The sequence below is a fragment of the Corynebacterium sp. H130 genome (assembly GCF_037572395.1).
Classification (GTDB): domain Bacteria; phylum Actinomycetota; class Actinomycetes; order Mycobacteriales; family Mycobacteriaceae; genus Corynebacterium.
The window spans coordinates 115,344-173,014 of record NZ_JBBHLA010000001.1 but is presented as its reverse complement, the minus strand read 5'-3'; the positions used below and the strand labels follow the sequence as shown (position 1 = coordinate 173,014).

Annotated in this window: 54 protein-coding genes and 1 tRNA gene (2 of these 55 cut by a window edge); 33 read left to right on the top strand and 22 right to left on the bottom strand. The window is 58.4% G+C overall.

The genetic code is table 11. The features are described from left to right. The 6 genes from WG939_RS00810 to secG all read left to right on the top strand — a co-directional run. Positions 1-349, top strand: partial view of a gluconeogenesis factor YvcK family protein gene (locus WG939_RS00810; RefSeq protein WP_339981611.1) — the 3' end only. The gene continues 644 nt to the left of window position 1, outside the view; 349 of the gene's 993 nt are visible here — the last part of the coding sequence; its start codon lies off the left edge, out of view; the stop codon is at positions 347-349. A 40-nt stretch (positions 350-389) separates the two neighbouring features. Next, entirely contained in the window at positions 390-1,373 is a 984-nt protein-coding gene (gene whiA / locus WG939_RS00805) for a DNA-binding protein WhiA (protein WP_339981610.1), read from the top strand. A 424-nt stretch (positions 1,374-1,797) separates the two neighbouring features. Continuing rightward, positions 1,798-2,802 carry a type I glyceraldehyde-3-phosphate dehydrogenase gene (gene gap / locus WG939_RS00800; protein ID WP_339981608.1) on the top strand — a complete coding sequence of 335 codons (1,005 nt, stop codon included), beginning with the start codon at positions 1,798-1,800 and terminating at the stop codon, positions 2,800-2,802. Positions 2,803-2,905: 103 nt separating this feature from the next. Further along, a complete protein-coding gene (locus WG939_RS00795; RefSeq protein ID WP_339981607.1) occupies positions 2,906-4,111 on the top strand; it encodes a phosphoglycerate kinase in 1,206 nt (401 codons plus the stop codon). Between the two features lie 14 nt (positions 4,112-4,125). Next, positions 4,126-4,899, top strand: a complete 774-nt coding sequence (tpiA, locus tag WG939_RS00790; RefSeq protein WP_339981606.1) for a triose-phosphate isomerase — start codon at positions 4,126-4,128, stop codon at positions 4,897-4,899. 85 nt (positions 4,900-4,984) lie between these two features. Further along, a complete protein-coding gene (gene secG, locus WG939_RS00785; RefSeq protein ID WP_339981604.1) occupies positions 4,985-5,218 on the top strand; it encodes a preprotein translocase subunit SecG in 234 nt (77 codons plus the stop codon). A gap of 55 nt (positions 5,219-5,273) precedes the next feature. Here the strand turns inward: secG and pgl are convergent, their stop codons facing one another. Genes pgl through tkt form a run of 5 tightly spaced genes read right to left on the bottom strand, consistent with a single transcriptional unit; the run spans position 5,274 to position 11,742 of the window. After that, positions 5,274-6,023 carry a 6-phosphogluconolactonase gene (gene pgl / locus WG939_RS00780; RefSeq protein WP_339981602.1) on the bottom strand — a complete coding sequence of 250 codons (750 nt, stop codon included), beginning with the start codon at positions 6,021-6,023 and terminating at the stop codon, positions 5,274-5,276. A gap of 1 nt (position 6,024) precedes the next feature. Further along, positions 6,025-6,972 carry a glucose-6-phosphate dehydrogenase assembly protein OpcA gene (locus tag WG939_RS00775; protein ID WP_339981601.1) on the bottom strand — a complete coding sequence of 316 codons (948 nt, stop codon included), beginning with the start codon at positions 6,970-6,972 and terminating at the stop codon, positions 6,025-6,027. Positions 6,973-6,985: 13 nt separating this feature from the next. Beyond that, entirely contained in the window at positions 6,986-8,524 is a 1,539-nt protein-coding gene (gene zwf / locus WG939_RS00770; RefSeq protein WP_339981599.1) for a glucose-6-phosphate dehydrogenase, read from the bottom strand. Positions 8,525-8,564: 40 nt separating this feature from the next. Then, a complete protein-coding gene (gene tal, locus WG939_RS00765) occupies positions 8,565-9,647 on the bottom strand; it encodes a transaldolase (protein WP_339981598.1) in 1,083 nt (360 codons plus the stop codon). 4 nt (positions 9,648-9,651) lie between these two features. Continuing rightward, on the bottom strand, positions 9,652-11,742 hold the full coding sequence (gene tkt, locus WG939_RS00760; protein ID WP_339981597.1) for a transketolase: 2,091 nt from the start codon (positions 11,740-11,742) through the stop codon (positions 9,652-9,654). 286 nt (positions 11,743-12,028) lie between these two features. On the opposite strand from tkt, the gene WG939_RS00755 reads away from it, so the two are divergent. After that, complete coding sequence (locus WG939_RS00755) at positions 12,029-12,943, top strand: heme o synthase (protein ID WP_339981596.1); 915 nt, start codon at positions 12,029-12,031, stop codon at positions 12,941-12,943. A gap of 22 nt (positions 12,944-12,965) precedes the next feature. Then, positions 12,966-13,538 carry a DUF4126 domain-containing protein gene (locus tag WG939_RS00750; RefSeq protein WP_339981594.1) on the top strand — a complete coding sequence of 191 codons (573 nt, stop codon included), beginning with the start codon at positions 12,966-12,968 and terminating at the stop codon, positions 13,536-13,538. Positions 13,539-13,577: 39 nt separating this feature from the next. Here the strand turns inward: WG939_RS00750 and WG939_RS00745 are convergent, their stop codons facing one another. The 4 genes from WG939_RS00745 to mptB are packed head-to-tail and all read right to left on the bottom strand — an operon-like array spanning position 13,578 to position 17,821. Beyond that, on the bottom strand, positions 13,578-14,474 hold the full coding sequence (locus tag WG939_RS00745) for a COX15/CtaA family protein (RefSeq protein WP_339981593.1): 897 nt from the start codon (positions 14,472-14,474) through the stop codon (positions 13,578-13,580). A gap of 20 nt (positions 14,475-14,494) precedes the next feature. Beyond that, a complete protein-coding gene (locus WG939_RS00740) occupies positions 14,495-15,244 on the bottom strand; it encodes a multidrug ABC transporter permease (RefSeq protein WP_339981592.1) in 750 nt (249 codons plus the stop codon). Then, complete coding sequence (locus WG939_RS00735) at positions 15,245-16,165, bottom strand: ABC transporter ATP-binding protein (RefSeq protein ID WP_445227843.1); 921 nt, start codon at positions 16,163-16,165, stop codon at positions 15,245-15,247. After that, positions 16,166-17,821: a polyprenol phosphomannose-dependent alpha 1,6 mannosyltransferase MptB gene (gene mptB, locus WG939_RS00730; RefSeq protein ID WP_339981588.1), complete on the bottom strand. Its 1,656-nt coding sequence runs from the start codon at positions 17,819-17,821 to the stop codon at positions 16,166-16,168. Positions 17,822-17,990: 169 nt separating this feature from the next. On the opposite strand from mptB, the gene WG939_RS00725 reads away from it, so the two are divergent. From WG939_RS00725 to WG939_RS00695, 7 genes are read left to right on the top strand one after another with little or no spacing between them, the layout of a single operon-like run. Continuing rightward, positions 17,991-18,707 carry a helix-turn-helix transcriptional regulator gene (locus WG939_RS00725; RefSeq protein WP_339981586.1) on the top strand — a complete coding sequence of 239 codons (717 nt, stop codon included), beginning with the start codon at positions 17,991-17,993 and terminating at the stop codon, positions 18,705-18,707. Beyond that, positions 18,691-20,130, top strand: coding sequence for a Fe-S cluster assembly protein SufB (gene sufB / locus WG939_RS00720; RefSeq protein ID WP_339981585.1), 1,440 nt, complete (start codon positions 18,691-18,693; stop codon positions 20,128-20,130). Before WG939_RS00725 ends, sufB begins: the two co-directional genes overlap by 17 nt. After that, positions 20,130-21,302 carry a Fe-S cluster assembly protein SufD gene (gene sufD, locus WG939_RS00715; protein WP_339981584.1) on the top strand — a complete coding sequence of 391 codons (1,173 nt, stop codon included), beginning with the start codon at positions 20,130-20,132 and terminating at the stop codon, positions 21,300-21,302. The genes sufB and sufD overlap by 1 nt, the downstream gene beginning before the upstream one ends. 19 nt (positions 21,303-21,321) lie before the next feature. Then, positions 21,322-22,077 (top strand): Fe-S cluster assembly ATPase SufC, encoded by a 756-nt coding sequence (gene sufC / locus WG939_RS00710; RefSeq protein WP_339981582.1) that lies wholly within the window; start codon positions 21,322-21,324, stop codon positions 22,075-22,077. After that, a complete protein-coding gene (locus WG939_RS00705; RefSeq protein ID WP_339981580.1) occupies positions 22,078-23,343 on the top strand; it encodes a cysteine desulfurase in 1,266 nt (421 codons plus the stop codon). Continuing rightward, entirely contained in the window at positions 23,344-23,796 is a 453-nt protein-coding gene (sufU, locus tag WG939_RS00700; RefSeq protein ID WP_339981578.1) for a Fe-S cluster assembly sulfur transfer protein SufU, read from the top strand. Then, entirely contained in the window at positions 23,797-24,180 is a 384-nt protein-coding gene (locus tag WG939_RS00695; RefSeq protein WP_339981577.1) for a metal-sulfur cluster assembly factor, read from the top strand. Between the two features lie 21 nt (positions 24,181-24,201). On the opposite strand, the gene WG939_RS00690 is transcribed toward WG939_RS00695, so the two are convergent. Beyond that, complete coding sequence (locus WG939_RS00690) at positions 24,202-25,209, bottom strand: lycopene cyclase family protein (RefSeq protein ID WP_339981575.1); 1,008 nt, start codon at positions 25,207-25,209, stop codon at positions 24,202-24,204. A 25-nt stretch (positions 25,210-25,234) separates the two neighbouring features. Here WG939_RS00690 and WG939_RS00685 point away from each other — a divergent pair, with 25 nt between their 5' ends. After that, positions 25,235-26,863: an ABC-F family ATP-binding cassette domain-containing protein gene (locus WG939_RS00685; protein WP_339981573.1), complete on the top strand. Its 1,629-nt coding sequence runs from the start codon at positions 25,235-25,237 to the stop codon at positions 26,861-26,863. A gap of 288 nt (positions 26,864-27,151) precedes the next feature. Here the strand turns inward: WG939_RS00685 and WG939_RS00680 are convergent, their stop codons facing one another. The 3 genes from WG939_RS00680 to WG939_RS00670 all read right to left on the bottom strand — a co-directional run bounded on the left by WG939_RS00680 (position 27,152) and on the right by WG939_RS00670 (position 29,579). After that, on the bottom strand, positions 27,152-27,814 hold the full coding sequence (locus WG939_RS00680; RefSeq protein WP_339981571.1) for a CPBP family intramembrane glutamic endopeptidase: 663 nt from the start codon (positions 27,812-27,814) through the stop codon (positions 27,152-27,154). Positions 27,815-27,932: 118 nt separating this feature from the next. Then, positions 27,933-29,300: a PFL family protein gene (locus WG939_RS00675; protein WP_339981570.1), complete on the bottom strand. Its 1,368-nt coding sequence runs from the start codon at positions 29,298-29,300 to the stop codon at positions 27,933-27,935. Positions 29,301-29,309: 9 nt separating this feature from the next. Next, the gene (locus WG939_RS00670) at positions 29,310-29,579 is read right to left on the bottom strand and encodes an ACT domain-containing protein (protein WP_339981569.1); all 270 of its coding nucleotides are present in this window, start codon (positions 29,577-29,579) and stop codon (positions 29,310-29,312) included. Between the two features lie 56 nt (positions 29,580-29,635). On the opposite strand from WG939_RS00670, the gene WG939_RS00665 reads away from it, so the two are divergent. Both WG939_RS00665 and nagB read left to right on the top strand, forming a co-directional pair. Then, complete coding sequence (locus WG939_RS00665) at positions 29,636-29,890, top strand: PLDc N-terminal domain-containing protein (RefSeq protein ID WP_339981567.1); 255 nt, start codon at positions 29,636-29,638, stop codon at positions 29,888-29,890. Between the two features lie 77 nt (positions 29,891-29,967). After that, positions 29,968-30,747, top strand: a complete 780-nt coding sequence (gene nagB / locus WG939_RS00660; RefSeq protein ID WP_339981565.1) for a glucosamine-6-phosphate deaminase — start codon at positions 29,968-29,970, stop codon at positions 30,745-30,747. On the opposite strand, the gene WG939_RS00655 is transcribed toward nagB, so the two are convergent. The 3 genes from WG939_RS00655 to can all read right to left on the bottom strand — a co-directional run bounded on the left by WG939_RS00655 (position 30,720) and on the right by can (position 34,967). Next, the gene (locus tag WG939_RS00655; RefSeq protein ID WP_339981563.1) at positions 30,720-31,445 is read right to left on the bottom strand and encodes a glutamine amidotransferase; all 726 of its coding nucleotides are present in this window, start codon (positions 31,443-31,445) and stop codon (positions 30,720-30,722) included. The genes nagB and WG939_RS00655 overlap by 28 nt on opposite strands. A gap of 27 nt (positions 31,446-31,472) precedes the next feature. Then, a complete protein-coding gene (locus tag WG939_RS00650; protein WP_339981561.1) occupies positions 31,473-32,054 on the bottom strand; it encodes a TetR/AcrR family transcriptional regulator in 582 nt (193 codons plus the stop codon). 102 nt (positions 32,055-32,156) lie between these two features. Beyond that, entirely contained in the window at positions 32,157-34,967 is a 2,811-nt protein-coding gene (gene can / locus WG939_RS00645; RefSeq protein WP_339981559.1) for an aconitate hydratase, read from the bottom strand. Positions 34,968-35,246: 279 nt separating this feature from the next. Between can and WG939_RS00640 the strand changes: the two genes are divergently transcribed. From WG939_RS00640 to WG939_RS00630, 3 genes are all read left to right on the top strand, one after another. Beyond that, the gene (locus WG939_RS00640) at positions 35,247-35,735 is read left to right on the top strand and encodes an Rv1476 family membrane protein (protein ID WP_339981557.1); all 489 of its coding nucleotides are present in this window, start codon (positions 35,247-35,249) and stop codon (positions 35,733-35,735) included. 399 nt (positions 35,736-36,134) lie between these two features. Beyond that, complete coding sequence (locus WG939_RS00635; protein WP_445227842.1) at positions 36,135-37,826, top strand: DIP1281 family NlpC/P60 protein; 1,692 nt, start codon at positions 36,135-36,137, stop codon at positions 37,824-37,826. A 25-nt stretch (positions 37,827-37,851) separates the two neighbouring features. Continuing rightward, on the top strand, positions 37,852-38,910 hold the full coding sequence (locus WG939_RS00630) for a ferrochelatase (RefSeq protein WP_339981553.1): 1,059 nt from the start codon (positions 37,852-37,854) through the stop codon (positions 38,908-38,910). Here the strand turns inward: WG939_RS00630 and WG939_RS00625 are convergent. Then, entirely contained in the window at positions 38,907-39,695 is a 789-nt protein-coding gene (locus WG939_RS00625) for a hypothetical protein (protein WP_339981552.1), read from the bottom strand. The genes WG939_RS00630 and WG939_RS00625 overlap by 4 nt on opposite strands. 52 nt (positions 39,696-39,747) lie before the next feature. Between WG939_RS00625 and WG939_RS00620 the strand changes: the two genes are divergently transcribed. Genes WG939_RS00620 through WG939_RS00610 form a run of 3 tightly spaced genes read left to right on the top strand, consistent with a single transcriptional unit; the run spans position 39,748 to position 42,239 of the window. Further along, positions 39,748-40,584: a DUF3097 domain-containing protein gene (locus WG939_RS00620; protein ID WP_339981551.1), complete on the top strand. Its 837-nt coding sequence runs from the start codon at positions 39,748-39,750 to the stop codon at positions 40,582-40,584. Positions 40,585-40,622: 38 nt separating this feature from the next. Then, positions 40,623-41,051, top strand: coding sequence for an NfeD family protein (locus tag WG939_RS00615; protein ID WP_339981549.1), 429 nt, complete (start codon positions 40,623-40,625; stop codon positions 41,049-41,051). After that, complete coding sequence (locus WG939_RS00610; RefSeq protein WP_339981548.1) at positions 41,052-42,239, top strand: SPFH domain-containing protein; 1,188 nt, start codon at positions 41,052-41,054, stop codon at positions 42,237-42,239. Here WG939_RS00610 and WG939_RS00605 read toward each other — a convergent pair. Both WG939_RS00605 and WG939_RS00600 read right to left on the bottom strand, forming a co-directional pair. Continuing rightward, entirely contained in the window at positions 42,211-42,810 is a 600-nt protein-coding gene (locus tag WG939_RS00605) for a MarR family transcriptional regulator (protein WP_339981547.1), read from the bottom strand. The genes WG939_RS00610 and WG939_RS00605 overlap by 29 nt on opposite strands. Positions 42,811-42,820: 10 nt before the next feature. Beyond that, a complete protein-coding gene (locus WG939_RS00600; RefSeq protein ID WP_339981546.1) occupies positions 42,821-43,516 on the bottom strand; it encodes a TVP38/TMEM64 family protein in 696 nt (231 codons plus the stop codon). Between the two features lie 261 nt (positions 43,517-43,777). On the opposite strand from WG939_RS00600, the gene WG939_RS00595 reads away from it, so the two are divergent. The 4 genes from WG939_RS00595 to WG939_RS00580 all read left to right on the top strand — a co-directional run bounded on the left by WG939_RS00595 (position 43,778) and on the right by WG939_RS00580 (position 49,546). Further along, positions 43,778-45,634, top strand: coding sequence for a methylmalonyl-CoA mutase family protein (locus WG939_RS00595; protein WP_339981544.1), 1,857 nt, complete (start codon positions 43,778-43,780; stop codon positions 45,632-45,634). 6 nt (positions 45,635-45,640) lie between these two features. Continuing rightward, positions 45,641-47,848 (top strand): methylmalonyl-CoA mutase, encoded by a 2,208-nt coding sequence (gene scpA / locus WG939_RS00590; protein ID WP_339981543.1) that lies wholly within the window; start codon positions 45,641-45,643, stop codon positions 47,846-47,848. Positions 47,849-47,939: 91 nt separating this feature from the next. Next, positions 47,940-49,034 (top strand): methylmalonyl Co-A mutase-associated GTPase MeaB, encoded by a 1,095-nt coding sequence (gene meaB, locus WG939_RS00585; RefSeq protein ID WP_339981541.1) that lies wholly within the window; start codon positions 47,940-47,942, stop codon positions 49,032-49,034. An 86-nt stretch (positions 49,035-49,120) separates the two neighbouring features. Then, entirely contained in the window at positions 49,121-49,546 is a 426-nt protein-coding gene (locus WG939_RS00580) for a cupin domain-containing protein (protein WP_339981540.1), read from the top strand. Here the strand turns inward: WG939_RS00580 and WG939_RS00575 are convergent, their stop codons facing one another. Continuing rightward, the gene (locus WG939_RS00575) at positions 49,547-50,104 is read right to left on the bottom strand and encodes a GNAT family N-acetyltransferase (RefSeq protein ID WP_339981539.1); all 558 of its coding nucleotides are present in this window, start codon (positions 50,102-50,104) and stop codon (positions 49,547-49,549) included. It abuts the gene before it with no gap. A 59-nt stretch (positions 50,105-50,163) separates the two neighbouring features. Continuing rightward, positions 50,164-51,639, bottom strand: a complete 1,476-nt coding sequence (locus WG939_RS00570) for an SDR family NAD(P)-dependent oxidoreductase (protein WP_339981538.1) — start codon at positions 51,637-51,639, stop codon at positions 50,164-50,166. A 24-nt stretch (positions 51,640-51,663) separates the two neighbouring features. On the opposite strand from WG939_RS00570, the gene WG939_RS00565 reads away from it, so the two are divergent. Further along, complete coding sequence (locus WG939_RS00565) at positions 51,664-53,115, top strand: TPM domain-containing protein (protein ID WP_339981536.1); 1,452 nt, start codon at positions 51,664-51,666, stop codon at positions 53,113-53,115. 224 nt (positions 53,116-53,339) lie between these two features. Here WG939_RS00565 and WG939_RS00560 read toward each other — a convergent pair. Beyond that, positions 53,340-53,425, bottom strand: a tRNA-Leu gene (locus tag WG939_RS00560). Between the two features lie 124 nt (positions 53,426-53,549). Here WG939_RS00560 and WG939_RS00555 point away from each other — a divergent pair. The 4 genes in view from WG939_RS00555 to WG939_RS00540 are tightly spaced (at most 33 nt apart) and all read left to right on the top strand, a layout consistent with a single transcriptional unit that may run on beyond the window. Beyond that, positions 53,550-55,130, top strand: a complete 1,581-nt coding sequence (locus WG939_RS00555) for an ABC transporter ATP-binding protein (protein ID WP_339981535.1) — start codon at positions 53,550-53,552, stop codon at positions 55,128-55,130. Beyond that, positions 55,127-56,866, top strand: a complete 1,740-nt coding sequence (locus tag WG939_RS00550; protein WP_339981534.1) for an ABC transporter ATP-binding protein — start codon at positions 55,127-55,129, stop codon at positions 56,864-56,866. Before WG939_RS00555 ends, WG939_RS00550 begins: the two co-directional genes overlap by 4 nt. 33 nt (positions 56,867-56,899) lie before the next feature. Beyond that, positions 56,900-57,436 (top strand): YbhB/YbcL family Raf kinase inhibitor-like protein, encoded by a 537-nt coding sequence (locus WG939_RS00545; protein WP_339981533.1) that lies wholly within the window; start codon positions 56,900-56,902, stop codon positions 57,434-57,436. Between the two features lie 11 nt (positions 57,437-57,447). Next, positions 57,448-57,671: the 5' portion of a hypothetical protein gene (locus WG939_RS00540; protein ID WP_339981532.1), read on the top strand. The gene runs 157 nt beyond the window's last position; 224 of the gene's 381 nt are visible here — the first part of the coding sequence; its start codon is at positions 57,448-57,450; the stop codon falls past the right edge of the window.

Here is a 57,671-nt window from a genome sequence, read left to right as displayed (position 1 = left end):
CCTGTTGGTTCCGGAAATTGTCGAGGCCATTAGTTCCGCGCGTGCCCTTCGTGTGGTCGTGTTGAACCTCTCCAATACACAGCTCGAGACCACTGGTTTTTCTATGGAGCGCCACATTCACATGTTGCTGCAGCATGCTCCGGGGCTGCGTGTTGATCGCGTCTTGGTCGATAAGGCATCTCCCATTGACTCCACTGACCTCACTCACCTTGAGCGGGCAGCGGCTTCCATGGGTGCGATGATTGTCGTGGATGACGTGCGGGAATACGCTAGCGACGGGCTCGGGACCGAGCGTCACAGTCCAGAGAAACTGGCCCAATCATTGGTTCGCTTGTGCCAGAACCGCTAAAATACGCTGAACATTGTTGACCAGGAAAGAGGGAAGTGGCGTGTCACTGACTGCCAAAGCAAAAACGGAGTTAGCTAAGACCGCACTCACTCGTTCGACGGCGCGGACCGCGGAAATTGCGGCCGTGGTACGTTTCGCCGGTCAGCTCGATGTCGTTGCAGGGAGGCCGGTTCTCGACATTGAGCTCGACAACCAGGCCGTAGCTCATCGCGTCAAAGACGAAATCAGCGAACTGTTTTTCAAGGACGTGCAGCTCAACACTATTGGGCCTGGTGGTATGAGCAAAAATACCCGGTATGTCCTGCGCATTACTGACGGCGTCGACGACATCATTCGCAGACTGGGGCTGGTCACAAAGTCCGGTCATGCCGTTCGAGGTTTGCCACCTCAAGTGGTGTCTGGCACGGTATCTGACGTCGAAGCCGCGTGGCGAGGCGCATTTATGGCTACTGGAACTTTGACTGAGCCGGGCCGTACGTGCACGTTGGAAATTGAATGCCCTTGCCAGGAGGCGGCACTCGCTCTCGTCGGTTGTGCGCGACGCATGGGAATGGTGACCAAGACAAAGGAAACTCGTGGTAGTGAGCGCGTCTTCGTTCGCGATGGCGACGCTATCGGTGCGCTTCTTACCCGAATGGGGGCAATGAGCACCCGCATTGAGTGGGAGAAGCACCGCGAGCGCAAAGCTCAACAGCACGGTGGTCACCGGCTCGCTAACTTTGACGATGCTAATCTCCGGCGCTCAGCGCGTGCAGCCATTGCAGCAGCTGCACGTGTTGAACGTGCCTTGGAGATCCTTGGCGACGACATCCCAGCTCATCTTGCCGAGGCCGGACAATTGCGCATCAAGCACAGGCAAGCATCACTGGAAGAGCTTGGCAGGCTTGCAGATCCACAGATGACCAAGGACGCAGTTGCTGGACGCATTCGACGCCTGCTGTCGATGGCGGATGCTCGCGCAAAGGAAATGGGTATTCCGGACACCAATTCCGCTGTTACCGACGAGCTGTTGGAAGACATTTAACACTGTTGCTTTAGTCACATTGCGATGGTCGGTATAGTGCAGCCCGCAGTCGCAATTTGGGGGTAGTGCCGTTCATAGGCGTTCGCGAGCCCCCAAGTCTCCTCATGGCACTCTCGTGAAATAAATTGGTCTCAGCGCGGATTTTGGTCAAATCCTGCCCACCGGACCGCGGTTTATAGGTTGTCTGAGTTTGCAGACTTCATTTAGTCCTGGTCCATGCGTTCCCACATTTTAGGTGTGGGATTGGGTCTGTTTTTGTGGTTTTCAAGGGGTGATTGCGCCCAAGCAAAAATAGATCTTCTGCGCGTTGGCGCAACCGTCGGTACCCTTGAGTCATACGCGGATGCATCTCAGCCAGCACGATTTTAGTTAAGGCAGTGACGCATTCTCGGTGCACATAACGCCTACTTAGAGGAGAAAACTCGTGACCATTCGTGTGGGAATTAACGGCTTTGGCCGCATCGGACGCAACTTCTTCCGCGCAGTTCTCGAGCGCGGTTCTGAAATCGAAATCGTTGCAGTCAACGACCTGACCGACAATGCCACCCTGGCTCAGCTGCTCAAGTACGACTCCATCCTCGGCCGCCTGGGCAAGTCCGTTGAGTTTGACGATGAGTCCATCACCGTTGACGGCAAGAAGATGATCGTCACCGCTGAGCGCGATCCAAAGAACCTCAAGTGGGGCGAGTGGGGCGTAGACATCGTTGTCGAGTCCACCGGCTTCTTCACCAAGAAGGAAGATGCACAGGCTCACATCGACGCTGGTGCTAAGAAGGTCATCATCTCCGCACCGGGCAAGGGTGTCGACGGCACTTTCGTTGTTGGCGTGAACCACACCGACTACGACCCAGCAACGATGACCATCATCTCCAACGCATCTTGCACCACCAACTGCCTGGCCCCAATGGCCAAGGTCCTGAACGATAAGTTCGGCATCGTCAAGGGCCTGATGACCACGATCCACGCTTACACCGGCGACCAGCGCCTGCACGACGCACCACACCGCGACCTGCGTCGTGCCCGTGCAGCAGCTGTTAACATCGTTCCTACCTCCACCGGTGCAGCAAAGGCTGTTTCCCTGGTTCTCCCAGAGCTCGAGGGCAAGCTCGACGGCTTCGCGATGCGTGTTCCAGTAATCACTGGTTCCGCTACTGACCTCACCTTCGAGGCTTCCCGCGACGTCACCGTTGAAGAAGTCAACGCTGCTATGAAGGAAGCTGCAGAGGGTGATCTCAATGGCGTTCTTCTGTACTCCGAGGATCCACTGGTTTCCTCCGACATCGTCACCGACCCACACGCTTCCATCTTCGACTCCGGTCTGACCAAGGTCATGGGCAACCAGGTCAAGGTTGTTTCTTGGTACGACAACGAGTGGGGTTACACCAACCAGCTCGTAACCATGACCGAATACGTCGGCGGCAAGCTCTAATCTTTCGCTAGACTAAAAGTAGTGGCCCGCGCCTTCGACAGGCTGCGGGCCAGCTGCCTGTTTGGACCTCTTTTTCCGCAGCTTAGTACAGGAGAAACACACCATGAAGAACCTCAATGACCTGCTCGCCGAAGGCGTCGAAGGACGCAACGTCCTCGTCCGCTCGGACCTCAACGTTCCTCTCAACGAGGCTGGCGATATCACCGACCCAGGTCGCATCAATGCCTCCCTGCCAACCATCAAGGCACTGTCCGAAGCTGGCGCTCGCGTAATCGTTATGGCACACCTTGGTCGTCCAAAGGGCGAGGTCAACCCTAAGTTCTCCCTCGCACCTTGCGCGGAAGCACTGTCTGAGGCACTGGGCCAGTACGTGGCCCTCGCTGGTGACGTGGTAGGCGAGGATGCTCACGAGCGTGCCAACGGCCTCAACGACGGCGACGTCATGCTGCTCGAGAACGTGCGTTTCGACGCCCGCGAAACCTCCAAGGACGAGGCTGAGCGTGGCGAGTTCGCAGATCAGCTTGTCGCTCTGACTGGTGACAATGGTGCCTTCGTGTCCGACGGTTTCGGCGTTGTCCACCGTGCGCAGGCTTCGGTCTATGACGTCGCTAAGCGTCTGCCTCATTACGCAGGTGGCCTCGTGGAGAAGGAAATCGACGTTCTCAAGCGCATTGCCGACGAGCCAGTGGCACCATACGTGGTTGTCCTCGGCGGCTCCAAGGTTTCCGACAAGCTGGGCGTCATTGAGGCACTGGCTCCTAAGACCGATGCCCTCATCATTGGCGGTGGCATGTGCTACACCTTCCTCGCAGCTCAGGGCTACAACGTACAGAAGTCCATGCTGCAGGAAGAAATGATCGAGACCTGCAAGGACCTGCTTGCACGCTACGGCGACAAGATCAACCTTCCAGTTGACCTCGCATGGGCACCTGAGTTCTCCGCTGATGCACCAAAGACCATCTCCGGCCTGGAAGACACCCCAGAGGGTCAGCTCTCCCTCGATATCGGACCTAAGTCCGTGGAGAAGTTCGCTGAGGTTCTCGGTTCCGCCAAGACCATTTTCTGGAACGGCCCAATGGGCGTGTTCGAGTTCGAGACCTTCTCCGACGGTACCCGTGGCGTCGCTCAGGCGATCATCGATGCCACCGCAAACGGTGCATTCTCCGTGGTCGGCGGTGGCGACTCCGCTGCGTCCGTCCGCGTGCTCGGCCTCGACGAAGGAGGCTTCTCCCACATTTCCACCGGCGGCGGTGCTTCCCTCGAATACCTCGAGGGCAAGGAACTCCCAGGCGTTGCAGCGCTGGCATAGAAAGGTTGATGAACATGTCTCGTAAGCCACTCATTGCTGGCAACTGGAAGATGAACCTGACCCACCTCCAAGCGGTCGGTTCTGCACAGAAGCTTGCCTTCAAGCTCCCAAAGGATCGTTACGAAAAGGTTGACGTCGCCCTCATGGTGCCGTTCACCGATATTCGCAGCATCCAGACGCTTGTCGACGGCGATAAGCTCGACTTCACCTACGGCGCGCAGGATGTCTCCGTGCACGAATCCGGTGCATACACCGGTGAGGTTTCTGCTGAAATGCTCAAGGCACTGGGCTGCGCCTGGGTTGTTGTAGGCCACTCGGAGCGTCGCGAGTACCACGGCGAATCCGACGAGCTTGTTGCAGCCAAGGCTGCCATCGCTATCAAGCACGAGATGACTCCAATCGTGTGCGTCGGCGAGAAGCTGGAAATCCGTGAAGCTGGAACCCACGTTGCCTTCGTGGTCGAGCAGACCAAGGCATCCCTGGCTGGCATTGAGGACCTGTCCAAGGTCGTCATAGCCTACGAGCCAGTGTGGGCTATCGGTACCGGCAAGGTTGCTTCCGCTGCAGACGCGCAGGAAGTGTGCGCTGCTATCCGTGGCGCAATCGAGGAGCTCGCCGGGGCAGAGGTCGCAGCCGGCATCCGTATCCTGTACGGCGGTTCCGTGAAGACCGATTCCGTTGGCGAACTGGTTTCCCAGCCAGATGTCGACGGCGGACTGGTTGGTGGAGCTTCCCTCGACGGCGAACAGTTCGGTGAGCTGTGCGCTGCCGCAGCTGCCGCTGTCTAAACCCGCGCGCCTGTTAACTTCAGTCTGAGGCCTTCGTGTACAATGGCTGAAGTTAACCGCTTTTTACCCTTAAGGACTTCGTTACATGGCTCTCGCACTCCAAATTGTCCTGGTCGTGGCCAGCATTTTGATGACCATCTTGGTCTTGCTGCACAAGGGCAAAGGTGGCGGTTTGTCCAGCCTTTTCGGTGGCGGCATGCAGTCTAACCTCGCAGGCTCCACCGTGGTGGAAAAGAACCTCGACCGGTTCACCATCATCACCGCAGTAATCTGGATCGTGTGCATAATCGGTCTGAACCTGCTGCAGACTTACGCTTAAGGCCGAAATAGAGAGGGCCCCTCACGTTTCGTACGTGAGGGGCCTAGTCTTTTGCCTAGCTCCTGGCGTCGTCGGCTAGATACAGCCGAGTCTCGACAGTGCCGTGTGCTCCTGCAGCAGGCCAATCGAGAGCATCGGAACGCGCGATTACTTGGGACGCGGCTTCAGCCTTTTCGGCTCCCGAGACAAGCAGCCACACGTGCGACGCAGAGTTCACAGCTGGCATCGTTAGCGTCACACGCTCCGCTGGTGGCTTCGGGGAATCAAAGACCGGAACTACCAGGGCAGCGTCCTCCCGTACAGCAGCGGTGTGCGGAAACAGTGAGTTGATGTGTCCCTCGCCACCCATGCCGAGAAGGTGCAGGTCGAATCCCTTAGGCGCCCACTGCTCGAGTTCCTGCCCGTAAAACAGTGCTGACTCTTTAGGTGATAGTGAACCCAACTTGTATGAGTGAATCCACTCAGGATTCAGGGCGACATGGTCCAGGAGAGCTTCGCGTGCTTGGCCTTCGTTGGAATCAGGGTGGTCGACGGGCACGACGCGTTCATCGCCGAAGAAAATGTGGACTCGGGACCAATCGACGCGCTGAATAGGGAAGTCCTCAGCCTGCGCCTCCGCTGCCCAGTCCAGAGAGCGAAGCTCCTTCAGCAGACCGATTCCAGCGCCACCTCCGGTAACCACGACGCGAGCGATGCCGTCGTCGTAAAGCCCAGCACCAGCTTGGACGCGAGAAATAAGCGCGACGAAATCCGCAGCTGCCTGTTTGACGAGGGCGTCGCGGTCAGCAACGTTAATGACCTGCATGTTAGACCTCCTGAATACGGTAGAGCCCGCGCAATGCCTTGGCGTAGGCCTGATCTGGGTCGAGGTGGCGAAGTTCTTCGGCTAGGCAGTCAGAGAGTGCGCGACGGCCAACGGCTACGAGTGAGGCCGGGCGGCCAGGCAGCTGCACTGACATGGTGTGTGCGTCGGTGACTTCGACGATCACTGGGCCGGATTCGCGGTGCAACTCAATCTTGGAAACCGGGTGGCACATCTCGCCTTGACTGTCGAGATCAGTGCACTCCGCGCTGGTCCGGTGGAGTCGAATTGGAACAGCGAGGCGATCTGCAAGCCAACCCGCAGCAATGGAAACCGAAGGGTCTTGGGTACCGTAGATGTCCACCGAGGTAACTGGCTCGTGAGGTGGCTGGTCCAACGCAGAGGCCAGGACGCCACGCCATGGGGTCAAACGGGACCAAGAAAGATCCGAGTCGCCCGGTGCGTAGTGATTGCGGCGTGCCAGATGCGCAGTTGGGCTCGGATCAGCCACAACATCAGTGATGCGACGCTGAGCAATCTGTCCGATTGGATCATGCGCGAGTTGCTTAGGAGCGGCGCCAGGCCACCAGGCGACGATCGGGGTATCCGGCAGCAGCAACGGCGTGACAAGTGAGGCAAGATGTTCGACGATCTCGCCGCCAACGCGCATGATCACGATCTCCGAGGCGCCGGCGTCGCCGCCAATTCGGATTTCGGCATCGAGCTGAGTTGCTGCCGTCGCATCGCCACGTACGAGGAACAGCACGCGAGAGGGGTGCTCGCCCGAGGAGTCATTGATCGAATGCAAGATCTCATCGAGTGGGCTCGACGAGTCGGTGACCACGATCAAAGTGAGCACGCGACCAGTAGTCACCTGGTTGCCCATTTCGCGGATGGATACGAGCTTCTTGGCGATATCCCGGGTAGTAGTGTTCTCGAGTTCAAAAATCATGGCAGAGCTACTCCTATGGTCGTCGCCAAGTGCGGCCCTCGCGGGCGAGCATACGGTCGGCACTTTCCGGTCCCCACGTGCCGGCAGGGTAGTCGTCTGGCTTTCCGCGATTCTCCCAGTACTCCAGGATCGGATCCAGAATTGCCCAGCTCAGCTCGACCTCTTCGTTGGTAGGGAAGAGGCTGTTTTCGTCCAGGAGGGCATCAAGGATGAGGCGTTCGTAGGCCTCCGGGGACTCCTCGGTGAATGCTTCGGAGTAGGCGAAGTCCATGTTCACGTCACGCACTTCCATGGTCGAACCTGGAACCTTGGAACCGAAGCGCATCAGGACGCCTTCATCAGGTTGCACTCGGATGACCAGAGCATTAGGCCCCTGGGCGGAGGTCATCGACTCGGCAAAAGTCAGGTGCGGAGCCTGCTTAAACACCACTGCAATTTCAGTGACGCGACGACCGAGACGCTTGCCGGTACGCAGGTAGAACGGCACGCCGGCCCAGCGGCGGGAATTGATCTGCAAAGTACACGCAGCGTACGTTTCGGTGTTGGAATCGGGATCGAAGCCCTCCTCCTCGCGCAGGCCCACGACGCGCTCGGAACCCTGCCAACCAGCGGTGTATTGGCCACGGGCAGTTGTCTTGGCCAGCGGATACACCGGCGCCGTCGCCCGCAGCACCTTGATCTTTTCCGTGCGCAGCTCGCGCGGGTTGTAGGTGATCGGCTCTTCCATGGCCACCAGCGCAAGCAGCTGCAGCAGGTGATTCTGGATCACGTCGCGGGCGGCACCGATGCCGTCGTAGTAACCGGCACGGCCACCAAGTCCGATGTCCTCGGCCATGGTGATCTGCACGTGGTCCACGAAGTTCGCGTTCCACAGCGGATCAAAGAGCTGGTTGGCAAAACGCAGTGCCATGATGTTTTGGACGGTCTCTTTGCCCAGGTAGTGGTCGATGCGGAACACCGAATCTTCGGGGAACACCGAGTTGACTACTTGGTTGAGTTCGCGTGCAGTGGCTTGATCGTGCCCGAACGGCTTTTCAATGATGACGCGACGCCAGGATCCGTCCTTGCCGTGAGCCATTCCGGATCGATCCAGCTGGTGCACAACGTCGTCGAAGAAGTTCGGTGGCACGGAGAGATAGAAGGCCCAGTTTCCGGCGGTGCCACGGGACGTATCGAGGTCCGACAGGAGAGTAGACAGGTTGTCGAACGCAGCTTCGTCGTCAAACGCACCGCTGACGAAGTGCATGCCTTCGGCGAGTCGCTCCCAGACATTTTGCCGGATTTCGGTGCGTGCCCCGGCAAGAACTGCCTGGTAGACGTAGTCTTCGAAGTCCTGTTTGGACCACGTCCGTCGGCCAAATCCCACGAGCGCAAATCCAGCGGGGAGGAGGCCGCGGTTGGCTAGGTCGTAAATGGCCGGGAGTAGCTTTTTGCGGGCGAGATCGCCCGTGACTCCGAAGATCACCATGCCGGAAGGTCCGGCGATGCGAGGTAAGCGTTTGTCTTGTGGATCCTTCAGTGGATTCACCCAGTGCTGGCTTGAAACTGGCACGCGACGGACCTTTCCGGTGATATGTAGATAATTAGCTAGCTTAAGCCAGCTGACCCTCCATCGAAGTTAGCAGGTCGCTCCAACTGCTGATAAATTTGTCGACCCCTTCGCGCTCCAGAACAGCAAACACGTCCTCAGTGTCAATACCTACAGCGAGCAGCTTGGCAAAGAGCTCTTCTGCTTCCTGCTGCTTTCCGGAGACGGTGTCACTCGCAATCGCGGTGCCTTCGAGCACGGCACGCAGCGTCGGTTCTGGCATAGTGTTCACGGTGTCAGGCCCCGCAAGCTCAGACACGTACAGAGTGGCAGGGTAGTTCTGGTTTTTCACGCCTGTCGACGCCCACAGAGGTCGCTGCACGTGTGCGCCCGTCGGAAGTTCGGCTGCAGCGAAGCACTTTTCAAAGGCTGCGTAGGCCAGTCGTGCGTTTGCCAGGCCGGCCTTACCCTTCAATTCCAATGCCTCTGGGGTGCCAATAGCATCGAGTCGCTTATCGATTTCGGTGTCGACACGGGAAACGAAGAAGCTTGCCACAGAGTGAATCTTGCTGACATCGAGTCCGTCGGCGTATGCCCGACCGATGCCGTCGATGAAGGCTGCAACGACCTCACGGTAGCGTGCCACGGAGAAGATCAAGGTGACGTTTACGCTGATGCCTTCGGCAAGGGCGTCGCTGATGGCTGGCAGAGATTCCGGAGTGGCCGGGATCTTGATCATGACGTTCTCGCGGTCGACGCGCTTGTAGAGCTCACGTGCCTGTGCCAAGGTGGCGTCGCGGTCGGCGTAGAGACGAGGGTCAACCTCGATGGAAACGCGGCCATCTTTGCCACCGGAGCTGCGGTAAATCTCCGCGAATTCATCGCAGGCTGCGCGAACGTCGTCCACGGCCATGGCATAAACAGCCTCATCAGCGCTGGTACCGCGCGCCTTGAGCTCGGCAATCTGCGCATCATAAGCGGTGCCCTGGGACATTGCTGCTGCGAAGATTGCAGGGTTGGTGGTCACACCGACGATACCGGTCGTCTCAATCATCTCCTTCAGATTGCCGGATGCGAGGCGTTCCCGGGAGAGATCATCGAGCCATACGGAGGTTCCGATTTCGGCGAGCTTTGCTACTTGAGTCATGTTCTTACTTTCCTAGTGCTTCGCGGGCTGCAGAAACAACGGCATCAACAGTGATGCCGAATTCGCGGTAGAGAGTCTGGTAGTCAGCAGAGGCGCCAAAGTGCTCCAGGGAAACTGCCTTGCCCTGCGTGCCGAGGAATCGGTGCCATGGCATGGCAATGCCAGCCTCAACGGACACACGAGCTGTGACTGCGGCCGGCAAAACTTCTTCCTGGTAGTCGGCGTCCTGCTCAAGGAACCAATCCATGCATGGGAAGGAAACAACCCGAGCCTTCACGCCAGCTTCGGCGAGCTGTTCAGCTGCCTCAACAGCGAGGGAGACTTCAGAACCAGATCCCATCAGGATGACATCGGGGGTGCCCGCGGTATCGACGAGCACGTAAGCGCCACGAGCGACGCCCGCCATGGCCTTGTCCTTCGTGCCTTCCAGGACCGGGACGTTCTGGCGGGTGAGCGCCAGGCCCTTTGGTCCGGCCGGTGCTTCGATAGCGCACTTCCAGGCTGCTGCAGTTTCGTTGGCGTCGGCAGGGCGGAGCAGTGCCATACCCGGAATTGCGCGCAAAGCGGCAAGTTGCTCAATTGGCTGGTGAGTCGGGCCGTCTTCTCCGAGGCCGATGGAGTCGTGCGTCCATACGTAGTAGGTGTCGATTCCCATCAGGGCTGCCTGGCGCACTGCCGGGCGCATGTACTCGGAGAAGATCAGGAAGGTGCCACCGTATGGGTAGTTGCGGCCGTGCAGAGTCATGCCGTTGAGGATCGCGCCCATGGCGTGCTCGCGGATACCGAAGTGCAGGTTACGACCGTATGGAGAGGTCGACCACGTCTCGGTGGTGATGGATTCAGGGCCAAAGGACTTCTCACCCTTGATCACCGTGTTGTTGGATCCAGCCAAGTCGGCGGAGCCACCCCACAATTCAGGCAGAGTCTTGCCGAGTGCCTGCAGAGTTGTCTCGGAGGCCTTTCGAGTTGCTACGCCCTTCGGATCCGCATCCCACTGCGGAAGTGCATCGGCCCAGCCCTCAGGGAGCTTGCGCGCAGCAGTGCGGTCAAAGAAGGCCTTGCGCTCCGGGTGCTCGGTGGCCCAGGCGTCGAAACGCTGCTGCCACTCATTTTGCAGCTGGTCACCGCGCTCGGCAGCCTTACGGGTGTGCGCGAGGACGGCGTCGTCGATGAAGAAGTGCTGTTCAGGGTCGAAGCCCAGCGCTTTCTTCGTTCCAGCGACCTCTTCTGCGCCCAGTGCCGCACCGTGGACCCCACCGGTGTTCATCATGGTTGGTGCAGGGTAGCCGATGATCGTACGGAGGCGGATGAAGGTCGGGCGTGACGTTTCTGCCTTTGCCTTTTCGACGGCTTCCAGAATCGCTGCTACGTTTTCACCACCTTCGATCTCCAAGACTTGCCAACCGTAAGCGCGGTAGCGAGCACACACGTCTTCGGTGAATGCGATCTGAGTGTTGTCCTCAATGGAGATGCGGTTGTCGTCCCAGAAGACAATCAGGTTACCCAGGCCTTGAGTACCGGCCAGGGAGCAGGCCTCTGCGGTAACGCCTTCCTGTACATCGCCATCGGAAGCGATGACGTATACGAAGTGGTCCCAAATGGATTCGCCTGGTGCGGATTCCGGATCGAGGAGGCCGCGTTCGCGACGGGCAGCCATCGCCATGCCCACAGCGGAAGCGAGGCCCTGGCCGAGTGGGCCCGTGGTGATTTCGACGCCTGCGGTGTGGCCGTATTCTGGGTGACCTGGCGTCAGCGCGCCCCAGGTGCGAAGCGCCTTGAGGTCATCCATTTCAAGACCGAAGCCAGCGAGGTACAGCTGAATGTACTGGGTGAGTGAGGTGTGGCCACAGGACAGGACGAAGCGATCGCGACCAACCCACTCAGGGTCCTTAGGATTATGGCGCAGAACGTGCTGGTAGAGGGTGTACGCGAGGGGAGCGAGGCTCATTGCGGTACCTGGGTGTCCGGAACCCACCTTTTGTACGGCATCAGCCGCCAAGACGCGAGCAGTGTCAATTGCCTTGGTGTCCAGGTCGGACCAGTCAGCAGGGTAGGTGCGCTCGGTAAGAGCGAGGAGATCAGGTGTCAGAGCCACGTTAAATGTTCCTTCAAACTAGACATGTGCAGGAAATGAAAAGCGCTTCCAGGTAGCAATGGGTGCAGCTGCCGAAGCTCATGCGAACCAGTTTAGTGAAGTTCTGCAAGTGGGTAACCGATTCGTGAATAGAAGTTTCAAGGGCTACCATGACTCAGTTAGGTTTTTTAGCCCGGGAACTTTTTCATTCGTTAATCCGACAACTATCGGTAGCGTCCACGTCCACAATTTTGGTGGCGAGGAACTGGGTTCGCGATTTTCTTAGTAATGTGCTGGAGGAACATCCTTGGAGACAATCAAGGCTTACATCGCTCTGACAAAGCCCAAAGTGATTGAGCTCCTGCTGGTGGCGACCATTCCAGCAATGTTGCAGGCTGATCGCGGACAGCATCACGCTGGGTTGATCTTGCTCACAGTCATCGGTGGCTGGATGGGGGCGGCAGCTGCGAATACCTTCAATATGGTTGCCGACTCTGACATCGACAAGCTCATGGGACGCACCCAAAAGCGACCACTAGCAAAAGCGACAGTCACGGACCGCGCAGCAGCGATCTTCGCCTGGGCACTGACTATCGTCAGCTTCCTCTGGCTGTGGCTGCTGTGCCATTCCTTACTTGCCGCAGTATTCGTCATGGCGACCATCGCCTTTTATATTTTCGTCTACACAAAGTGGCTGAAGCGCTCGACCCCGATGAACATCGTGTGGGGTGGCGCTGCCGGCTGTATGCCTGTGATGGTTGGCTGGGCCGTAATCAAGGACAATCTGCCTGCCGGAGTTTCCTACGACTGGTGGCAGCCACTCGTACTCTTCCTGGTCATCTTCTTCTGGACCCCGCCACACACCTGGGCGCTGGCAATGAAGTACAAGGAAGACTACAAAGCAGCTGGCGTGCCTATGTTGCCCGTCGTTAAGCCTGCGCACGAGGTGACTAAGCAGATCCTCTGGTACACGTGGGGCACGGTGTTTGTTTCCTTGCTGATCGTACCGGCTGCTGGTTGGATTTATGCCGGCGCTGCTGTCATTGCGGGCATTTGGTTCATCGTTATGGCGACCAGCCTGCATGGAAAGGTCTCCCGTGGTGAGGAGACCAAGCCGCTGGCGTTGTTTATTCTTTCCAACAACTACCTCGCGGCGTTGTTCGTGGCGCTTTCGGTAGACGCCATCCTGAATATGACCACGCTCGGAAGTATGTTCCTGTAGGAACTGTGTTTAACTAAATGGCATGGGTCTTTCTACTGCCATCGGCCTCGCTACTTCAGCGGGGCTTAATGCATATATTCCGCTGCTCGCGTATGGTCTTCTAGCTCGATACACCGATATTGTTACGTTGCCGGAAGGCTGGATGTGGCTCACTAATCCAGTCTTGCTCGTAATTGTGGGACTGTTGCTCTTGATTGAGCTCGTCGCAGACAAGATCCCGGCGGTCGATTCGGTTAACGACGTTATCCAGACCCTGGTTCGTCCAACCTCCGGCGGCATCATGTTTGCCTCCGTCTTCGGCGATCAGACGGTTTCTTCTACCGAAATATTCTCCGACCCACAGACATGGGTTTTACTTGTGGTCGGCTTTGTTGTCGCCCTCATCATGCACTTGATGAAGTCCACGACCCGCCCAGTGGTGAACGCTGGAACCGTGGGCGTTGGTGCCCCGATTGTGTCGACTGCCGAAAATGTTGCAGCGGCCTCGCTCACAGGAGCTGCGCTGCTCGCACCGCTACTGGTCTTTGTGCTGCTGATTCCGGTGGTGTTTGGCTTCTTCTGGTTCTTGTCCAAGTTCCGCCGAAAGTCCGCCTAGTCAACGAAAAAGGAGCCTATGAAAGGCTCCTTAGTTGTTTTAGGCGATAACTCGCTCGCGTCCGGCTGCGTACAACAACGCGGTGTATGCAGTCACGATGCCGGACATTCCGACGTGGACTGGAATTGTCCAACTTGGAATACCGAACCAGTACTGGATCAGACCAATACCCGCCTGCGCGACGATAAGGGCGATGAGGAGGGCACCTAGCTTACGGGCCTTTTCGGAAGCACGTACCGTGTACAGGGCAACGACAAGACCAATCGTAAGGCCAAGGTAGAGGTACATGAAGTGGGCGTGGATGTGCGAGATCTCCACGATCGGAACATTCAAACGTCCTTCCATGCCGATTCCCTTATCGCCCGAGTGCACTCCAGCACCGGTAACCATGGTTCCGGTGACGAGCGTGCCGGCTAGAGCAAGCGCAGAACCGACCGTAAGTCCACGAAGAGGACGAGGATAGCGCCATTCGTCAACGCCCTCGTCAGGGCTCTGCACGTGCACATAAAGCAGCGCTGCCAGCCATACCAAGAGCATGGACGGCAGGAAGTGCAAGGCAACAGACCACCACTGCAGGTTCACGCGAACGGAGATACCGCCAATGACCGCCTGGAAGAGCACACCAAGGAACTGGTACCAGGCGTGGAGAACGATGTCGCGACGTCGGCCAGCTCGATATACCGCAACCAGCAACCCGAGAACCAAAAAACCAAGCACGACTGCGAGCCCGCGGTTACCGAACTCAATGAGCTGGTGAATCCATGGGGCAGCGCCCTCAACTGGAACCAGGGAACCTTCATGGCAGTTCGGCCAGGTGTTGCAGCCGAGGCCAGAGCCGGTGACGCGAACGAGAGAGCCCGTCACCACGATCACGATCTGACTGATGAGCACGGTGAGCGCGAGGCGCTTCACCCAGGTATTAGCTGCTGTATTCACGGTTATGAATCCTATCCAAGCTAAGCGGTGAACCTAAAACTGCGAACCGCAGCCAACCCGCCAATGATGAGCCAAACGAAAAGCACAAAGAGGAAAACCCAGGGGACTGTGCCGGAAAAACCAACAGCTAGCGCCTTAACGACGGCAACTGATGGCACCCAGTCCAGCCACGGACTGTCACCTCGGAAAGTTGCGTAGCCGGCGGCGCCAATCAGTACGAACCAGATCAAGTTCGCGCTGGCCAGCACTATCTCCGAGCCAAGTGTGCCACCGAGCAGCAATCCCAATGCCGTGAAGGTTGCCACCCCGACGATCACGCCAAGAAGTCCTAACCCCACGCCGAGCAGGGAGGTGCGGAACCCGAGAATGGCTGCGACCGTGCCCAAAATCACCGTCTGGAAGAGTGCAACGCCCAACACCGCGAGGATCTTGCCGCCGATGATCGTCCAGGAGGGCACTCCCGAAGCACCGATTCGCTTGAGTGCGCCGTATCGACGGTCAAAGGCAACGGCAATCGCCTGGCCGGTAAAACCTGCGCTCATCCCCGCGACGCCGAGGGCAAATGGGAATACGTCAGCGATTGGATCATCCTGGGGAAGGACCGGAACCAAGGTCAGACCAATGAGCATGGCCACCGGGATCACCAGGGAAAGCAATTGCTGTTCGCCATGCCTGAGGAAGAGTTTTGCCTCGATCGACGCTTGAGCCAGCAACATGGAACGAACAGAAGCACGTGCAGGAGCTGGGGTGAATGTGCCGGAAGTGAACATTTAGTTCCTCATCTCTCTGCCGGTGATGTCAAGGAAGACTTCTTCAAGGGAGGCTTTATTGACCTCTAGCTTCCGGATTAACACGTCTTGTTTGGCTGCCATGGAAACAATAGCTGCAAGGCCCTGGGGTGTTGCTGGCATCTGGAAACGATAGGTGAGAGGCCGGATGGCTTCCACTGGCACATTAAAGCCGGTGAGGTCTAGGGCGGAGGCTGTTGAAACGTGCACGAAGGAGCGTTCGCTGCCTTCGCTCATCAACTCAGCCGGCGTGCCTGCAGCGACGAGGGAGCCATGGTCGATGATGAGAACCTGATCAGCCAATGCCTCGGCCTCGTCCATGAGGTGAGTAGTCAAGACGACGGTGACCCCATCATTCTTGAGCTGCTGGATGAGGTCCCAAACGAGGAGTCGGGACTGCGCGTCCATGCCAGCGGTAGGTTCATCAAGAAAGACCAGTTCTGGCCGGCCCATCAGGGCGAGCGCAAGCGACAATCGTTGCTGCTGGCCTCCAGATAGGCGTCGGTAAGGCGTGCGACGGTGCGCGTCCAAGCCAACCAAGGACAGCAGCCAATCAGGATCCATTGGGTTGTCGCTGTAGGAGGCGGTGAGACGCATCATTTCTTCGACTCGGATGCCGGGGTAGGCGCCACCGCCTTGTAGCATGATACCGATGCGCCGGCGAACTCCAGTGGGGTCGGAGGTTGGGTCGAGCCCGAGGACCCTGATTTCACCGGAGTCAGGGGCCAGAAATCCCTCGCACATTTCGATTGTGGTGGTCTTGCCTGCACCATTGGGCCCCAGAAGCGCCAAAACGCTGGCGCGAGAAACTTCAAAACTCAAGGCCGACACAGCTACCTTGTCACCGAAACGCTTGGACACATTTCGCACTGCTAGAGCCGGGGTGGTTGCATTCACAGGCAATCAGTCTAAGCCAAGGAGTCGGCGGCTCCTAAGCAGCCACCACATAAGTCCCAGCAAACACGCGAAAAGAATGGCCGAACCGACGTAGATACTGATCACGGTGTCTGCAGGAAGCCGGAGGCCTCGTGGCAGCACGAAGAAGCTCATGATCGCTGAGTAAACAACGGTCAGTACACGGAAGAGCGGCCGGTTTGCCCATGCAGCAAGTGGAACGATAGCCCACAGGAGGTACCAAGGATGTACCACTGGGAACAGCACCACCATGACGAACATGGCTGATCCGAGCCCGCCAACTGGGTGGATCCTGCCGGAATAGACGGCAAACAGCATGCGCAGCATAAACGCACCTGCGATCACGAGTCCGATGAGGCGTGTGACCACAAGGATATTGTCGGTGTGGTCCCCGAGGCCGAGCCAACCACCGGCAAAACCTGCGATGACGCCGATGTCAGTGGTGATTGACATCCAGCTCTTGATCGTCGCTGCGCCGCCTTGACCGGTGATCCAGCCAAGGCCAATGCCGGAGATGAGAGTGACGAAAGCAATGGTTGCGCCGAGAATTCCGGTCTCTGCTACGGCCGCGCCGCCGATCGAAAAGTAGGGACCACGCCCGGACTGTCGTAGACGCCTCGCCAAAGCCATTCCGACAAAGCCCAAAGCAATGAAGCCTGTCACCTTGACCAAACCGGCACAAGTGATGAGGAAACTGCCGAATCCAATGAGCAACCAACCCTGGCGACCAGTACGGTCTACTCCACGCAGCGCAAATTCGAGACCGGCCACCATGAAGCCGAGCATGACGGCCTCATTGTGGATTCCCGCGATGAGGTGGAGCATGCACAGCGGATTAAGGATTCCGAGCCACAGCGCGGCCTGCTTAGACACGTGACAACGCCCAGCGAGCTTCACGACGCCCCAGGCCGCGCACACAAGTCCTATGACTGACAGCAGTCGATGGGCAAGCACACCAAGCAGAATGCTGTTTCCCGTGGCCTCGCTGATGACGGAGGCAAACATGAGCGCAACTGGACCGTACGGCGATGGCGAGTGCGCCCAAATAAACGGCACACTTCGCGCGAGCACGTTGTCAGGACCCAAAATGTCGATGGGCCCAGCGCTGTAAGGGTCGAGCCCTTGCGCAACAATCGCGCCCTGCGCGAGATATGAGTAAATGTCTTGCGTGAAGAGGGGAGCAGTCAGTGCAATGGGAAACACCCACGCAATAAATGTGCGACGGAGGAGATACATGTCGACTCGGGCAGCCTGACCTGCTGAACCTGTAAGAGGTGCCGCCAATGTGGTGCTGACGAAAGGTGCCATGAGAACCCACGCCAAAACAAGGAACCCGACGCCTATCAACGTGACCATTGATGAGGTCGACAGCATACGAGCCATGATTTCGCCGCCGGGGAAGCCTGGATAAGGATTTTCTACGACGGGGAATGCGCCGGCTCCCAGGGCACCTAGGCCCATCATCAGTGCGCCGAGCGTACCTAACCAGCGAAGCGCGATAAACCGCTGGAGTTCACGAACATTGAGACGACGAGCCTCCAGTGAACGTTCGTCGTGAAGCTCTGCAGAACGTGAACCGGGAGTGCCGAGCCTCGGCAAGGCATCTTTCAGCCAGTTGAGTCGGGGCGGGGTTAATGGGCTCACGACCCAAAATCCTACAGGTTGGCCCTCAAAAACTGCTTTAACGACGTGCCTGTGCGTGGGCGCTGGACAAAGCGGAGGAATTACGGAACACTTGTGTTGTCTAATAGCTATAGTTGGACAACGTTAGATACAGATACATGTGCATTGACCAAGCCGGAGGTGACCAGTCATGAGCAACGCGGAAACTGCCGATGGGCGCACCCGCAGTGACATCATGGTCATGCTTCTTAAGAATGGCCCCTGCAGCGCCACGGAGCTTGGCGAACGCCTCGGCTTGTCCGCGGCGGGCGTACGACGTCATCTCGACATCCTGGAAGAGGAAGGCCTTGCCGAAGTGTCCGCTGTCAGACCAGTCGGGCAACGCGGCCGCGGTCGACCAGCGAAGTCCTTTGTCCTAACCGATAAGGGACGCAGCGAATTCGGACACGACTACGACGGCCTCGCCGCCCTAGCTCTCGAGGCATTGCGAGAAACCGGTGGGGAAGAAGCCGTTCGAGCTTTCGCTCGGAAGCGGATCCAAAAGATCGTCGCCGGAATCACTCCAGCAGATGCGTCGGAAGAGTCCGTGAAAGCTACGACTGAGGAAATCGTCAAGGCCTTCGCGAAGAGTGGCTATGCGGCGTCGACAAGCGCTGCGGGGGGCGGTGTGCAGCTGTGCCAGCACCACTGCCCAATTTCGCACGTAGCCTCCGAGTTTCCGGAGTTGTGTGAGGCTGAACACCGCGTCATCGCGGAACTGCTGGGGCAGCACGTACAACCATTGGCGACCATCGTGGATGGGCACGGTATCTGCACGACTAATATTCCACTGACTCCTATTAACAACTCACCCAAGAACCAACGCGAACCTTACAAGGAAGGAGCGGCAGATGACTCAGGCAACTAACGACGTCAAACCGCAGCTCACCGACGATGAGATTATTGACTCCATTGGTGCATACCAGTTCGGTTGGCATGATCCCGACGTAGCAGGCGCCTCCGCAAAGCGCGGTTTGTCTCGCGAGGTCGTGGCCGACATTTCCCGGATGAAGAACGAGCCGGAGTGGATGCTCGAACGACGACTGAAGTCGCTGGAGATCTTTGAGAAGAAGCCAATGCCAACCTGGGGCGCAGACCTGTCCGGCATTGACTTCGACAACATTAAGTACTTCGTCCGCTCCACCGAAAAGCAGGCTACGAGCTGGGAAGACCTGCCTGAAGACATCAAGAACACTTATGACAAGCTCGGTATTCCAGAGGCTGAGAAGCAGCGTCTGGTCGCTGGTGTCGCCGCCCAGTACGAATCCGAGGTGGTTTACCACCAGATCCGTGAGGACCTGGAGAGCCAGGGCGTTATCTTCGTCGACACCGACACCGCGCTGCGCGAGCACGAGGAGCTCTTCCGCGAGCACTTCGGCACCGTTATCCCAGCTGGCGACAACAAGTTCTCCGCTCTGAACACCGCAGTTTGGTCCGGTGGTTCCTTCATCTACGTGCCAAAGGGCGTCCACGTGGACATCCCGCTGCAGGCTTACTTCCGCATCAACACGGAGAACATGGGCCAGTTCGAGCGCACCCTGATCATCGTGGATGAGGATGCCTACGTCCACTACGTCGAGGGCTGCACCGCTCCGATCTACAAGTCTGACTCCCTGCACTCCGCTGTGGTGGAGATCATCGTGAAGAAGGGCGGTCGCTGCCGCTACACGACCATCCAGAACTGGTCGAACAACGTCTACAACCTGGTGACCAAGCGCACCAAGTGTGAAGAAGGCGCCACCATGGAGTGGGTCGACGGCAACATCGGCTCCAAGGTCACCATGAAGTACCCAGCTGTTTGGATGACCGGTCCACACGCAAAGGGCGAGGTACTTTCCGTGGCGTTCGCTGGCGAGGGCCAGTTCCAGGACACCGGCGCGAAGATGGTGCACATGGCGCCGTACACCTCCTCGAACATTGTGTCTAAGTCTGTTGCCCGTGCAGGTGGTCGCGCTGCCTACCGTGGCCTGGTTCAGATCAACAAGGACGCACACCACTCCACCTCTAACGTCGAGTGTGACGCCTTGCTGGTGGACAACATCTCCCGCTCTGACACTTACCCGTACAACGACATCCGCAACGACCACGTGTCCCTCGGCCACGAGGCAAAGGTGTCCCAGGTCTCCGAGGACCAGCTCTTCTACCTGATGTCCCGCGGCGTCGCTGAAGACGAGGCCATGGCGATGATCGTGCGCGGCTTTGTCGAGCCGATCGCCAAGGAGCTCCCGATGGAGTACGCCCTCGAGCTCAACCGCCTGATCGAACTGCAAATGGAAGGATCTGTGGGTTAATGACCGCCCCTGTGAAGAACGCAACCTACCACAACAACAAGGGCGACCTGTTCACCTCGTTTGACGTCGAGCAGTTCGAGATCCCTCACGGCCGCGACGAAGTCTGGCGCTTCGTGCCAATGCGACGCCTCCGTGGTCTGCACGATGGCAGCTTTGCGACGGCCACCACCGCCGACATCCGCGTTGAAGTTCCGGCATCCGCTAGTGGCGTCACCGTTGAGTCCGTTTCCAAGGACGACCCACGTCTCGGCCAAGCCGGTGCACCAGTTGATCGCACCTCTGCGCAGGCGTGGACTTCGATGACGGAAGCTACCGTCATCACTTTTGCTCGCGACAGCGTGACCAAGGAACCAGTCAATATCACTGTTGCCGGTAAGGGCGACGACGTCACTTCTTTCGGTGCCATCACTGTCATCGCAGAAGAGGGCTCCGAAGCAGTAATAAACTTGCACTTCGTTGGCTCCGGCACGCACTCCGATAACCACGAGTTCGTCGTCCGCGACAACGCTCGTCTGTCCGTAGTCGTCCATGAGGACTGGAACGATGACGCAGTGCACCTTGCTAACGAGCGAGCAGTGATCGGTCGCGACGCCGTTTTCCACCACTCCGCTGCGGTATTCGGCGGATCTTTGGTCCGCCTGGTGCCACAGGTCAAGTTCGCAGCTCCTGGTGGTGAGGCCGAAATGCTCGGCGTCTACTTCGCAGACGACGGTCAGTTCTTTGAACAGCGCCTCCTGGTTGACCACTCACAGCCGAACTGCAAGTCCAACGTGCTGTACAAAGGCGCACTCCAGGGCGATGCCAGCTCCGAGCGCACCGAGGCCCGCACCTCATGGGTCGGCGACGTCCTAATCCGCGCAAATGCTCAGGGCACCGACACCTACGAGGCCAACCGCAACCTGGTCCTCACCGAGGGCGCCCGCGCCGACGCGGTTCCAAACCTCGAAATCGAGACCGGCGAAATTGCTGGCGCAGGCCACGCTGCCACCGTTGGTCGTTTCGACGACGAGCAGCTGTTCTATCTGCTCTCCCGTGGCATCAACGCTGAAGACGCTCGCCGCCTGATCGTGCGAGGCTTCTTCTCCGAGGTTATTAACCGGATCCCAGGTGAGGCGACCCGCGAACTGCTGGAAGCCAAGATCACCGAAGAACTCGACGGCACCGAACTCTAAATCAAAAAGGACAACTACATTGAGCACTCTTGAAATCCGCAACCTGACCGCGCAGGTTCTGCCAACCGGAGAAAACGCTGAGCCAAAGCAGATCCTCAACGGCGTCAACCTGACCATCAAGTCCGGCGAAACTCACGCCATCATGGGCCCAAACGGCTCCGGTAAGTCCACCCTGGCCTACACCCTGGCTGGCCACCCACGCTACGAAGTTACTGGTGGCGAGGTGCTTCTCGACGGCGAAAACATCCTTGACCTCGAGGTAGACGAGCGCGCTCGCGCTGGCCTGTTCCTTGCTATGCAGTACCCAGTTGAGGTCCCTGGCGTGTCCATGGCCAACTTCCTGCGCACCGCAGCTACCGCCGTCCGCGGCGAAGCTCCGAAACTGCGCGACTGGGTGAAGGAAGTGAAGGAAGCTCAGGACGAGCTTTCCATCTCCAAGGAGTTCGCAGAGCGTAGCGTCAACGAAGGCTTCTCCGGTGGTGAGAAGAAGCGTCACGAGGTACTCCAGCTCGGTCTGCTGAAGCCAAAGTTCGCTGTACTTGACGAGACCGACTCCGGCCTGGACGTCGACGCCCTGCGCGTCGTCTCCGAGGGCATCAACCGCTACCAGGAGCGCGAAAACGGTGGCGTCCTGATGATTACCCACTACAAGCGGATCCTGAACTACGTCAAGCCTGACTTTGTTCATGTTTTCGCTAATGGTCAGATCATCACCACTGGTGGCCCTGAGCTTGCTGATGAGCTCGAGGCAAACGGTTACGATAAGTACCTGTAAATGGTCGCCCTCACTCATTCCGACGGATCGCTCAACCTCGATGCGATCCGGTCGGAGTTTCCGATCCTCCAGCGCAAGGTCCGCGGTGATCAGCCACTGACGTACCTTGACTCCGGTGCCACTTCGCAGCGCCCTGAGCGCGTGTGGCGCGTGGAGGAGCAATTCGTGCTGCACACCAATGCCCCGGTCCACCGTGGTGCTTACTCGCTGGCGGAAGAGGCAACTGATGCTTACGAAGCTGCCCGCGACTCAATCGCAGCATTCGTCGGCGCTCATCCAGACGAATTGGCGTTCACCAAGAACGCCACCGAGGCCCTTAACCTGGTGGCTTACACGTTGGGCGACGACCGTGCTGGTGATCTACAGGTCAAAGCTGGAGACACGGTTGTGGTGACCGAGCTGGAGCACCACGCCAACCTCGTACCTTGGCAGGAGCTGTGCCGCCGTACCGGGGCAACTCTGAAGTGGTTTGGTACCACCGCTGACGGCCGAATCGACATGGACTCCCTGGAGCTCGACGATTCCGTGAAGGTTGTCGCGTTCACTCATCAGTCAAACGTCACCGGCGCTGTCGCCGACGTCGCCGAGATGGTTCGTCGCGCACGCGAAGTAGGAGCACTTGTCGTGCTCGATGCCTGCCAATCGGTGCCACACATGCCGATCAACTTCCACGATTTGGACGTCGATTTCGCTGCGTTTTCCGGGCACAAGATGTGTGGCCCTTCCGGCGTTGGCGCGCTTTATGGCCGTCGAGAAGTGCTCGCACAGTTGCCGCCGTTCCTGACAGGCGGATCGATGATCGAAATCGTGAAGATGGATGGCTCGACTTACGCGCCTGCACCACAACGCTTTGAGGCCGGCACCCAGATGACTTCTCAGGTCGTAGGTCTCGGCGCTGCGGTGCAATTCCTGAATGAGATCGGGATGGAGAACATCGCTGCCCACGAGCATGAGATCGTTGGTTACGCGCTGGAACAGCTGCAAACCATCGAAGGTCTGAGCATTTTCGGCCCGACGACCGCAGAGCAACGCGGTAGTGCAGTGTCGTTCGCGGTTGAAGGAATTCACCCGCACGATCTTGGTCAGGTTTTGGATGATCAGGGCGTCTGCATCCGAGTTGGTCACCACTGTGCGTGGCCGATTCACCGGGCTAAGGGCGTCCAGGCGTCCGCTCGCGCATCTTTCTACCTGTACAACACGCGGGAAGAAGTCGATCGCCTCGTAGCCGCCATCAAACATGCGCAAGAGTTCTTTGGAGTGGCATAGATGAAGCTGGAACAGATGTACCAAGAGGTCATTCTTGACCACTACAAAAACCCTCAGCACGCTGGACTTCGTGACCCATTTGATGCAGAAGTACACCACGTCAACACGTCTTGCGGTGACGAGCTGACCTTGCGTGTCCATCTCTCCGAGGACGGCACGACCGTGGAGGATATTTCCTACGAGGCCGAAGGCTGTTCCATCAGCCAAGCTTCGACGTCAGTGATGGCGGAGGAGATTGTCGGTCGTCCAGTTGAAGAAGCAATGGAGACCCTGGCTGCTTTCGAAGAGATGGTTACCTCGCGTGGCCAGATCGAGGGCGATGCCGAGGTTATCGGCGACGGTGTGGCGTTCGCCGGCGTGTCCAAGTACCCAGCACGAGTCAAGTGCGCCTTGCTCGGTTGGAAAGCATTCCAAGCTGCCACCTCGGAAGCATTGGAAGGAAAGAAGGACTAAATGTCTGAAGAGAACGTAACTGAAGAGAAGCCACCAGTACCACCGAAGCCGGAACAGTCCGAGGCAGACATTGCCAAGGCCTCTGACGTTGAGGAGTACATGCGTGACGTCATCGACCCAGAGCTCGGCATCAACGTCGTCGACCTCGGTCTGGTCTACGACATCTACATGGTGGACGGTAACCACGCAGTCATCGACATGACTCTGACGTCGCCTGCTTGCCCGCTCACCGATGTCATTGAGGAGCAAGCTGAGCAGGCAGTTGTCGGAAGTGGCACGGCGGAAAAGCTCACGCTCAACTGGGTGTGGCTGCCAGCTTGGGGGCCGCACATGATCACCGAGGACGGCCGCGATCAACTTCGCGCCCTTGGCTTCTCGGTCTAACTGTTAGGCATGTCCCTCGACCTAAAGGTCGGGGGATTTTTGCGTTGTCAGAGCCTTTAAAATCGCCATTTTGGTTCCAAGGCTAACCCTCGCGAAAACCCACGCCATGCCCGCCAGGGTGCCGCCTAGATCACCAAGGGTGAGGAAGCGCGCATGAAACGGAGACAACAACAGCGCCCGCAGCAGCTCCTGGAGCTGTAATGGCTCAAGCTTCAGCAGCACAAGCTGGAGTCGCATCGCAAGCGCCCTGTCTAGCTTGAAGCGGGGAGTGCGCCACGGCAGCTTACCCTCACCCCACAGCGCATCCAGTGTCGGCTCCGCCATGCTTATCGACGTGCCAAGGCTGAAACCCGAAATAGGATTAACAAAGCCCGCTCGTGCGCCATACCCAAGCGCTGGTCCAGGGGAGTCGTGCCCAGCTAATGAGATGGATACGCGCTCGACCCCTCGGACTTCTGTGTCGGGAAATCTCTTTCGTAGCTTGTCTTCCAGTACTTCCCACGCAACCGGTTCATCGATAGCCAGATACGTTTCCTCCACCAGATGACCGTTCCGGGTAGGGAAGCTGTACAGGAAAGAATCCGTGCCGAAGTCCATCCATGTCTGCGGGCCGTCATCGAGGAACCACCCCAGTGCCTGCTGAAGCGGTGGAGTGGGTGCGAGACCCCGCGCATCAACCACCACATCTGCCATGTACTCCTGGCCACCTGCGGTGACGTGGTTGGCTGACAGCACGTCTCCGGTAGCCCTTAAAACTTCGAAATCAAGCAATTGCTCGCGCCATGCCTTGCTGTCCACGATGCCGTATTCCCGGTCGAGACGGTATCCCAGGCCACCGAAACGCACGCTGGGATAGCAGCGGTGGGCCAGGGGGACGTCGACAAGCTCGTCCACCCAACCACCGTAGGTTGCAGACCACGTTGTCACTGGGTCAATACCGAGAACACGAAGACCACGGGCAGTAGCGCGGTGACCGAGGTAAGCGCCGGCGGGGCCGAGGCCAAGGATGATCATGTCGTAGGCGGTCATACTCAACACGCTATACTGACCTGCTGTGATTGTCACCGAAGATTTGGAAGTGCGCGTCGGCGCCCGCACCCTGCTCAACGCCCCTGGCCAGCACCTACGCGTGCAGCCCGGCGACCGCATCGGTCTGGTTGGTCGAAATGGTGCAGGCAAAACCACGACCATGCGCATCCTCGCAGGTGAAGGCGAGCCATACGGTGGCAAGGTGATTCGTTCCGGCGAGATCGGCTACCTGCCACAGGATTCCCGCGAAGGCAATATTGAACAGACCGCGCGCGACCGTGTGCTCTCTGCGCGCGGGCTCGACCGGATCAAGGCGTCGATGGAGCGCCAGCAGGAGCTGATCGAAACTGGCACCGACGCAGAGCGTGACCGCGCAGTGAACAAGTACTCCCGGCTGGAGGAGCAGTACTACTCGCTAGGCGGTTACGAAGCCGATGCTGAGGCAGCCCGCATTTGCGACGCCCTCGGCCTACCGGCACGCATCCTGGACCAGCCACTGAAAACCCTGTCCGGTGGTCAGCGTCGCCGCGTTGAGCTCGCGCAGATCCTCTTCGCAGCGACAGCAGGTTCGGGTCGCTCCCAGGTCACCCTGCTTCTTGACGAGCCCACCAACCACCTCGACGCAGATTCCATCACCTGGCTGCGTGACTTCCTCAAGAAGCACGAGGGCGGCCTCATCATGATCTCCCACGACGTTGAGCTTCTCGACGCCGTCTGCAATAAGGTTTGGTTCCTCGACGCCGTCCGTGGCGAAGCCGATGTCTACAACATGGGTTGGAAGAAATACCTCGATGCCCGAGCCACCGACGAACAGCGCCGGCGCCGCGAACGCGCCAACGCCGAGAAGAAGGCAGCTGCCTTGAAGCAGCAGGCAGCGAAGCTCGGCGCAAAGGCAACCAAGGCCGCTGCAGCAAAGCAGATGCTGGCACGCGCGGAGAAGATGGTTGCCTCGACGGATGAGCTGCGTCAGGCAGATAGGGTGGCACACATCCAATTCCCAGAGCCAGCTCCGTGTGGCAAGACACCACTGAACGCTACCGGGCTAACGAAGATGTACGGGTCTCTGGAAGTCTTTGCCGGCGTTGACCTTGCAATTGACAAGGGTTCGCGTGTGGTCGTGCTGGGCTTCAACGGTGCAGGTAAGACCACTTTGCTGAAGCTTCTTGCCGGCGTTGAACGCACTGACGGCGAAGGCGGCATCGTTTCCGGCCATGGCCTGAAAATCGGTTACTTCGCTCAGGAACACGACACCATCGATCCGAACAAGTCCGTGTGGCAGAACACCATCGAAGCCTGCCCAGACGCGGGGGAGCAGGACCTACGCTCCCTGCTCGGCGCCTTCATGTTTAGCGGCGAGCAACTCGATCAGCCTGCAGGAACTCTGTCCGGTGGTGAGAAGACCCGTCTCGCGCTGGCATCGCTGGTTTCTTCTCGCGCGAATGTCCTGCTCCTGGACGAGCCGACCAACAACCTGGACCCACAGTCCCGTGAACAGGTCCTGGACGCGCTTCGTACCTACACGGGCGCAGTCGTTCTCGTCACTCACGACCCGGGAGCCGTCAAGGCGCTAGAACCTGAACGCGTCATCGTGCTTCCGGACGGCACGGAAGATCTATGGTCGGACGAGTATATGGAGATCGTGGAGCTGGCTTAGTGGAAGAATCGGCTATTCTAAAGTGGTGCATTGACGTTTTGTCAGAAGGCGAAATTCGCGACCACAATTTGTTGGCACGCTGTGAGGCTGTGCGTCATCAGCCCTCCAAATACAGATCACCGTCCGCCAGCGCCTACAGCCTCTCCCCAAATGATCAGTAGTAGATACGATCGTTAAAAGCTGTTTCGATCAGATAAGTACGGGAATCGTGCGACAGACAAGCGTGCTTGGTTTTCCAGGCCCAGCTAGGGCACAACACAATATGAGCGTTGATGAGCGCCTAACATGTTACCTGTAGAAGAGACCAAGCAAGCTGGAACCGAACACATCCGCGAGCGCATGTGCGACGATCAGCGGGTAAAGAGTACCGAGACGCGTATACGCAGCGTAGTAGAACAAACCTGCGCCGAGACCAATACCTGCTGCGGTAGGCAAGCCCATATAGGTGTGGAAGCTCGTCCTCACCGCAATTGAGTACCACAAAGCGCGTACTCGATAACGCGTGGCAACGCACAGGCAAACACCTAAAAAGAAAAGCTCCTCGTAAACAGAGTTGAGGGCCGAGTAGCCCAACAAACTTGCTGTAACAGGTGAGGAGGCGGCGTCCTCGCCAACGAAATCAACGAATTGCTGTAGCACCGTGTAGTAGATGTCGAACATCGCTCCAAGGGCTAGAAAAATCCCTGCCCCCTGGAGGCTACCGCGCCAGGTTGGGGTCAGCTTCCACTGCGCGAAATCGAATCTGCGCAGGGCAAGGTAGCCCATACTAGCTGCAAGCATGACGCCTTGTTGCACCAAGGCCTGGACGTTATTGTCCGAACTAAACTCTACATATGGGGTCGCCTCTCCACTTAAAAGCGTCAAAGTGGAGGAGGCGATCGGCGCTCCGAAAAGCAGTGCGGTGACCGCCCCAATGTCGAACCAACGCAGGTGTTTACGCTTCTGACGCACCCACTCTCCTTTAACCTCAAGTTAACCTAAATTTATGTTATCGGAAACCATTGGTAATAGCGAGAACAGGTCTAGACAGCAGTAAGACACGATGGCTCAAACAGCGAAGAAAGGAAATTCAGTTCCTAAACCCATGCACCGGCGCTGGAATATAGCCACCACGCTGGATGAACTGGGCGTTGCCCACCATGTTGACCGGAATTACTGGTGCGTAGCCAAGTAGGCCGCCGAAGTTCACCTCGTCGCCAGGCTGGGTGCCTGGAACTGGGATAACGCGGACTGCGGTGGTCTTATGGTTCATGATGCCGATGGCGGATTCGTCGGCGATCATGCCGGCGATGAGTTCGGCGGAGGTATCGCCAGGGATTGCCACCATGTCAAGGCCGACGGAGCAGATGGCGGTCATTGCCTCGAGCTTGTCGATGGAGATCGAACCAGCACGAACTGCGTCGATCATGCCCTTGTCCTCGGAGACCGGAATGAAGGAGCCGGAAAGGCCACCGACACGTGAGCAGGCCATCATGCCACCCTTCTTCACGGCGTCGTTGAGCAAGGCGAGCGCAGCGGTGGTGCCGTGGGTGCCGACCTGGTCCAGCCCCATCGCTTCGAGAATGTTAGCCACGGAGTCGCCAACCTCAGCGGTTGGGGCGAGGGAGAGATCGACAATGCCGAATGGGACACCCAGCCGCTCGGACGCCATGTTGCCGACGAGCTGGCCAGCGCGGGTGATCTTGAAGGCAGCCTTCTTGATTTCCTCTGCAATCTCGTTCAGGGAAGCGTCGGCAGGCATGCGCTCGAGCGCGCGGGCAACAACACCCGGACCGGACACGCCAACGGAGACGACGCAGTCTGGCTCTTCAATGCCGTGGAAAGCACCGGCCATGAACGGGTTATCGCCGACGGAATTAGCGAAGACCACCAGCTTGGCGCAGGCGATGGCGCTGCGATCCTTGGTCAGGGCAGCGGCGTCCTTGATGACCTGACCCATGGTTGCAACAGCATCCATGTTGAGACCAGCGCGGGAGGTACCGACATTGACAGAGGAGCAGACATGCTCGGTAACGGTGAGCGCTTCTGGGATAGCCTCAATCAGGCGACGATCGCCAGAGGACATGCCCTTTTCCACCAGAGCGGAGAAGCCACCGATAAAGTTGACACCGGTCTCCATTGCCGCACGGTCAAGCGCCTTTGCGAGCTCAACTGGATTTCCCTCGACAGAAGCCGCGAGAAGAGCAATCGGGGTGACCGAGATGCGCTTGTTAACGATTGGAATGCCCAGCTCGCGCTCGATACCTTCCACGGTGGATACCAGGTCCTTAGCCTGCGTGGTGAGGCGGTCGTAGACGGCCTGGCAGGTTTCTTCCATGGTGCCACGCACGCAGTCCAGGAGGCTGATGCCCATCGTCACGGTACGAATATCGAGCCGGTACTGCTCGATCATTTCGATGGTGTCCCAGATAGCTTGGCTACGTTGTGCAAAACTCATAGCAGCCTCCTAGATATCGTTCGTTGCGGTAAACAGTGCTTCCGACTGAACGCGGATTGCTAGGTTTTCCTTTGCGCCGACAGCAGACATCCGCTCCTGCAGCGTGGTGATGTCAAGCTTTGCATCGTCAAAAGCGACGTGGAGGATCATGGTGAAGTAACCCTCCATAATGGTCTGGGAGACGTTCTCAATGTTGACGTCGAGCGCAGCTAGCTCGGTGGCTACGGCTGCAATAATGCCGGAATGGTCTGGACCGGTAACAGAGATAATCGCATACATGCATATTATTTTAGCGCTGCGGCCGCCCACATAGGACCGGGGCTAGAGTGGACGGTATGAAAATCGACATCAATCGCATTGACCGCGACGGTATGACGAAGCTCCAATGGTCTGACCTGGACCAATCTGCCAAGAATTGGATCATCGGCATGGGCATCTACGAGGTCCTCGAAAAGCTCGTGGCCTGGCACTTCATCTACCACACCCCGAAGGAAAAGACGCGCGGGTCCAAGTGGATGTGGTTCGCCTTAAGCTTCGTCAACTTTGTTGGCCCACTGTCCTACGCAATTTTTGGACGCAAGCGGGGGTAGTGCCACCGGTCCAATGCCGCTCCTGCCAAAATGAGAAGGTCACAACAAAAACTCAATTGGCTATTTATGGAGCGGTCATGGATATCTTCATTAAGGAATCTGCCGAAGGCGTCGCAAAGCTTGCGGCCGACATTTTGGGCAACTACGCGACGCGCGGTGCGGTCCTAGGTTTGGCCACCGGGTCTACTCCGCTGCCAACGTATCGCGAACTTATCTGCAGGTTCCAGGCTAAGGAACTGAGCTTCAAGGATTGTTCGTCGTTCTTGTTGGATGAGTACATCGGCCTTCCGCCTGAGCACGAACAGAGCTATCACCGCTTCATTCGCGACAACTTCACTCATCACATCGACATTGATGATGCTGCCGTGCACAGCCCAAACGGAATGGCCGACGACGTTCATGCCGAGGCAGCACGCTACGACGCCGCCATCACCGCAGCTGGTGGAGTTGACTGTCAGCTCGTTGGCGTTGGCGCAAACGGCCACATCGGTTTCAATGAGCCTGCCACGTCTTTGCAGTCTCTGACGCGCGTCGAGACGCTGCACCCCAAGACCATCGCAGACAATGCGCGTTTCTTTGACGGCGACGAGTCGCAGGTTCCGGTACACGTTCTCACGCAGGGGCTCGGCACGATTTCCCGAGCAAAGCACGTGCTGCTGCTTGCCACCGGCGCGCACAAGGCACAGGCGGTGAAGGCACTGGTAGAAGGCCCGGTCTCCGCATTCTGCCCGGCATCGGTGCTGCAGTTGCACAACCATGCCACCGTCATCGTCGATGAGGAAGCAGCGCAGCTACTCGAATACTCCGAGTACTACCGATTCGCAGCCTCTCACTTGGACGACTTCGCAGCGCAATAGGCCACAAAGTTCGCCAAAATCCGATTGGCGTAGCGTGTATCCATCCGGTGGATCCGTTCGACGATCCGGTCGAATTCGCCCGGATCAAAATAGCCATAGTCAAGGTAGAAACGCATCCTATTTTCCATGCCCAGGGGATCCATTTCCGCGTGGAACTGGCAGGCCCACGTTTCACCCGGCAGCCGGTACATCTGCGCAGGGCAGGTGGGGCCGGTAGCAAGCAACGTGGCTTTGGCTGGCAGCTTTTCGACGTTTTCCGTATGGCCCGTCAACGCCTCGAAACGCTGCGGCAGTCCTCGTAGCAGGGGATCGGTGCGCCCTGCTCCAGTGAGTTCGACGATCGTTGGACCCGCATCTTCTGCATACGCACGGCTAACGCTTCCGCCCAGGCTATGACTTAGCAGGCTCGAGCCGAAACAGACAAACATCTTCGGAATGCTGCGGTCCAACAGGCTGAGTAGCTGCTGGTGAACGTAAACCTGCACGTCACTGTAGTGTGCATCGGAGATGTTAAAAGGGCTACCACCGATAAAGATGCCCTGGTAACCGGACACGTCTGGCAGTCGTGCTGTAAACGAATCAAGGACGACGTGATCCAGTTGGCTGCGATTCAGCTTTGTGGCCATGAGGAAGTCACGGTACTCCGACGCCAGAATATCTTCACCGGAGCGTGCTGAGACCAACAGAAACTTAAACATACCGCTTAGTCTAGTTGATATAAGCGGTCAGAGGGCCTTTTTCACGTCTTTGCGACGAACGGAGGCTTCCACAAGGTCGAGCACGGGAGAAAAGGCTTCGGTATCTTCACCTGAGGCCAGTTTTGCGGTGAGACCGTCAAACATAGTCTCCAGGAAGAGATAGAGAACTTCTGGGTCGACATCCGTGCGCATCGTGCCGGCGTCAGCATTGGCCTGAAGGCGGCGCCGGATGGCGTCGTCAAGCACGGCCTGTTGCTCCTGCCACCGCGCGCGGAAGGCGGCGTCAGTCCGGAGGAGTCGCGTGATCTCAAGGCGGGTGGATAGCCACTCGTACCGATCGGGGTCTGCGAGCATGTCCCTCATTACCTGTACCAAGCCGTTTTGGGCCACTGTCTCGGCCATGCGCAAGGCGTCTTCTCGGCCGATCTCCAGGAACAGAGACTCTTTGTCCGCGAAGTGATGGAAAATGGCGCCTCGGGACTTACCGGTGGCTTCTTCCAAAAGGCGCACGGTGGCGCCCTCGTAGCCATGCTCGGCAAAGCACTTGCGGGCGCCCTCCAAGATTTCGTGGCGACGCTCGTTCAAAGCTGCGCTGCTCACCTTGGGCATTCGCGCTCCTTCGCGGTCAAAAGTATTGAAAAGAAACTGGGGCCGCGCGCCTTCGCGCGCAGCGAAAACGAACACAGCCCCAGTTAAGTGATCGAAAGGGGATTAGCCCTTGATCATGTTGCGCAGCACGTACTGCAGGATGCCACCGTTGCGGTAGTAGTCAGCCTCACCCGGGGTGTCGATACGGACGACAGCGTCGAACTCGACCTTGTCGCCGGACTCCTTGGTAGCGGTGACGTGAACCGTCTTAGGGGTCACACCGTTGTTGAGCTCCTCGATGCCTTCGATGTCGAAGACTTCGGTGCCGTCCAGGCCCAGGGAAACGTGGGACTCGCCAGCTGGGAACTGGAGAGGGATAACGCCCATGCCGATCAGGTTGGAACGGTGGATACGCTCGAAGGACTCGGTGATAACAGCCTTCACGCCGAGCAGGTTGGTGCCCTTAGCAGCCCAGTCACGGGAAGAACCGGTGCCGTACTCCTTACCAGCAAGGACGACCAGCGGGATGCCGGCTTCCTTGTAGTTCTGGCAAGCGTCGAAGATGAAGGCCTGCTCGCCACCCTTGGTGAAGTCGCGGGTGTAGCCACCAGCGATGTCAACCAGCTGGTTCTGGAGGCGGATGTTGGCGAAGGTACCACGCATCATGACCTCGTGGTTACCACGACGGGAACCGAGGGAGTTGTAGTCCTTGCGCTCAACGCCATTGGCGTCCAGGTACTGAGCAGCTGGGGTGCCTGGCTTGATGGAGGAAGCAGGGGAGATGTGGTCGGTGGTGACCGAGTCGCCCAGCTTAGCCAGAACGCGTGCGCCCTTGATGTCCTTGACAGGAGCTGGCTCGAGCTCCATGCCGTCGAAGTAAGGGGCCTTGCGGATGTAGGTGGACTTCTCATCCCACTCGAAGGTCTTGCCCTCTGGGGTTGGGAGGTTCTGCCACTGCTCGTCGCCCTTGAAGACGTCAGCGTAGTCAGCTTCGTAGAGCTCGCGAGAGATTGCCTGCTCGATGGTTGCTTCGATCTCTTCGGTGGATGGCCAGATGTCCTTCAGGAAGACGTCGTTGCCATTCTGATCCTGGCCGAGGGCCTGGGTCTCGAAGTCGAAGTCCATGGTGCCGGCGATGGCGTAAGCGATGACCATGATTGGCGAAGCCAGGTAGTTCATCTTTACGTCAGGGGAGATGCGGCCTTCGAAGTTACGGTTACCGGAGAGAACTGCGGTAGCTGCGAGGTCGTTGGCGTTGATTGCCTTGGAAACCTCGTCTGGCAGTGGGCCGGAGTTACCGATACAGGTGGTGCAGCCGAAGCCGGAGAGGTAGAAGCCCATGGCCTCCAGGTCCTTCCAGAGGTCGGCGCGCTTGTAGTAGCCGTCGACAACCTGGGAACCAGGTGCACAGATGGTCTTAACCCATGGCTTTGCCTTCAGGCCCTTTTCAGCAGCCTTGCGGGCGATGAGGCCTGCGCCGATCATCACGGATGGGTTAGAGGTGTTGGTGCAAGAGGTGATGGAAGCGATCGCAACCATGCCGTGGTCGAGGGTGTACTCGCCGCCCTTAGGGGAGGTCACGGTGATTGGGTTGGATGGGCGACCAACGCGGCCGATTGCAGCGGACTCGCCGTTGCCAGCCTGGGAAACGTTGAGGTCGGTGACCTGTGCGGAGGTCTCCTCCATAGCTTCACCTTCAGCCTCCATGCGCTTTGCAGGCAGGGACTCGTCGGTGCAGACTTCGTCGGAGGTGTAGTTGGCCAGATCCTTGCGGAACTGCTCCTTTGCCTCGGACAGCAGGATGCGGTCCTGTGGGCGCTTAGGGCCAGCGATGGAAGGAACAACGGTGGACAGGTCGAGCTCGAGGTACTCGGAGTAGGTAGCCTCTGGAGCGTCCTTCTCCAGCCACATGCCCTGAGCCTTGGCGTATGCCTCGACCAGTGCGCACTGCTCTTCGGAACGGCCGGTGAGGTGCATGTACTTGACGGTCTCCTCGTCGATCGGGAAGATCGCACAGGTGGAGCCGAACTCAGGGGACATGTTGCCGATGGTGGCACGGTTTGCCAGTGGGATGGACTTAACACCGTTGCCGTAGAACTCGACAAACTTCTGAACAACGCCGTGCTCGCGGAGCATCTGGGTGATGGTCAGAACGACGTCGGTAGCGGTGACGCCTACTGGGATCTCGCCGGTCAGCTTGAAGCCGACGACGCGAGGGATGAGCATGGACACTGGCTGGCCGAGCATTGCGGCCTCAGCCTCGATGCCGCCGACACCCCAGCCCAGGATGCCCAGGCCGTTTTCCATGGTGGTGTGGGAGTCAGTACCGATACAGGTGTCTGGGTAAGCCAGGCCCTCGTTGTCGAAGACAACGCGAGCGAGGTTCTCGATGTTCACCTGGTGGACGATGCCGGTTCCTGGAGGAACAACGCGGAAGTTGGAGAAGGCCTTGGAGCCCCAACGCAGGAACTTGTAGCGCTCTTCGTTGCGCTCGTATTCAATGTCAACGTTGGTCTTCAGCGCGTCCTTGGAGGCGAATGCCTCGACAATGACGGAGTGGTCAATGACCATCTCAGCTGGGTTCAGTGGGTTGACCTTGTCTGGGTCGCCGCCGAGAGTCTTGACAGCTTCGCGCATGGTAGCGAGGTCAACGACACAAGGAACACCGGTGAAGTCCTGCATCAGAACGCGTGCTGGGGTGAACTGGATCTCGATGCTTGGCTCTGCAGAGGCATCCCAGTTAGCAATAGCGTTGATGTGTTCGGTGGTGATGTTTGCGCCATCTTCGGTGCGCAGGAGGTTCTCGCCGAGAACCTTCAGGGAGTATGGCAGTTTCTCCATGCCTGGCACAGCGTTCAGAGCGAAGTAGTCGTAAGACTTGTCGCCAACCTGAAGGGTGCTCTTGGCATTGAAGGAGTTCTTGCTTTGCGTCACAGTCAGCTCCACTTCCTATGTTTATGGGTGAGTAAACGAGAGGTCCTAAAACATCGCTTGCAGACAGCTTAACAGTACGGGCGTTCTGTTGGGAGTAACGACGCGAACATGCCCCCAATGGGGGAGCCAAAACAAAGTCAGAAACTCCCTATATGCCTGTCCATCTACCAGGGTACGTGGTTTCCGAATGAGCTTCAGGCGCGCCGTCGACAAGCAGGGCGAATGTGACGCTAAACTCTCCGACATCCCGACCATCATGCAAGGAAGGCCCCTAAGCCGATGACTGTAGAAAACATCGACGTCAACTCGCTCCGCGACCAAATCAACGTCGATGCCGTAGCCATTGGAACAGTGGGACAGGACTACCCAGGGCTCGAGCAGGAGCTGATCGACGTTAGCAGGCACGGAGTCGAGACGGGCTTCGGGCGAACTGCCTTTGTCATCCTTGATCACACCCCGGCAGGTGTGGCCACTACTCGGGATGTTGCTCAGGAATTGCTCAATACGACTGACTTTGACACAGTCATCGTGCGGGCACCGATCTCGGGAGCTATTGTGAGCCGCGATTACTCGCGAGCTGCTATCGAGTCGGCCCAGTATGAGTTCCTGGGAGACCCAAACATCGCGCCGGCTGCTCGTACTTTTATCGACACACTGAACCATCAGACTTATCCGTGGGCAATCATCAATGTCGTTATTGCGTTGGTAGTTGCGGTCGCGGTGCTTGTTTCCGTCTATTTTGCCTGGAAAGTCAAGTCTGCAAACTAGAACTTATCCACTCCACCGCAAAGCAATCACGAAATTCCGCCCGGTAACGACACGCTGCCCAACCTAAAATGTGACATATTTCACATATGTAATCATTTCGCAATGTTTTCGCAGGCTAGCCCCAAAATGAAAGTCATGGGGCTAGCCTTTACTTGTGTGACTAATGGGTCGAGAGTATTCCTTTTGGGCGTTTGTAGCCTATTGTTTTGAGTTGTCAGCTCATGAGTTCTTTTGAGTCCATGGGTTAACACAAGCAACAATCGCTGATGTGGGGAAGCATTGCGCGGTTATCAAGTTGTGAAGGTTGACTCCTGGCGATCTTGTGGGCTGCTACAGCAGTAGGTTCGGTCATCATCGCCAACGCGCTGTCGAAGCAACCAGTGTTTCGGCGGTGGTGGAATGGAGTTTCTCGTGGCATCACATCAGGCATCGCCAGCACACACGCATGCAGCAAAGTCCTGGCTGGCAGCAGCGGCGTGCTGCGCCTCTCTCGGCAGTGGCGTCGCCGTCGCTCAACCGACGCCTCCACCGAACCCGTCCGACGCGGAGATCACCGCGGCGCAGAACGCAGTGGCAACAGGCAACGATGACGTCGCACGCCTGGCAACTAGCCTGTCTGCAAAAGAGGCGGAGGTAGCCAAGCTCGAAAACGAGATGGGCGGTCTCCGCGAAGCCGTCAATAAGGCTATGGTCGACCTTCAGAGCGCTCGAGAAGAAGCAACGAAGGCCCGCGATGAAGCTAACGCTGCGCGCGAGGATCTGAACAAGACCCAGGAAGACATCGAGAAGGCACAAGCCACACTCGACGAAGTATCCCGGTCGGCCTACCGTCGCGGATCTGGAAATAGTGCTGTTGCAGGTGCCGCCGGCACCGCCAATACCGAAGATGCTTTGGCCCGCCAGACCTACTTGCGTCAAAATGCAGCCAAACAGCGCGCAGCTATTGAAGAGCTGGATCGACTTCGCACTGAAGCCGCCAACAAGGAATCAGTTCTCCGTGAAAAGCAGATTATTGCCGAGCAGCGCGAGAAAGAAGCCGAGACAGCAGAGCAGAACGCAAAGTCTGCACTGGACACCAACACTGCGCTGCTCAACGAGCGCAATGGTGAGCACAAGAAGCTCGTCGAAGAGCGCAATCTGGCTAAGGCACGCCTCGAGGCGGCCAAGGCAAACCAGGGCACGCTAGACAAGCAGCGCAAGGAGTACCAGGACTTCGTCAAGGCAGAGGAGGAGCGTAAAGCCGCCGAAAAGGCTGCCGCCGAGGCTGCTGCTGCAAAGGCCAAGGCTGAAGAAGAGGCACGCGCAAAGGCCCAAGCTGAGGCAGAAGCCCGTGCTCAAGCTCAGGCTGCTGAAGAAGCGCGCCGTGCCGAAGCTGAACTGAAGGCTAAGCAGGCTGCTGAAGCTGCTGCTGCAGCGCAGGCAGAGGCCGAGGCGAAGCAGCGTGAGGAATCCGAAACTGTTAGCAAGGAACAGGCTGCCATCGCAGCCGCTGCAGCAGCAGCTGCCTCCCTCGCAGCTGCCCAGGCTTCGGAGGCTCAGGAGCCTGCCACACAGACAGCACCTGGTGGTGTCTTCGGTGAAGACGACTATTTGAACCTCGGCGGTGACACCGGAGCTAGCCCGGCGCCTAGCGTCTCCAAGCCATCGACACCAGCCGCATCTGGCAGCCGCGCTGAGATGATCGAGACCGTCATCGCTCGCGCAGAGTCTCAGCTCGGATTGCCATACGCATGGGGCGGTGGCGATGCCAATGGCCCAACCCGAGGCATCCGGGACGGTGGCGTCGCTGACTCCTACGGCGACTACAACAAGATCGGTTTCGACTGCTCTGGCTTGACGCTTTACGCATTCGCAGGCGTGGGAATTGAGCTGCCACACTACACCGGCTACCAGTACCAGCGTGGCACCCAAATTCCGACCAGCGAAATGCAGCGCGGTGACCTGATCTTCTACGGCCCTAATGCTGAGTACCACGTCGCGATCTACTTGGGTGACGGCATGATGATTGAGGCACCACAGTCCGGCTCCGTCGTTTCGATAAATCCGGTTCGATGGAGCGGCATGAGCCCTTATGCGGTGCGCCTGATCTAGTTGAGGGTGCGCTAACCTGATCCTCATGACATCTACGAAGGATCTGCTCTCAGGCCTGCCTTTCGACGCACTTCTGGTGCTGTCGTTTGGTGGGCCTGAAGGCGTTGCAGACGTCCGCCCATTCATGGAAAACGTCACGAGAGGCCGTGGAATCCCACCAGAGCGTCTCGACGAAGTCTCGGAACACTACTACAACTTCGACGGCATCAGCCCACTCAACGGCCTCAACCGTGAGATCATTGCGAATCTTCAGTCCGCGATCCCTGACCTGCCCATCTATTTCGGTAACCGCAACTGGCATCCTTTCGGAACCGAAGCTGCCGAGGAAATTGCGAAGGCTGGCCACACCAATGTGGCGGTCTTTTCGACGTCAGCGTGGGGCGGATACTCCGGCTGTCGCCAATACGATGAAGACATTCAGGTGATCCGAGATCATCTGGCTGAGCAAGGTCTGCCGGACATTACATTCACCAAGTTACGGCAGTTCTTCGACCACCCGTTGTTCATCCAAACAAGCGCCAAACATATTCGTGAGGCCTTCACCACCGTGGGCGACGATGCCCGTCTAGTCTTCACCGCGCATTCCATCCCAATTGCTGCCGACGAAGCCGCCGGAACACCAGAGGATGGCGCGCTGTACTCTCGTCAGGTTGCCGAGGCCTCTCAGCTGATCGCTGCTGAACTAGGAGTAAGTGACTACGACCTCGTTTGGCAGTCACGATCAGGTGCACCTCATATCCCGTGGCTCGAACCGGATATTGTCGACCACGCTGAAGCTCTCTCGGCCATGGGTATTAAGAAGCTGGTTGTTTACCCAGTCGGGTTCATTTCTGACCACATCGAGGTGGTGTGGGACCTCGACACTGAATTGATGAACGCAGCTGAAGAATTGGGCATGACGGTTGTTCGCGCAGCTACCGTTGGACCTACCGCTGAATTCACCCAAATGCTGGTGGAGCTCCTGGCCGAACACGCCGGGAACACCGAAGCCCGCTCACTCGGATCTGTGCCAGTCCGCGGTTGCACCATCAACGGCGCTCCTTGCGCCGAAAACTGCTGCGTCCCAGCGCGGCGACGCCACTAGTAGGTGCTGCTTGGCCCGTCGTTAAGGCGAGCCAGTTCGGCAGCTGCATAGGCGACGCCCGACATTCGCGCTAACCTGACGTGACGCATGAGCGGCAGCACATGAGGGTCGAAAGATGCGCCGCCGACATGAGTCCCCACGGTTTCGATGATGGCGGCGACCCGGTCGGCGCGTGCAAACAGCTTTGCTGCTCGTGGTGGTGTGCAGAACGGCAGGCCCGGGGTGTCGTAGAAATCCGACAATGTTCCCACCGTGAGGCGCGGATTGTGTAGGTCAGCCTGACGAACGCTGCTGCTGGAAATAAAGTCGGCTGCAGCGCGGGTAGCATCCGCAAGGAGCAAGTCGGCTTCGCCCGGCGAAAGATAGGCTGGCGCAGGGGCAGCCTCATGCTCTTCAAAATGCTGGAACCCCATGACGCCATCGCGCCAATGGACTGGAACTAACACGTGGTGGCTGAAAGTAGACTCACCAGGAAATACCAGAGCGCCGTGTCCTGCAGCTTGCGCCGCGCGATAACTCTCCGAGCCCGCGCGCAAGCCAATGGCTTCACCTGGGCCTGAAAGCACCAGACGCACAACCGGGTCCGTGCTGGCAAGGTGAGCTTCCCCCAGACGCCTCACAAGCTTCAACAGCTCCAATTGTGCTGCGGGTTCATCCGGGTCAGTACCGATCAAATACGTTCGCCCACCCAGCTCATCAAGAGCGTCGATGCACTCATCTGCGGATATCTGGCCATGCAGCCAAGCTGCGAACCAGACGGCAATATTTTGGAGCGGGGAGTACACATGCGCGCGGTGATCCATAATTCGTCAAGGCTACCCGATAGGCTGTACACCCATGAGTGATCCATACGCAGGCGATATTTTCTCTGGTCATTCCCGCACCAAAAAGCCCGTCTACCCGACAGTTCCTGCCGAGCCAGGCCTGGTAGTTGAAGTACTTGGCGATTCTTTCGTCGGCGCCGTCGTTGGATTTGAGCGAACCTACGACGGTGACTTTGTCTCCTTGGAGGATCGACACGGAGTCAAGCGACTATTTAAGCTGATGAACGGTGGTTTCCTGGTTGAGGGTCAGCGGGTTACTCTAACCCGATACGTGCCTAAACAGCAGCCTGCTCGATCCAAATCCGGCTCCGTACGAGTCGCGAATGTAGAAGCTAAGGTAGCTGCACCATCGCGCATTTGGGTCGAAGGTATCCATGACGCAGCGATCGTAGAAAAGGTCTGGGGTCACGACCTACGCGTCGAAGGTGTTGTCGTCGAGTACTTGGAAGGCCTCGACAACCTTCCGGAGCGCCTCGCAGAATTCCAGCCAGGCCCTGGCCGTCGCGTGGGAGTTCTCGCTGACCACCTGGTTGAGGGCTCCAAGGAAACACGACTGGTTGCAGAGGTAGGACCTCATGTCTTGGTCACCGGCCACCCATTCATCGATATTTGGGCTGCCGTCAAGCCTCAAAAGCTCGGTATGCGGGCCTGGCCGGAGGTTCCTTACGGTGAGGACTGGAAGACAGGCATCTGCAATCGGCTGGGCTGGTCCGACCCGAAAGAGGGCTGGAATCGCGTCTACAACGCAGTCGAAAGCTTCCGAGACCTCGATCCGACACTGATCGGTGCCGTCGAAAAGCTTGTGGACTGGGTGACGGTCCCGGAACTAACTAAAGAAGATTTTCGATAAGAAGCCGTCACCGCAGGTAATTAGGTAGGTTGGTGGGTGTGGGTTCCCTTGTCTGGTTTATTGTCGCGCTGCTACTAGCCACCGCTGAGTTGCTTGCTGGCGAGTTCACCATGCTCATGCTCGCCGGGGCCGCTCTGACAACGGCTGGGGTCGCGCTTTTCGACGTCCCAGTCTGGGCCGAAGTGGTGTGCTTCGCGATATCTGCCCTCCTGTTGTTGGTCTTCCTCAAGCCGTACCTCAACAAGCACCTTAAGTCCGCTCCAGTGCTAGATACCTCGGTGAAAGCGCTGGAGGGCACGAACGCCCAAGTGCTTGAGCGAGTGACCGGCACTGACGGCCAGGTCCGGCTCGATGGGTCCATTTGGTCGGCACGCAGCATAGATCCCACCGTCTCCTTTGAAGTAGGGGAGTCAGTCAATGTAGTCAAGATCGATGGCGCAACCGCCGTCGTGTGGAAGGAGCTGTAGATGCCGGGGATAATTGCCCTTGCCGTCATTTTGCTCTTTGTGGTGATTGTGCTGGTCAAATCGATCGCGTTGATCCCGCAGGGAGAGGCAGCCGTCATTGAACGGCTGGGTCGCTACACGCGCACTGTCTCAGGTGGCATTACTTTGCTGGTGCCGTTTATTGACCGCGTCCGTGCCAAGGTCGATACGCGTGAGCGAGTCGTTTCATTCCCACCACAAGCAGTGATCACGCAAGACAACCTCACCGTTGCCATCGATACAGTGGTGACTTTCCAGATCAACGATCCTGCGCGCGCTATTTACGGCGTTGACAACTACATTGTGGGCGTCGAACAGATCTCTACCGCAACGCTTCGCGACGTCGTAGGTGGCATGACGCTGGAAGAAACCCTGACCTCTCGCGAGGTCATCAACCGGCGACTGCGTGGCGAGCTTGATGCAGCCACTACGAAGTGGGGCCTGCGCATTTCCCGCGTTGAGCTTAAAGCCATTGATCCACCGCCATCGATCCAGCAGTCGATGGAAAAGCAGATGAAGGCTGACCGCGAGAAGCGTGCGACGATTCTCGCAGCTGAAGGCCAACGTGAGGCCGACATCAAGACCGCGGAAGGCGAGAAGCAGGCGAAAATCCTGGCTGCCGAGGGCGAAAAGCACGCCATGATTTTGGCCGCCGAAGCCGAGCGTCAGGCGATGATCCTGCGAGCGGAAGGTGAGCGTGCCGCCAAGTACCTCAAGGCACAGGGTGAAGCGCGCTCCATCCAAAAGGTCAACGCTGCAATCAAGGCTGCGCAGCTTACCCCTGAGGTTTTGGCTTACCAATACCTGGACAAGTTGCCGAAAATGGCACAAGGATCTGCGAACAAGACCTGGATCATTCCGAGCCAGTTTGGAGACTCATTGGAGCAGTTCGCCAAGGCCATGGCCAAGAAAGACGATGAAGGCATCTTCCGTTATGAGCCACCTGCTGTCTCTGAGGAGACCAAGGACATGGCTTCTCAGGACGATACCGAAGAGTGGTTCAACACTGATTCAGATCCTGAAATCGCGGCCGCAGTTGCTGCAGCGAATGCCGTAGCGAATAAGCCGGTTGATCCGGAATTGCCAGCTACACCGCCATCGCCACCGGCTCCGCCAGTAACTGGCAACGGTGAGCTAAACGCTATTCCGCAGTTCCCTCAGCAGCCCTAGCAAGGAGATTGACCGCTAGCTGCCAGCCGGCAGTTTCAGCATGCCACCCAGCCGCCTGTAGGCGCTGTGACATCGCCTGCTTGGTGATGCCCAGCTCCTCGGCGGCTTCATTTTGGTTATAGCCACGTCGCATGTATGAGGTAGCCTCTCGGCCTTCCGCACTGCGCTTGCTCAAAACTGTCGCGAGCAGCAGGAAGCAGGATGCGATGTCCATTCCCCAGCGATCAGCCACTTCTTTTGCGCCCCGTTGGGCCTTCACCTTCACTTTGACGGTTCCAATGCGCGCCCGAGAGCCTAAGGCACTGCCGGCGAGCTTCTTTACTTGTTCATCGCCCGCTTTCACCGTTGCTGGGATGATGCCGATGCCCACGGCCCATTCCCCAGCAGAGAGCAATGCCATGGTGGTATCGGCGACTGCCTCGGGTGTGTCGATGACAGCACAGATATCCTCAACACCGATGACATCGAAGGTGCCGACACCTTCCAAGGTAGAGAGCGCTTCGGCAGATCGCGCAACCAATTCTGCGCGACGTACAGCGCGACCTCGATACCGGGCATGAATCGCAAACATACCCTAAAGTCTACGCTTTAGCCTTGACTGGCAGCAATAGATCTACCCCGATCCCAATGAGTCCCAGCACTCCAAGGCAGCCCAACAGCACGAGGGCTCCCTGCCCATTGCCGGACGTTAAGGAATCACCGAGCAAAACGCCAATGATCGTCGAAGGCGCAGAGCCAAAGAAGGTGGCGATGACGAAGTCTCGGCGCCGAACTGGCGTGACCACACAGGCGTAATTGAGTACCGAAAACGGCAGTCCCGGAATCAGGCGCAAACAGAAGACCGATAGCCAACCACGGTGCTCCAACCTCTCGGTGATTTTGGCGAGCGACTTGTGCCGCCCTTGGCTGCGCGCCCAACGCTTGACCAAACTATCGCCAGCCAGTGGATCGTCTTGGTCGACGCCCAAGAGTGCCCGCAACATAGTTATCGATACCGTTGCGGCCACCGTCGTCGAAAGGAGTGCAACCATCACACCAACTACCGGGCCAAACAGCACCCCTGATGAAACAGTGAGCGCGGTACGCGGAATAGGGAATTGGGTCACCAGGATGTAAAGCATAGAAAATGCGACAACACTCATCGGCCCCAACGCCGCGTTCCACCGCCGTAGCTGGTCAAGCGTCGGCACATCGACGGTGGTCGCGAGGATCAGCCCGACGGCGAGAAAGGCGACGAAGGCCAACTCACGCCATCTCTTACGGATGAGTGTCTGCACGAAACTTACGCTAGTCCCCGTTAGTGCGGGTGTAGTGTATCCCCCTCCGATATGTTCCTGCTGGCTGCGAATTTGGCTATGGGAGGGGAGTGAATCAACAAAGTCGCCCGGTCTAGCGCGGTCCTAGCTACACTTGAAGTGTAATTGTGAGCCAGATTGCGACCAATATGGTTCATAGTGACATTTAATGTGAACTAATGGCGACCCGTTCCGCGAATTGGTTTCGGCTTCGGGTTCAAGCACAAGGGGAGAAGGTCCGTAGTGACTGATGTACAGTCTGACGCGGTAAACACCTCGCTGCCAGCTGATTTTGCTGATAATCAGCAGGATTGGTACAAGGCAGTTGCCAAGGTGTTTGCACGTGTGCAAAAGAAGGACATCGCGGATGTTCCAATGGACGTGTGGACTCGACTCATCCACACCACCTACGAGGGCATCGATGTCAATCCGCTCTACACCCGCGCAGATGAGCTGGCAGAAGTCTCTGCGCCTGGCGTATTTCCTTTCACTCGCGGCGGCGTAGCCTCTGATGCCGAGCGCATCGGATGGGGCGTTACCGAAACCTTCGGTGGCGAGCTCTCTGGCACCGCTGGCGATGCTGCAGCAACGAACAAGGCAATCCTCCACGCTATTAACAACGGCACTTCGGTCATCGTCGTCGATCTGACTGCTGGCCTGCAGGTTTCTGACCTCGCCACCGTCTTGCAGGGCGTACTGCTCGAGCACATCGAGATCCGTGTGATCGCAGCCGGAGCTGCCAAGGAAGCCAGCGACGAGCTGAAGAAGCTGGCAGAATCCGCTGGCGTCGCCAATAAGGCCCGCTTCGAGATTTCCATGTCACCACTGACCAGCAAGGACATCGAGCTTGCGGATGCCGTGGCTGTGGCCGTCGATAATGCAGCGTGGTCCGGCAGCGTCCGCACCCTGCTTGTCGACGCGGTAGCCTTCTCCAACCAGGGCGCGACCGACGCTCAGGAAGTTGGCTTCGCACTCGCCACCGGTGTTGCCTACGTCCGCGCACTCGTCGCTGCCGGCCTCACCACTGAGCAGGCGCTCGGCCAGATCGCTTTCCGCTTTGCCGCAACTGATGATCAGTTTGCTCAGATCGCAAAGTTCCGTGCTGCTCGTACTCTGTGGGCTCGCGTCGCCGAGGTACTCGGCGCACCGGAAGCTGGACTTGCACCGCAGCACGCACTGACCGCGCCAGTGATGTTCTCGCAGCGTGACCCATGGGTCAACATGCTTCGCGTTACTGTTGCAGCTTTCGCAGCTGGTGTGGGTGGCGCAACCGACGTTGAGGTGCTGCCATTCGACAACGCAATCAAGGGTGGCCTGCAAGGCACGTCCCGCGTGTTTGCATCCCGCATTGCTCGCAACACGAACCTGTTGCTGCTGGAAGAGTCTCACCTCGGCTACGTGGTCGACCCAGCGGGTGGCTCGTTCTTCGTTGAGTCGCTGACTGAGCAGCTCGCGGAGAAGGCATGGGCTGCGTTCACCGCAGTTGAGGCTGCCGGTGGTGTTGAGAGCGCTGACCTGCAGAAGGAACTGGACGCTTCCTTCGAGAAGATGCGCTCTGATGTCGCTCACCGCATCAAGAAGGTTACCGGTGTCAACGAGTTCCCTAACCTCGGTGAAAAGGCGTTGCCAGCTGAGCAGCGTGTCGAGGCTGAGAACATTCGCCGTTGGGCTGCCGAGTTCGAAGCGCTGCGCAACCGCTCCGATGCTTTCCTTGAAGCCAACGGCAAGCGCCCGCTGATCGGCCTGATTCCAATCGGCCCGCTGGCCAAGCACAACGTTCGCACTGGTTTCACCGCCAACCTGCTGGCTTCCGGTGGCATTGAGTCCGTGAACCCTGGCCAGGTCACGCCAGGCACCGACGAATTCATTGCTGCCGCCAAGGCAGCTGACATCGTGGTGATTTGCGGTACCGACCAGGAGTACGAGGCAACTGGCGCTGACGTCGTGAAGGCCCTGCGCGAAGCGGGCGCAGGCACCATCCTGCTCGCCGGCGCAGAGAAGTCCTTCGCTGACGCCGCTGACAAGCCGGACGGATACGTCAACATGAAGATCAATGCGGCGTCGACCCTGTCCGACCTGCTGACCAAGCTGGGAGCGTAAGGAAACATGACTACTATCCCGAATTTCGCTGAAGTTCCACGCACCGCCGACGCAGCAGCCAAGACTGACGCGCCAGCTGCGTCCACCGCGGATCAGGTGTGGGCAACCCCAGAGGGCATCGATGTCAAGCGCGTCTACACCCGCGCTGACCGTGATGCTGCAGCTGAGGCGGGCCACCCGCTCGATTCCTTCCCAGGTATCGCACCATTCATGCGTGGTCCTTACCCGACCATGTACACCAACCAGCCATGGACGATTCGCCAGTACGCTGGCTTCTCGACGGCTGCTGAGTCCAACGCCTTCTACCGTCGCAACCTTGCCGCTGGTCAGAAGGGCCTGTCGGTCGCATTTGACCTGGCAACCCACCGTGGTTACGACTCCGATAACGAGCGCGTTGTCGGTGACGTCGGTATGGCAGGTGTCGCCATCGACTCCATCCTGGACATGCGCCAACTGTTCGAGGGCATTGACCTCAGCAGCGTGTCCGTGTCCATGACCATGAACGGCGCTGTGCTGCCGATCCTCGCGCTGTACATTGTGGCAGCAGAGGAGCAGGGCGTTGCCCCTGAGCAGCTCGCCGGAACCATTCAGAACGACATTCTCAAGGAGTTCATGGTCCGTAACACCTACATTTACCCACCGAAGCCTTCGATGCGCATCATCTCGAACATCTTCGAGTACACCTCGCTGAAAATGCCTCGTTGGAACTCCATTTCCATCTCCGGCTACCACATCCAGGAAGCTGGCGCGACCGCCGACCTCGAGCTCGCCTACACGCTTGCCGACGGCATCGAGTACATTCGCGCCGGCCTGGACGTTGGCCTGGACGTTGACAAGTTCGCACCTCGTCTGTCCTTCTTCTGGGGCATTTCCATGAATACCTTCATGGAGATTGCGAAGCTGCGTGCTGGTCGTCTCCTGTGGAGCGAGCTGGTGGGTAAGTTCGATCCGAAGAACCCGAAGTCCCAGTCGCTGCGTACCCACTCCCAAACCTCTGGTTGGTCGCTGACCGCACAGGACGTCTTCAACAACGTGTCCCGTACCGCGATCGAAGCTATGGCTGCGACCCAGGGCCACACCCAGTCGCTCCACACCAACGCGCTGGATGAGGCACTGGCTCTGCCTACCGACTTCTCCGCACGTATTGCTCGTAACACCCAGCTGCTGCTGCAGCAGGAGTCTGGCACGGTGCGCCCTGTCGACCCATGGGCTGGTTCCTACTACATTGAGTGGCTGACCAACGAGCTGGCCAACCGTGCCCGCAAGCACATCGAAGAGGTCGAAGCTGCTGGCGGTATGGCTCAGGCTACGATCCAGGGCATTCCGAAGCTGCGCATTGAGGAGTCTGCAGCTCGTACCCAGGCACGTATTGACTCTGGCCGCCAAGCGCTCATCGGCGTGAACAAGTACATCGTGGAGGAAGACGAAGCGATTGAGGTTCTCAAGGTTGAGAACTCCAAGGTTCGTGCCGAGCAGCTGGAGAAGCTGGAGCGACTGCGCGCTGAGCGCGACGAGGCTGAGGTTCAGCGCACCCTTGATGCTCTGACCGCAGCGGCTGCCACCGAAGAACGTGAGGCAGGCGACCTGGAGTCCAACCTGCTCAAGCTCGCGGTTGACTGTGCGCGCGCCAAGGCTACCGTTGGCGAAATCTCCATGGCTTTGGAGAAGGTCTTCGGCCGCCACGAGGCTGAGATCAAGACCCTGTCCGGCGTCTACAAGGACGAGGTCGGAAAGGAAGGCACCGTGTCTAACGTTGCCAAGGCCATCGCTATGGCCGACGCTTTCGAGAAGGAAGAGGGCCGTCGTCCTCGTATCTTCATCGCGAAGATGGGCCAGGATGGTCACGACCGTGGCCAAAAGGTCGTCGCATCCGCCTACGCCGACCTCGGCATGGACGTGGACGTCGGACCTCTGTTCCAGACCCCTGCGGAGGCAGCTCGCAGCGCTGTCGACGCTGACGTCCACGTCGTGGGCGTGTCCTCCCTCGCCGCCGGCCACCTGACCCTGGTGCCTGCGCTGAAGGAGGAGTTGGCCAAGCTTGGCCGCGAGGACATCATGATCATCGTCGGTGGCGTCATCCCTCCTGGAGACTTCCAGGAGCTGTACGACATGGGCGCTGCCGCGATCTACCCTCCAGGAACGGTCATTGCGGAGTCCGCAATTGACATGCTGACCAAGCTGTCGGCAAACCTCGGCTTCGACCTCGAGGTCTAGTTTCAACCACGCCAGCGGCGTACGGGCTCCTCGCAGCTTGTGCGCCGCTGTGCTTTATCCGCTTCTCGACGACCACAGGAGTGCTTCCACCATGGGACATGACTTCCTCGAGCATTCGCTCGGCTCCCTCACAACCACCGCCGGCACCGATCTGGGTGCTCAGACTGCTGTTGCTCCGGAGGTGGTCAAGCGTGCGCGGCAACGCATTGACGTCGAGAAGCTTTATGAGGGCGTGCTGGCAGGGGACCGCACCACCATCGCCCGCGCTGTGACGCTCCTCGAGTCCACTGCGCCGGCACACCGAGTCCTTGCTCAGGAGCTCCTGGTTAAGTTGTTGCCACACTCGGGCAAGGCCCTCCGAGTTGGTCTCACCGGCGTGCCGGGAGTAGGAAAGTCCACCACGATTGAATCGCTGGGCATGATGCTCATTGAGAAGGGGCATCGTGTTGCCGTGCTGGCGATTGACCCGTCGTCAACCAAGACTCGTGGCTCGATTTTGGGTGATAAGACACGCATGGCAAAGCTGTCTGCAGAGAACAATGCTTTTATTCGACCATCTCCGTCGGCGGGCACGCTTGGTGGTGTGGCGAAGGCGACTCGCGAATCCATGGTGGTCTTTGAAGCTGCTGGCTATGACGTGATCATCGTGGAGACGGTGGGCGTGGGGCAGTCCGAGGTCGCGGTATCGCAGATGGTGGACGTGTTCTGTTTCCTGGCCCTGGCTGGCGCTGGTGACCAGCTGCAGGGCATCAAGAAGGGCGTGCTCGAGATGGCGGAGATCGTGGCCATCAACAAGGCCGACGGCCCGAACCTGAAGCCAGCCAAGCGCGCTGCCCGCGAACTTGCAGCCGCAATGCGGATGGTGCGCTCCGAGAACGAGCTGTGGCATCCACCGACAATGACGATGTCTGCGGTTGAGGATGAAGGCATCGACGAGTTCTGGGGCCACATCCTGGAGCACAACAAGGTGATGCGCGAGTCTGGGCAGTTCGAGGAGCGCCGTCGCGAACAGCAAGTGGGCTGGATGTGGTCGATGGTGCACGAAACCATCCTGCAGCGTCTGAACACCAACCTGAATGTCGTTTCTGTTCGCGAAAAGGTGGAGGCGCAGCTGAGGCATGGGGAAATTACCCCAACCTTGGCGGCGGAGGAAATCTTGAGTGCGTTTGATCAGGCCATCAACTAGACATTAGAACACCCGTTCTAGCACTAACCCGAATTTTTCGTTAGGCTGATAGGTAGCACAGCCGTCGAAAAGCAAAGGAGCAAAGAATGTCTGATTTGTTGAAGGACCACGGCCCGCACCCATACGTGCTGGACATTGAAAAGGCCACGAAGGACAACGAAAACTTCCGCGACACCCTGTGGACCGGCGAGTACCTCCAGATGACTGTGATGAGCATTCCAGCTGGTGGCGAGATCGGCGCTGAGGTTCACGACGACCATGACCAGTTCCTCCGTATCGAGGCCGGCAAGGGCCACGTGATGATCGGCAAGGACGAAAACAACCTGGACATCGATCAGGTTGTCGAGGATGACTGGGCAATCTTCGTTCCTGCCGGCAAGTGGCACAACGTGGTCAATGAAGGCACCGAACCGCTCAAGGTCTACTCAATTTACGCAGCACCTGACCACAAGCCAGGCACCGTACACAAGACCAAGGAAGACGCGGACAACGATCCTAATGAGCAGCACTAATTAGCTGCAGGCTCGAACCATCCCCACTTCGTTGACCCACGGGTCACGGGTGGGGATTTCGCTTTTCACGACGAATCCAAATCGTTCGTAGAGGCGCTGAGATCCTTGTGTCGTCGCTTCCAAGTAAGTGGCGTGTCCGGTCTCGTCCGCCCGGCTCAAACCGTGTTGCAGGAGCTTGGAACCAATTCCTTGGCCTTGGGCCTTGGGGGAAACCGCCAAGGTGTACAAGTACCAGTGAGGATCCGCTGGGTGGAATTTGAGTGAGTAGGCATCACGGCGAGCCATGCGGAAACAATGTGCGCCGTACTGGTCAATGTAGCTCCGGAAATCAAACCAGGCGCCCTCCCAGGGGCGGGACCAGCACGCAGCACCAACGATTTCGCCGTCGGATTCGATGACATCGACGACGCCTTCCGGACAGTAATCCACTTCCAATTGCTTGTGGAAAATAGGCGCCAAAGCGCTCACTCGCTCAGCTTCGGACGTTGCGCGATCGAGTGCGCCGAAGCCTTTGAAGTACCGCCGGAAAGCGTCATCGTCCCAGAACGCTTCAGCCATAAGATTAGCTACAGCGGGAATATCAGAAAATTCAGCAGACCTTATCACAAAGTGCCAGGTTACCACGGGTGCGGCTGGTAGTCCTTGAGAAAGCATCCGTACAGGTCAACGCCGTTTTCGCCCTGCACAATCGGGTCGTACACGCGGGCTGCGCCGTCGACAAGGTCCAAAGGCGCCTTAAAGCCCTCCGCGGCCAAGCGCTCCTTGACCGTGTGCGGGCGTTCGTCAGTGATCCACCCGGTATCTACCGCTGTCATCAAAATGCCGTGTTTGAACAGCTCACCAGCAGCAGTACGAGTGAGCATGTTCAGAGCTGCCTTCGACATGTTGGTGTGCGGATGGCCAGGCCCTTTGTAGCCCCGACCAAATACGCCCTCCATAGCTGAGACATTCACGACATATTTCCGTCGCGCCTTCGAAGCCTCAAGGGCAGGGCGCAGTCGATTAACCAGGATGAACGGTGCCGTTTGGTTGCACAGCTGCACTTCGAGCAGTTCCATCGGATCGACTTCGCCGATGGTCGCCACCCAAGAATTGTGGTCGACCAAGTCGGGGATGAGTCCGCCTGCATCGATGGCTGTTCCATCTTTTACCCGCTCCAGAGACGCCGAGCCGCCCACCATGGCATCACGCGCCAACAATTCCGCATGGGACTGGCCTTTGCCGGACACGAGAGCTGCCGGGTGTACATCGGAGGTGCGACCAATCGCCACCATGTCGACATCCTGCTGCGCCCCTTCCAACGGCGCACTTTCCGCGTCAACCAGGCCAGAGTAGGCGCCGGGGGAGCGTCGCACGGTTTGCGCTGCGTTGTTAATCAAGATGTCGAGCGGACCTTCGGCCGCAACGTGATCAGCAAAATCAGCGACTTGCCCCGGGTTTCGCAGGTCAATGCCCACGATGTGCAGTCGTTCGAGCCAGCCGTCACTATCTCCGACGGCCGTAAAACGCCGTACCGCGTCCTTTGGAAAACGCGTCGTGATGGTGAGATCGGCCCCATCACGCAACAGCTTCAGGGCAATGTACATGCCGATCTTTGCCCGGCCACCGGTCAAAACCGCCCGTCGGCCCGTGAGATCAACCCGCGCGTCCCGGCGGGCGCGGTTGTCCGCTGCACAATCTGGGCACAGTTGATGATGGAAAGAGTCAACGAGGGTGTATGGCCGCTTGCACACATAGCAGTTTTGAGATCTGTAGAGCTTGCCTGCCCAGCCATGTGGCGTAGCAACTGCGCCTCTCTCCAGGGCCACGGGTTCAGCGCCGGCGGGCCGAACGAGGAGGCCTGCGGTCTCGTCGTCGATACGCTGCGGGTTCGCGGTCGCGGTACGTGCCAACACAGCCTCATCTGCTTCCCGACGCGCACGCTTCGCCTCCGCCCGCCGCTGGCGCTTGACCTCTTTGAAAAGCTTCCCGACAGCGCGTTGCAGCGTGATTGAGTCTTCACTCGTCGGGTCCAGTGAACCGGCCTCGTCCAGAACTTTGAGGCAGATTGCCAGTTCGTCGGGATCGATCATCATGCCCATAGTCAACCACATCGCTATCGGCCTACAGTGGAAGGCATGAAGCCGAAAATGATGTTCGTTGCGACCGCTCTCGCCACAGTCCTCCTCGGCGGAGGTGCGGCCGCGACGGCATATTCACTGGTCGATGTCCCCGATCAATCGACATATGAAATCTCCGCTCCCACACAACAAGGGGTGGCGCACGCCGAGGTCCACGACCCCCACGACGTGCTCAGTGCCGAAGACGAACAACGCATGCTTCGCGACGTGCAGCAGCTCACCATCCCAACTGAAGTGGAACAGATCCACTACATCGTGTTCAAAAACAACCGCAACAATGTCAACGATTCTGTGGAGGAATACCTTCGCGACAACAAGCCCGAGATTATTGGCGCTGAAAAATACACAGACGGCGTTTTGATCGTGGGCGTCGGCCTCGATCCCCGGAAAGCGTTCGTGGGAGCAGGGGAGGATGTCGCTCGTTTGCTCACGCTCCACAAAGGGGACACAAACCTCGAACGCTCCCTCGACGCGATTAAGCCCGGTGTGAAGGACGGCAATATTCCGGCGGGCCTTCTTGCAGGTGTAAGGCAGGCAACGGACGTCGAAAAGCTTGGGCAAGCTCGCTACGACTCGCAAGTGGAAAACCGCACCATCACCACTGCGGTCACTGGTCTGACCACCGCAGGTGGCGTCATGCTCGGCGCGGGAATAGTCTCGGCTCGGCGCAAAAAGCGCGAGAAGCAATTGGCTGAGGCTCGCGAAAACCTCGCCTTCGTTTCCAAGGAATATGGCGCGCTCGCGTCCCGCCTTGATGGAATAGACATCCGTGCCCACTCTCTTTCCTCACCTTTGGCCCACCACACGATGCGGCAACAGTGGGGCGACGTGCGAGATCGCTTCCTCAAGCTGCACGACGCTGTGGACAGTTTCGGGAACCTTTCTCCATCTTCAGACCCTGAGTTGATCTTGACCCAGGCTCCCAAAATCAACGAGGCTGCGACGGTCGCACGACAAGTCGGCTACGCGGAGGAGAACATCGACGTGCTGTTTAAGCTCGAGCACGGGGATGCTGCGACACGCAGGACTCAGGCCTCCGATCTCTTGTCCGACATTGACGAGGCACTTGCGACAGTCTCAGACTCCTCGGGCGGCCTGTACATGTCGCTCACCGAATCGAAGCAGGAAGCCACTGCGCTTGCCTCTGCTCCAACTGCACCCGACTTTTTGGAGCGCTACGCACGCTTGCTGGAAAAGTACCAGCGGGCGTTGGTGATCTTGAAGAACCAACAGCTTGCAGACGTTAAAGAACCGACTACTGCGCCAACCGCGCCCGCCATCTACGATGCCAACTACCGACCGGGTTACGGTTACGCAGACTTCGTGCCGTTCTGGGCTCTCAGCTCGTGGCATTCCACTGAAGTTGCGGCTCAAGAGGCTTCAGCGTCGAGCGTCAATTCGTCCTATAGCTCTGGTTTCAGTGGGGCAGGCGGGTCCTCGAGCTTTTAGAGTGCCTTGCCTTCAGACTTCAGATTCCTCCGACGTCCAGTCACCCCGGAGGAATCTGACCTCTTGGGTACATTCCTCCCGGATAGCACACTTGCCTGCAGGGCAAACCTTCTGAAAGGCCGGGGAAATCTACACCCGGTCTCAAATTCCTCCGGGCTCTGTCCCAAAGACGAATCAGCAACAAGAAAACCCCGGTTCATGATGAACTGGGGTTTTGAAGATTGTGCCCGAGGGGGGACTTGAACCCCCACGTCCATTAGTAGGACACTAGCACCTCAAGCTAGCGCGTCTGCCATTCCGCCACCCGGGCTGGGTTTTGTTTTCAGCCTTTCGGCTGGGCACTCGTAAACAATAGCCCGAAAGTTCAAACAAAAACAAATCTGCAGGTCAAGTAGAGTTTCATCGTTGCAATTTTGGCGGTAATGTGTGGGTTCATGTTCACTCATCCAGCGAAGGTTCCTAAGCCTTTGAAGACGTGGTCATGGTTCGTACCAGAAACGCCTGGCGCAACCACGACGTCGATGTTCGCCGGCAAGCGCACGCCGAGGGGTTTGGTGTTTCGCACTCTGGTGAGCCATCGCAGGGCCTTTTGGCTGCTGGTTGGTTGTTGGATATTTTCCGCCGCCAATGCGACCGTCATGTCTCGACTCATTGGTTTTGGCCTAGACAAGGTCATCCCACATGGACAGTTCACGCAGGTGGCAAGCCTAGTGGGTGCGGTGGCTCTCACGATGCTGCTGATGTTCATTGTTGATGCCACAGGGGATTCCTTGACCACGCTGTCGAGCGCTCGCGTTGCACACGATCTTCGCCTCGAGTCGATTGCCACGCTGGTGAGAAGTAGAGTCCAGCACACCCCGGGCGAGCTTTTGAACACCGTAGATGAGGATGTTCAGCAGCTCGGCGAAGTAAAGCAGGTGCTGAATTTTCCGCTGGTCATGGTGACTTATCTCGCCTCTTCGGCAACGGTCATCGGCACTTTCTCAATGTCACTCGCAGGGATTGTCTTGCTAGGTGGCGTGGGCACTGCAGTGGCCTCGTATTTCACGGGTAAGGCAATTTCGAAGGTGTCGAGTGATCGGCGCGCTGCGGAGGCGAAGTCCATTTCTTTGGCCACTGACTTCGCACAGGGCTCTAGAGTTCTTAAAGGCCTCGGTGCTGTGGGGGAGAGCGAACGCACGTTTTCGAATGCTGCGAGAGGCGCTTTGGACGTCATGATCAAGGACGCCCGGATTGCCGCGATTTCGACGTTCTTGCGACAGGTTGTGCCCCTTATTGCCAACATCACGGTGCTGGCCATCGCTGGCTGGTACGCGGTGTCTGGGCGCATTTCGGCCGGTGAGTTCTTTACCGTCACGCTGCTTGCTCCACCTGCGCTGACGGTCACTGGGCATGCGTTGGGCTTCTTCACCGAGTACTGGGCCCGTGCCCATGCTTCGGCTGCCAGAATCGAAGAATTGATCGTTGATTCTGACCACGTAACCAGCGCCCAGTCAGTGTCGGAATCAAAACGTTGCGGTCTTGAGGTCTGGCACGCGTCTACCGAACGTGGTCGGCGCAGCCTTGAGGCGGAGCTTCAACAGCTGGGCGGAGTGCACGCTCCGCACTCAGCCAATGTGTTTGAGGGAACGTTGTCCGACAACGTCGATCCAACTGGCAACGCCCCCGCGGTCTTTGATGCGATCCGAGCTGCTGCTTGTGGCGACATCGTTCGCCGACTGGGCGGATTTGGCCCCGACAACAGTCTGCCGGACGCACCAATCGGGGAGGCTGGACTGAACCTTTCTGGAGGGCAACGACAGCGTGTGGCCTTGGCTAGAGTGCTCGCACTGGATCCTCAGGTTCTTGTCCTCGATGACCCGACTACCGGACTTGATTCCGTCACTTTGGAGGCGGTGGCCCAGAATGTGGCGCAGCTGCGCAAGCACCGGCTGACCATTGTGCTCACCACCTCCAGGGGCTGGAGAGCTGTTGCGGACACGATTCGGGATTTTGACCAGGAGGTGGGGAAGTGAAACCGGCGTCGATAAGCGACATTGGGCGCTACCTACAGACCCTTCCGGAGCGTCCGCACGCGCGCTGGTGGTTGGCCGCCGGCGTGGTATTTGTGGGCACGCTGACGGCGATGATGGGTACGACGGCGGCGATCGGCAAGCTTGTCGACGTCATAGCCCGCGCCGACACCAGTTCTTACGCCCTGCTCATCACCTTCATTGGTCTTGGGCTCACGATCGAAGCAGCGGGTCGAGCTAGCGCCCAATACCTGCTTCAATCGCGAGCAAGACGGCTTTCTGTGGGTGTACGCGAGGCAGCACTTTCTGCCGCGCTACGCGCACCGGTCCCGGACATGTTGGAACTCGGGACGGGTAACGTCATATCGCGATTGACCAAGGACATCGATGCTGCCGTTCGCATGGTCAATGCGATGGGCGTTCGCATCGTAATCACGGCCCTGATGTTTCCCTTCACCTTCGTGTCGCTGGTGATCGTCCACTGGAGTTACGGTGTGATGTTCATCCTCGTGGGCGTTTTGATTTACCCGCTGGCCCAAGCGAATCTGGCGTTGCTGCCGGATGCCTCAAATCGGGTGGCTGACAGGGATGCTGCGCGAAATAATCAGCTGCTCGACACCATCCGGGGCCTGCCGACTCTGCGCGCCCTTGGGCTCGAAAGCTGGGCTACAACAAGGTTCAAGAATTCTTCCTGGGCGTCGGTCCGCGAGACCGCGCGGCGCGAGCCCCTTTTCAACCGCCTCACTGCCCACGGTGTGCTCGCCTACGGTGGTTTGGTCGTGTTCTGCTTCGCGCTTTCCGCTTTTCACGTGAAGACCGGGGCGTTGTCCCTTGGCGAGGCGTCCACGGCAATGCTGCTGATCTCCCGCATGGAGGTCCATGTCTTCAACGTCATGTACTTCGCAGGCGAAATTCAAAACGCTATGACCTGCCTGGGGCGCGCCGTCGCGCTGGCGAAGCTCAAGACACCCCAGCGTGTTGATCCTGCTCCGCTAACCACCAGCCCAGAGATCAAAATTGAGGATCTGACCTTTGGGTACCCTGGGGGCGCGCCAATTCTGTCCGGGCTAAACCTCAAGTTAACCCCCGGAACCACCACGGCTCTCGTGGGGGCCTCTGGCGCTGGCAAGTCAACGCTGGCAGGCCTCATTGCGGGCCTCCAACGTCCGACGTCAGGTCGTATCCTCATCGACGGAATCGACACCGCTGAGGTGTCCGACGCTTGGGTGTCCCAGCAGGTTGTTCTCATCAGTCAGGAAGTGCACATCTTTTCAGGCACGCTTGCCGACGACCTCCGGCTCGCCGCCCGCAATGCCTCAGACGCAGACCTGTTAGCAGCGCTTGCCGAGGTAGGCCTGACTGAGGATTCAGCAGCCTGGCGCCGCTGGTTCTCGCAGGGCCTGGGTACGCCAGTGGGGGCTGGTAACAACGAGTTGCCACCAGAAGTCCAGCAGCAGATTTCACTGGCGAGGATCATTTTGCTCGATCCGCCCGCGCTCCTCATGGACGAAGCAACTGCCGAAGCCGGAAGCGAGAACGCTCGTTCCTTGGAGCGGGCTGCGACGGCTGTGGCACATGGTCGCACGTCGTTGGTAGTTGCCCACAGGCTTGACCAAGCACGTGCCGCGGATCGAATCATCGTCATGGAAGAAGGGGCGATTCTAGAAGACGGCACCCACGATGAGCTGCTTGCTTTGGGCGGCCGTTACGCCCGGCTATACCAAAAGTGGGAATCCTAGCGAATGTGACCTAGTCGCAGGTATAAGGGAAGTATGACTTCCTACACTGATTCCCGCTTTCCTGGCCCCGATCCCTACGCCCCTCTTGGCGACAAGCCAAGCTTTCCACTGAGCTCGACTGACTTTGTCGATGGTGGCACCTTCAAGCCCGAACAACTGGGCGGCACGGATATTTCCCCACAGCTGAAGTGGTCGGATCTTCCGGAGGGCACCAAGTCAATTGCCATCACTTGCTTTGATCCAGACGCTCCAACCGGTTCTGGCTTCTGGCACTGGGCAGTCTTCAACATCCCAGCAACCGTCAGCGAGATTCCGACTGGCGCCGGCGACGAAACCCTCGGCGGCATCGAAGGGGTAGTCACTCTCAAGGGCGATTCGGGCAAGCGTGGCTACTATGGCCCTAATCCACCTGCAGGTCATGCCCCACACCGCTACCTTTTCGCGGTGCACGCCCTGGACGTCGAAAAGCTCGATATCCCAGCTGACGCTACCCCCACCGTGCTGGGCTTCAACCTATACTTCCACACCCTCGGCCGCGCTATTACCTGGGGCTGGCACGAAAACCACTAAGCTCATCACCCATGAGTGATGTAGCTTACACTGCAAGCCTTCCTGTGCCCCTGCGCGTCGGTGGCGCCTTCATGGCGATCGCGATTGTGCTCGCGATCTTCACCTTCGTTGCCGTGGTGACGGAAGGCTTTCTTGCTCCTTTTGCTGTGACACCGCGTTTCTTGCTGATCGTGGCAGCAGGAGCGATTCTCGGGGCTTTCGGGATGACCGTACCAGGCAGGCCACGCAGTGCATG

Coding starts and splice junctions, on each gene's coding strand:
- WG939_RS00795 (WP_339981607.1), top strand. CDS start 2,906: ATGAAGAACCTCAATGACCTGCTCGCCGAAGGCGTCGAAGGACGCAAC.
- tpiA (WP_339981606.1), top strand. CDS start 4,126: ATGTCTCGTAAGCCACTCATTGCTGGCAACTGGAAGATGAACCTGACC.
- secG (WP_339981604.1), top strand. CDS start 4,985: ATGGCTCTCGCACTCCAAATTGTCCTGGTCGTGGCCAGCATTTTGATG.
- pgl (WP_339981602.1), bottom strand. CDS start 6,023: ATGCAGGTCATTAACGTTGCTGACCGCGACGCCCTCGTCAAACAGGCA.
- WG939_RS00775 (WP_339981601.1), bottom strand. CDS start 6,972: ATGATTTTTGAACTCGAGAACACTACTACCCGGGATATCGCCAAGAAG.
- tal (WP_339981598.1), bottom strand. CDS start 9,647: ATGACTCAAGTAGCAAAGCTCGCCGAAATCGGAACCTCCGTATGGCTC.
- WG939_RS00750 (WP_339981594.1), top strand. CDS start 12,966: ATGGGTCTTTCTACTGCCATCGGCCTCGCTACTTCAGCGGGGCTTAAT.
- WG939_RS00740 (WP_339981592.1), bottom strand. CDS start 15,244: ATGTTCACTTCCGGCACATTCACCCCAGCTCCTGCACGTGCTTCTGTT.
- WG939_RS00725 (WP_339981586.1), top strand. CDS start 17,991: ATGAGCAACGCGGAAACTGCCGATGGGCGCACCCGCAGTGACATCATG.
- sufB (WP_339981585.1), top strand. CDS start 18,691: ATGACTCAGGCAACTAACGACGTCAAACCGCAGCTCACCGACGATGAG.
- sufD (WP_339981584.1), top strand. CDS start 20,130: ATGACCGCCCCTGTGAAGAACGCAACCTACCACAACAACAAGGGCGAC.
- WG939_RS00705 (WP_339981580.1), top strand. CDS start 22,078: ATGGTCGCCCTCACTCATTCCGACGGATCGCTCAACCTCGATGCGATC.
- sufU (WP_339981578.1), top strand. CDS start 23,344: ATGAAGCTGGAACAGATGTACCAAGAGGTCATTCTTGACCACTACAAA.
- WG939_RS00695 (WP_339981577.1), top strand. CDS start 23,797: ATGTCTGAAGAGAACGTAACTGAAGAGAAGCCACCAGTACCACCGAAG.
- WG939_RS00690 (WP_339981575.1), bottom strand. CDS start 25,209: ATGACCGCCTACGACATGATCATCCTTGGCCTCGGCCCCGCCGGCGCT.
- WG939_RS00675 (WP_339981570.1), bottom strand. CDS start 29,300: ATGAGTTTTGCACAACGTAGCCAAGCTATCTGGGACACCATCGAAATG.
- WG939_RS00670 (WP_339981569.1), bottom strand. CDS start 29,579: ATGTATGCGATTATCTCTGTTACCGGTCCAGACCATTCCGGCATTATT.
- WG939_RS00665 (WP_339981567.1), top strand. CDS start 29,636: ATGAAAATCGACATCAATCGCATTGACCGCGACGGTATGACGAAGCTC.
- nagB (WP_339981565.1), top strand. CDS start 29,968: ATGGATATCTTCATTAAGGAATCTGCCGAAGGCGTCGCAAAGCTTGCG.
- WG939_RS00655 (WP_339981563.1), bottom strand. CDS start 31,445: ATGTTTAAGTTTCTGTTGGTCTCAGCACGCTCCGGTGAAGATATTCTG.
- WG939_RS00650 (WP_339981561.1), bottom strand. CDS start 32,054: ATGCCCAAGGTGAGCAGCGCAGCTTTGAACGAGCGTCGCCACGAAATC.
- WG939_RS00640 (WP_339981557.1), top strand. CDS start 35,247: ATGACTGTAGAAAACATCGACGTCAACTCGCTCCGCGACCAAATCAAC.
- WG939_RS00635 (WP_445227842.1), top strand. CDS start 36,135: ATGGAGTTTCTCGTGGCATCACATCAGGCATCGCCAGCACACACGCAT.
- WG939_RS00630 (WP_339981553.1), top strand. CDS start 37,852: ATGACATCTACGAAGGATCTGCTCTCAGGCCTGCCTTTCGACGCACTT.
- WG939_RS00620 (WP_339981551.1), top strand. CDS start 39,748: ATGAGTGATCCATACGCAGGCGATATTTTCTCTGGTCATTCCCGCACC.
- WG939_RS00610 (WP_339981548.1), top strand. CDS start 41,052: ATGCCGGGGATAATTGCCCTTGCCGTCATTTTGCTCTTTGTGGTGATT.
- WG939_RS00605 (WP_339981547.1), bottom strand. CDS start 42,810: ATGTTTGCGATTCATGCCCGGTATCGAGGTCGCGCTGTACGTCGCGCA.
- scpA (WP_339981543.1), top strand. CDS start 45,641: ATGACTACTATCCCGAATTTCGCTGAAGTTCCACGCACCGCCGACGCA.
- meaB (WP_339981541.1), top strand. CDS start 47,940: ATGGGACATGACTTCCTCGAGCATTCGCTCGGCTCCCTCACAACCACC.
- WG939_RS00580 (WP_339981540.1), top strand. CDS start 49,121: ATGTCTGATTTGTTGAAGGACCACGGCCCGCACCCATACGTGCTGGAC.
- WG939_RS00575 (WP_339981539.1), bottom strand. CDS start 50,104: ATGGCTGAAGCGTTCTGGGACGATGACGCTTTCCGGCGGTACTTCAAA.
- WG939_RS00570 (WP_339981538.1), bottom strand. CDS start 51,639: ATGTGGTTGACTATGGGCATGATGATCGATCCCGACGAACTGGCAATC.
- WG939_RS00565 (WP_339981536.1), top strand. CDS start 51,664: ATGAAGCCGAAAATGATGTTCGTTGCGACCGCTCTCGCCACAGTCCTC.
- WG939_RS00555 (WP_339981535.1), top strand. CDS start 53,550: ATGTTCACTCATCCAGCGAAGGTTCCTAAGCCTTTGAAGACGTGGTCA.
- WG939_RS00545 (WP_339981533.1), top strand. CDS start 56,900: ATGACTTCCTACACTGATTCCCGCTTTCCTGGCCCCGATCCCTACGCC.